At 73.3% G+C, this 54683-nt stretch carries 57 protein-coding genes and 3 pseudogenes (2 of these 60 only partly in view); 31 read left to right on the top strand and 29 right to left on the bottom strand.

Annotation, left to right across the window (positions count from 1 at the left end; all coding sequences use genetic code 11):
* On the top strand, positions 1 to 140 hold the 3' portion of the coding sequence (locus tag WBK50_RS17105; protein WP_341336572.1) for a serine/threonine-protein kinase. The gene continues 1234 nt to the left of window position 1, outside the view; only the last 140 of its 1374 coding nucleotides appear in the window; its start codon lies off the left edge, out of view; the stop codon is at positions 138 to 140.
* A 265-nt stretch (positions 141 to 405) separates the two neighbouring features.
* On the opposite strand, the gene WBK50_RS17110 is transcribed toward WBK50_RS17105, so the two are convergent.
* Positions 406 to 636 (bottom strand): hypothetical protein, encoded by a 231-nt coding sequence (locus WBK50_RS17110; protein WP_341336573.1) that lies wholly within the window; start codon positions 634 to 636, stop codon positions 406 to 408.
* Positions 637 to 700: 64 nt separating this feature from the next.
* Positions 701 to 1150, bottom strand: a complete 450-nt coding sequence (locus WBK50_RS17115) for an ATP-binding protein (protein WP_341336574.1) — start codon at positions 1148 to 1150, stop codon at positions 701 to 703.
* Positions 1151 to 1357: 207 nt separating this feature from the next.
* Between WBK50_RS17115 and WBK50_RS17120 the strand changes: the two genes are divergently transcribed.
* Complete coding sequence (locus tag WBK50_RS17120; protein ID WP_341336575.1) at positions 1358 to 1678, top strand: hypothetical protein; 321 nt, start codon at positions 1358 to 1360, stop codon at positions 1676 to 1678.
* A gap of 115 nt (positions 1679 to 1793) precedes the next feature.
* Here the strand turns inward: WBK50_RS17120 and WBK50_RS17125 are convergent, their stop codons facing one another.
* A complete protein-coding gene (locus tag WBK50_RS17125; RefSeq protein WP_341336576.1) occupies positions 1794 to 2219 on the bottom strand; it encodes a nuclear transport factor 2 family protein in 426 nt (141 codons plus the stop codon).
* Between the two features lie 70 nt (positions 2220 to 2289).
* On the opposite strand from WBK50_RS17125, the gene WBK50_RS17130 reads away from it, so the two are divergent.
* The gene (locus tag WBK50_RS17130; protein WP_341336577.1) at positions 2290 to 3255 is read left to right on the top strand and encodes an alpha/beta hydrolase; all 966 of its coding nucleotides are present in this window, start codon (positions 2290 to 2292) and stop codon (positions 3253 to 3255) included.
* Between the two features lie 303 nt (positions 3256 to 3558).
* Entirely contained in the window at positions 3559 to 4731 is a 1173-nt protein-coding gene (locus tag WBK50_RS17135; protein WP_341336578.1) for an RtcB family protein, read from the top strand.
* A 13-nt stretch (positions 4732 to 4744) separates the two neighbouring features.
* Here the strand turns inward: WBK50_RS17135 and WBK50_RS17140 are convergent, their stop codons facing one another.
* The 5 genes and pseudogenes from WBK50_RS17140 to WBK50_RS17160 form a co-directional block, all read right to left on the bottom strand.
* Positions 4745 to 5944 carry an acyl-CoA dehydrogenase family protein gene (locus tag WBK50_RS17140; RefSeq protein WP_341336579.1) on the bottom strand — a complete coding sequence of 400 codons (1200 nt, stop codon included), beginning with the start codon at positions 5942 to 5944 and terminating at the stop codon, positions 4745 to 4747.
* Positions 5941 to 6120, bottom strand: coding sequence for a hypothetical protein (locus WBK50_RS17145; RefSeq protein ID WP_341336580.1), 180 nt, complete (start codon positions 6118 to 6120; stop codon positions 5941 to 5943). The genes WBK50_RS17140 and WBK50_RS17145 overlap by 4 nt, the downstream gene beginning before the upstream one ends.
* On the bottom strand, positions 6081 to 6440 hold the full coding sequence (locus WBK50_RS17150) for a 3-hydroxyacyl-CoA dehydrogenase NAD-binding domain-containing protein (protein WP_341336581.1): 360 nt from the start codon (positions 6438 to 6440) through the stop codon (positions 6081 to 6083). The genes WBK50_RS17145 and WBK50_RS17150 overlap by 40 nt, the downstream gene beginning before the upstream one ends.
* Positions 6441 to 6583: 143 nt before the next feature.
* A pseudogene (locus WBK50_RS17155) lies at positions 6584 to 6664 on the bottom strand (3-hydroxyacyl-CoA dehydrogenase NAD-binding domain-containing protein); the annotation flags it as partial.
* Between the two features lie 61 nt (positions 6665 to 6725).
* Entirely contained in the window at positions 6726 to 7955 is a 1230-nt protein-coding gene (locus WBK50_RS17160; protein WP_341339416.1) for a CaiB/BaiF CoA transferase family protein, read from the bottom strand.
* Between the two features lie 155 nt (positions 7956 to 8110).
* On the opposite strand from WBK50_RS17160, the gene WBK50_RS17165 reads away from it, so the two are divergent.
* From WBK50_RS17165 to WBK50_RS17175, 3 genes and pseudogenes are all read left to right on the top strand, one after another.
* On the top strand, positions 8111 to 8806 hold the full coding sequence (locus WBK50_RS17165; RefSeq protein WP_341336582.1) for an IclR family transcriptional regulator: 696 nt from the start codon (positions 8111 to 8113) through the stop codon (positions 8804 to 8806).
* A 192-nt stretch (positions 8807 to 8998) separates the two neighbouring features.
* A complete protein-coding gene (locus WBK50_RS17170; protein ID WP_341336583.1) occupies positions 8999 to 9724 on the top strand; it encodes a PAS domain-containing protein in 726 nt (241 codons plus the stop codon).
* A 45-nt stretch (positions 9725 to 9769) separates the two neighbouring features.
* A pseudogene (locus WBK50_RS17175) lies at positions 9770 to 10007 on the top strand (mycothione reductase); the annotation flags it as partial.
* A 3-nt stretch (positions 10008 to 10010) separates the two neighbouring features.
* On the opposite strand, the gene WBK50_RS17180 reads toward WBK50_RS17175, so the two are convergent.
* Positions 10011 to 10388 (bottom strand): DUF2267 domain-containing protein, encoded by a 378-nt coding sequence (locus WBK50_RS17180; protein ID WP_341336584.1) that lies wholly within the window; start codon positions 10386 to 10388, stop codon positions 10011 to 10013.
* A gap of 204 nt (positions 10389 to 10592) precedes the next feature.
* On the opposite strand from WBK50_RS17180, the gene WBK50_RS17185 reads away from it, so the two are divergent.
* Positions 10593 to 11819, top strand: coding sequence for an AI-2E family transporter (locus WBK50_RS17185; protein ID WP_341336585.1), 1227 nt, complete (start codon positions 10593 to 10595; stop codon positions 11817 to 11819).
* A gap of 18 nt (positions 11820 to 11837) precedes the next feature.
* On the opposite strand, the gene WBK50_RS17190 is transcribed toward WBK50_RS17185, so the two are convergent.
* Positions 11838 to 12779, bottom strand: a complete 942-nt coding sequence (locus tag WBK50_RS17190; protein WP_341336586.1) for an NAD-dependent epimerase/dehydratase family protein — start codon at positions 12777 to 12779, stop codon at positions 11838 to 11840.
* Between the two features lie 159 nt (positions 12780 to 12938).
* On the opposite strand from WBK50_RS17190, the gene WBK50_RS17195 reads away from it, so the two are divergent.
* Entirely contained in the window at positions 12939 to 13118 is a 180-nt protein-coding gene (locus tag WBK50_RS17195) for a hypothetical protein (RefSeq protein ID WP_341336587.1), read from the top strand.
* Positions 13119 to 13127: 9 nt separating this feature from the next.
* On the opposite strand, the gene WBK50_RS17200 is transcribed toward WBK50_RS17195, so the two are convergent.
* Positions 13128 to 13286 (bottom strand): hypothetical protein, encoded by a 159-nt coding sequence (locus tag WBK50_RS17200; protein WP_341336588.1) that lies wholly within the window; start codon positions 13284 to 13286, stop codon positions 13128 to 13130.
* A 19-nt stretch (positions 13287 to 13305) separates the two neighbouring features.
* On the opposite strand from WBK50_RS17200, the pseudogene WBK50_RS17205 reads away from it, so the two are divergent.
* Positions 13306 to 13770, top strand: a pseudogene (locus WBK50_RS17205) (XdhC family protein); the annotation flags it as partial.
* Positions 13771 to 13846: 76 nt separating this feature from the next.
* Here the strand turns inward: WBK50_RS17205 and WBK50_RS17210 are convergent.
* The 4 genes from WBK50_RS17210 to WBK50_RS17225 form a co-directional block, all read right to left on the bottom strand.
* The gene (locus WBK50_RS17210) at positions 13847 to 14932 is read right to left on the bottom strand and encodes an LLM class flavin-dependent oxidoreductase (protein ID WP_341336589.1); all 1086 of its coding nucleotides are present in this window, start codon (positions 14930 to 14932) and stop codon (positions 13847 to 13849) included.
* Between the two features lie 81 nt (positions 14933 to 15013).
* Positions 15014 to 15169: a hypothetical protein gene (locus WBK50_RS17215; RefSeq protein WP_297493780.1), complete on the bottom strand. Its 156-nt coding sequence runs from the start codon at positions 15167 to 15169 to the stop codon at positions 15014 to 15016.
* Positions 15170 to 15276: 107 nt separating this feature from the next.
* Positions 15277 to 16128, bottom strand: coding sequence for a hypothetical protein (locus tag WBK50_RS17220; RefSeq protein ID WP_341336590.1), 852 nt, complete (start codon positions 16126 to 16128; stop codon positions 15277 to 15279).
* Positions 16129 to 16210: 82 nt separating this feature from the next.
* The gene (locus WBK50_RS17225; RefSeq protein ID WP_341336591.1) at positions 16211 to 17839 is read right to left on the bottom strand and encodes a Na+/H+ antiporter; all 1629 of its coding nucleotides are present in this window, start codon (positions 17837 to 17839) and stop codon (positions 16211 to 16213) included.
* A 365-nt stretch (positions 17840 to 18204) separates the two neighbouring features.
* On the opposite strand from WBK50_RS17225, the gene WBK50_RS17230 reads away from it, so the two are divergent.
* Genes WBK50_RS17230 through WBK50_RS17240 form a run of 3 tightly spaced genes read left to right on the top strand, consistent with a single transcriptional unit; the run spans position 18205 to position 21831 of the window.
* The gene (locus tag WBK50_RS17230; RefSeq protein ID WP_341336592.1) at positions 18205 to 18744 is read left to right on the top strand and encodes a 2Fe-2S iron-sulfur cluster-binding protein; all 540 of its coding nucleotides are present in this window, start codon (positions 18205 to 18207) and stop codon (positions 18742 to 18744) included.
* Positions 18741 to 19739, top strand: coding sequence for an FAD binding domain-containing protein (locus WBK50_RS17235; RefSeq protein ID WP_341336593.1), 999 nt, complete (start codon positions 18741 to 18743; stop codon positions 19737 to 19739). The genes WBK50_RS17230 and WBK50_RS17235 overlap by 4 nt, the downstream gene beginning before the upstream one ends.
* A gap of 1 nt (position 19740) precedes the next feature.
* Positions 19741 to 21831, top strand: a complete 2091-nt coding sequence (locus tag WBK50_RS17240) for a xanthine dehydrogenase family protein molybdopterin-binding subunit (protein ID WP_341336594.1) — start codon at positions 19741 to 19743, stop codon at positions 21829 to 21831.
* A gap of 150 nt (positions 21832 to 21981) precedes the next feature.
* On the opposite strand, the gene WBK50_RS17245 is transcribed toward WBK50_RS17240, so the two are convergent.
* From WBK50_RS17245 to WBK50_RS17255, 3 genes are all read right to left on the bottom strand, one after another.
* Positions 21982 to 22701: a DUF899 domain-containing protein gene (locus WBK50_RS17245; RefSeq protein ID WP_341339417.1), complete on the bottom strand. Its 720-nt coding sequence runs from the start codon at positions 22699 to 22701 to the stop codon at positions 21982 to 21984.
* A 71-nt stretch (positions 22702 to 22772) separates the two neighbouring features.
* Positions 22773 to 23102 carry an ArsR/SmtB family transcription factor gene (locus tag WBK50_RS17250; protein ID WP_341336595.1) on the bottom strand — a complete coding sequence of 110 codons (330 nt, stop codon included), beginning with the start codon at positions 23100 to 23102 and terminating at the stop codon, positions 22773 to 22775.
* Positions 23092 to 23523 (bottom strand): SRPBCC domain-containing protein, encoded by a 432-nt coding sequence (locus WBK50_RS17255; protein WP_341336596.1) that lies wholly within the window; start codon positions 23521 to 23523, stop codon positions 23092 to 23094. The genes WBK50_RS17250 and WBK50_RS17255 overlap by 11 nt, the downstream gene beginning before the upstream one ends.
* 164 nt (positions 23524 to 23687) lie before the next feature.
* Between WBK50_RS17255 and mgrA the strand changes: the two genes are divergently transcribed.
* From mgrA to WBK50_RS17290, 7 genes are all read left to right on the top strand, one after another.
* The gene (mgrA, locus tag WBK50_RS17260) at positions 23688 to 24725 is read left to right on the top strand and encodes an L-glyceraldehyde 3-phosphate reductase (RefSeq protein ID WP_341336597.1); all 1038 of its coding nucleotides are present in this window, start codon (positions 23688 to 23690) and stop codon (positions 24723 to 24725) included.
* A gap of 222 nt (positions 24726 to 24947) precedes the next feature.
* A complete protein-coding gene (gene treS / locus WBK50_RS17265; protein ID WP_341336598.1) occupies positions 24948 to 27182 on the top strand; it encodes a maltose alpha-D-glucosyltransferase in 2235 nt (744 codons plus the stop codon).
* 287 nt (positions 27183 to 27469) lie between these two features.
* A complete protein-coding gene (locus WBK50_RS17270) occupies positions 27470 to 28678 on the top strand; it encodes an LLM class flavin-dependent oxidoreductase (RefSeq protein ID WP_341336599.1) in 1209 nt (402 codons plus the stop codon).
* A 10-nt stretch (positions 28679 to 28688) separates the two neighbouring features.
* Positions 28689 to 30062 carry an NtaA/DmoA family FMN-dependent monooxygenase gene (locus WBK50_RS17275; RefSeq protein WP_341336600.1) on the top strand — a complete coding sequence of 458 codons (1374 nt, stop codon included), beginning with the start codon at positions 28689 to 28691 and terminating at the stop codon, positions 30060 to 30062.
* Positions 30063 to 30307: 245 nt separating this feature from the next.
* Complete coding sequence (locus WBK50_RS17280; RefSeq protein WP_341336601.1) at positions 30308 to 30517, top strand: hypothetical protein; 210 nt, start codon at positions 30308 to 30310, stop codon at positions 30515 to 30517.
* Entirely contained in the window at positions 30514 to 31038 is a 525-nt protein-coding gene (locus WBK50_RS17285; protein WP_341336602.1) for a hypothetical protein, read from the top strand. Before WBK50_RS17280 ends, WBK50_RS17285 begins: the two co-directional genes overlap by 4 nt.
* Before the next feature lie 23 nt (positions 31039 to 31061).
* Positions 31062 to 33584 (top strand): DUF2156 domain-containing protein, encoded by a 2523-nt coding sequence (locus WBK50_RS17290; RefSeq protein WP_341336603.1) that lies wholly within the window; start codon positions 31062 to 31064, stop codon positions 33582 to 33584.
* 38 nt (positions 33585 to 33622) lie between these two features.
* On the opposite strand, the gene WBK50_RS17295 is transcribed toward WBK50_RS17290, so the two are convergent.
* The 6 genes from WBK50_RS17295 to WBK50_RS17320 form a co-directional block, all read right to left on the bottom strand.
* On the bottom strand, positions 33623 to 34753 hold the full coding sequence (locus tag WBK50_RS17295) for an App1 family protein (protein ID WP_341336604.1): 1131 nt from the start codon (positions 34751 to 34753) through the stop codon (positions 33623 to 33625).
* A 61-nt stretch (positions 34754 to 34814) separates the two neighbouring features.
* Complete coding sequence (locus WBK50_RS17300) at positions 34815 to 35582, bottom strand: SDR family NAD(P)-dependent oxidoreductase (RefSeq protein WP_341336605.1); 768 nt, start codon at positions 35580 to 35582, stop codon at positions 34815 to 34817.
* A gap of 11 nt (positions 35583 to 35593) precedes the next feature.
* Entirely contained in the window at positions 35594 to 36112 is a 519-nt protein-coding gene (locus tag WBK50_RS17305; protein WP_341336606.1) for an aromatic-ring-hydroxylating dioxygenase subunit beta, read from the bottom strand.
* Positions 36109 to 37185, bottom strand: coding sequence for an aromatic ring-hydroxylating dioxygenase subunit alpha (locus WBK50_RS17310; protein ID WP_341336607.1), 1077 nt, complete (start codon positions 37183 to 37185; stop codon positions 36109 to 36111). Before WBK50_RS17310 ends, WBK50_RS17305 begins: the two co-directional genes overlap by 4 nt.
* Entirely contained in the window at positions 37125 to 37385 is a 261-nt protein-coding gene (locus WBK50_RS17315; RefSeq protein ID WP_341336608.1) for a hypothetical protein, read from the bottom strand. The genes WBK50_RS17310 and WBK50_RS17315 overlap by 61 nt, the downstream gene beginning before the upstream one ends.
* Positions 37386 to 37407: 22 nt before the next feature.
* Positions 37408 to 38415, bottom strand: a complete 1008-nt coding sequence (locus tag WBK50_RS17320; RefSeq protein ID WP_341336609.1) for an amidohydrolase family protein — start codon at positions 38413 to 38415, stop codon at positions 37408 to 37410.
* A 110-nt stretch (positions 38416 to 38525) separates the two neighbouring features.
* Here WBK50_RS17320 and WBK50_RS17325 point away from each other — a divergent pair, with 110 nt between their 5' ends.
* From WBK50_RS17325 to WBK50_RS17340, 4 genes are all read left to right on the top strand, one after another.
* Entirely contained in the window at positions 38526 to 39224 is a 699-nt protein-coding gene (locus WBK50_RS17325; RefSeq protein ID WP_341336610.1) for a FadR/GntR family transcriptional regulator, read from the top strand.
* A 68-nt stretch (positions 39225 to 39292) separates the two neighbouring features.
* Positions 39293 to 40363 carry a DODA-type extradiol aromatic ring-opening family dioxygenase gene (locus WBK50_RS17330; protein WP_341336611.1) on the top strand — a complete coding sequence of 357 codons (1071 nt, stop codon included), beginning with the start codon at positions 39293 to 39295 and terminating at the stop codon, positions 40361 to 40363.
* Positions 40360 to 41181, top strand: a complete 822-nt coding sequence (locus WBK50_RS17335; protein WP_341336612.1) for an alpha/beta fold hydrolase — start codon at positions 40360 to 40362, stop codon at positions 41179 to 41181. The genes WBK50_RS17330 and WBK50_RS17335 overlap by 4 nt, the downstream gene beginning before the upstream one ends.
* Positions 41182 to 41544: 363 nt before the next feature.
* Positions 41545 to 43647, top strand: a complete 2103-nt coding sequence (locus WBK50_RS17340; RefSeq protein WP_341336613.1) for an acetate--CoA ligase family protein — start codon at positions 41545 to 41547, stop codon at positions 43645 to 43647.
* Here WBK50_RS17340 and WBK50_RS17345 read toward each other — a convergent pair.
* A complete protein-coding gene (locus tag WBK50_RS17345; protein WP_341336614.1) occupies positions 43644 to 44045 on the bottom strand; it encodes a VOC family protein in 402 nt (133 codons plus the stop codon). The two genes, WBK50_RS17340 and WBK50_RS17345, sit on opposite strands and share 4 nt — an antisense overlap.
* A gap of 325 nt (positions 44046 to 44370) precedes the next feature.
* On the opposite strand from WBK50_RS17345, the gene WBK50_RS17350 reads away from it, so the two are divergent.
* Positions 44371 to 45492, top strand: coding sequence for a hypothetical protein (locus WBK50_RS17350; RefSeq protein WP_341336615.1), 1122 nt, complete (start codon positions 44371 to 44373; stop codon positions 45490 to 45492).
* Here WBK50_RS17350 and WBK50_RS17355 read toward each other — a convergent pair.
* On the bottom strand, positions 45472 to 46458 hold the full coding sequence (locus WBK50_RS17355) for a YihY/virulence factor BrkB family protein (RefSeq protein ID WP_341336616.1): 987 nt from the start codon (positions 46456 to 46458) through the stop codon (positions 45472 to 45474). The two genes, WBK50_RS17350 and WBK50_RS17355, sit on opposite strands and share 21 nt — an antisense overlap.
* A gap of 150 nt (positions 46459 to 46608) precedes the next feature.
* Between WBK50_RS17355 and WBK50_RS17360 the strand changes: the two genes are divergently transcribed.
* Positions 46609 to 47271: a DUF1990 domain-containing protein gene (locus tag WBK50_RS17360; protein WP_341336617.1), complete on the top strand. Its 663-nt coding sequence runs from the start codon at positions 46609 to 46611 to the stop codon at positions 47269 to 47271.
* A gap of 164 nt (positions 47272 to 47435) precedes the next feature.
* A complete protein-coding gene (locus tag WBK50_RS17365; RefSeq protein ID WP_341336618.1) occupies positions 47436 to 47777 on the top strand; it encodes an STAS domain-containing protein in 342 nt (113 codons plus the stop codon).
* Between the two features lie 98 nt (positions 47778 to 47875).
* On the opposite strand, the gene WBK50_RS17370 is transcribed toward WBK50_RS17365, so the two are convergent.
* Genes WBK50_RS17370 through WBK50_RS17380 form a run of 3 tightly spaced genes read right to left on the bottom strand, consistent with a single transcriptional unit; the run spans position 47876 to position 49747 of the window.
* Positions 47876 to 48892 carry an iron-containing redox enzyme family protein gene (locus WBK50_RS17370; RefSeq protein ID WP_341336619.1) on the bottom strand — a complete coding sequence of 339 codons (1017 nt, stop codon included), beginning with the start codon at positions 48890 to 48892 and terminating at the stop codon, positions 47876 to 47878.
* Positions 48892 to 49101: a CDGSH iron-sulfur domain-containing protein gene (locus WBK50_RS17375; protein WP_341336620.1), complete on the bottom strand. Its 210-nt coding sequence runs from the start codon at positions 49099 to 49101 to the stop codon at positions 48892 to 48894. Before WBK50_RS17375 ends, WBK50_RS17370 begins: the two co-directional genes overlap by 1 nt.
* Entirely contained in the window at positions 49091 to 49747 is a 657-nt protein-coding gene (locus WBK50_RS17380) for a HemK2/MTQ2 family protein methyltransferase (protein ID WP_341336621.1), read from the bottom strand. The genes WBK50_RS17375 and WBK50_RS17380 overlap by 11 nt, the downstream gene beginning before the upstream one ends.
* A 388-nt stretch (positions 49748 to 50135) precedes the next feature.
* Here WBK50_RS17380 and WBK50_RS17385 point away from each other — a divergent pair, with 388 nt between their 5' ends.
* The 4 genes from WBK50_RS17385 to WBK50_RS17400 form a co-directional block, all read left to right on the top strand.
* Entirely contained in the window at positions 50136 to 51089 is a 954-nt protein-coding gene (locus WBK50_RS17385; RefSeq protein WP_341336622.1) for an anti-sigma factor antagonist, read from the top strand.
* Positions 51090 to 51155: 66 nt separating this feature from the next.
* Positions 51156 to 52187 (top strand): chemotaxis protein CheB, encoded by a 1032-nt coding sequence (locus WBK50_RS17390; RefSeq protein WP_341336623.1) that lies wholly within the window; start codon positions 51156 to 51158, stop codon positions 52185 to 52187.
* Positions 52184 to 52966 (top strand): STAS domain-containing protein, encoded by a 783-nt coding sequence (locus tag WBK50_RS17395; RefSeq protein ID WP_341336624.1) that lies wholly within the window; start codon positions 52184 to 52186, stop codon positions 52964 to 52966. Before WBK50_RS17390 ends, WBK50_RS17395 begins: the two co-directional genes overlap by 4 nt.
* Positions 52967 to 53003: 37 nt before the next feature.
* Positions 53004 to 54683: the 5' portion of a CheR family methyltransferase gene (locus tag WBK50_RS17400; protein ID WP_341336625.1), read on the top strand. It continues 21 nt past the right edge of the window; the window shows 1680 of its 1701 coding nt (coding positions 1–1680); it begins with the start codon at positions 53004 to 53006; its stop codon lies beyond the right edge, outside the window.

The following is a 54683-nucleotide window of genomic DNA, read 5'->3' on the forward strand; positions in this document are numbered from 1 at the left end:
GAATGGAGGTGGTCGACTCCGGAGGCGATCATCCGCAAGCGGACCACCGGTCCGAGAAGGACGGACGGAACCGGAACGAGAACGGTAAAGGGGCGAAGGCCGAGAACGGGAATCGGGGCGACGGAAAGACGAAGGACTGACGTCGGCCACCCGTGCCCGATGTGACCCTTCCGGCGACCGCCCGCTTCGTGGACGCCTTCGCGGCGACAGCGCACTGCGTACCGAGAACTATCCGGCCGGCGACCCGGGCCCTGGAGTACCGGGCCCGGGTGTCCTCACCGCGGCCCACTCACCGTCACGCGTCGCCGTGACGTCTGCCCGAACTCGGCGTGCTCTCCTGGCCGGGAGGTCGGACGTCTCCCGGACCAGGAGGCTCGCTCGTCGTGCGATCGGCCGGTCGGCCGGTCAGCCGGAGAGGCGGCGGGTCAGCATCTGCTTCGCCTGTTCGCCGCCCTTCCGGCTCTCCGCCTGCGCGCGCCGGAAGAACTCGGCGAGGTCGTTGTCGCCGTCGCGCTCGGCGTCCTGGATGTAGGTCTCGAGCCTGAGGGCGTTGCTCAAGCAGGCCTCGGTAAACCAGATCAGGTTGTAGTCCTTGTCCTTGGTGCCCGTGACCTGGCCCGTCTCGGTGGTAGACACAGCGTCGGGTCCTCTCTCCTCGCTTCTGCAACGGACAGGGACCGCATACCCGCTATGACCCACGTCACACACCAGAAGAGCCCTGGTTGCCCGCTTCAGCCGAGGACGCGACCGCACCGATCGACGGAACCGGCCTACTGACCATGGTCACGACCGTGCCGTGCCCGTCATGGCGGACGTTCACCCGCTCCATGCACCCGCGCACGACGACGAGACCGAAGCCGTTGCCACCCGTCTCCGAGCGCCATTCCCCCCAGTCCCGCACCGTGACCGCGACCCGCCGCCGGGACAACCCGAGGACCAGGCGGCCCACGACCTCGACATCCCCGGGAAAGCCGACCGGGTAGGCGTGCTGGACCGAGTTGGTGCACGCCTCGCTGACCGCCAGGATCACCTCGTCGCGCTCCCCCTCGGGCCATTGCAGCCCCTCCAACCACCTGCCGAGCCCGTACCTGAAGAACGTCAACTGCACGGGATCGGCGCTGAACCGGATGCTGTAGAAGTCCGCCGCCACCCGACAAGGGTGACCCACCCGACGCGAGGAGCGCGACCGCTGGCTCGACGGCCCGCGCGGTCGGCCGGGGCCCGATCGCGCGCAGGAGGCGCCCGGCTCCGCACCTCGGACCCTCCGCACGCGCTTCCTCGTCCTTCTGTCCGCCTCGCCCGGACTCAGCCTGACCGAACTGGGCCGGCGGGTCGGCCTGAGCCGGCCGGCCGCCGCATGGTCGACTCCCTGCAGGTGGCGGACCTCGTGAACCGGCGCCAGGGCCCCGGGCGGGAGGTGAGCGTCCAGCCGACGCCCGCCGGTCGCCACGCCGCCTTCCGCCTCCTCACCGCCCGTGGAGAGCCGCTGGATGAGCTCGCGTCCGTCCTCGACCAGGGCGAGCAGGACATCCTGGCCGAGCTGCTCGCCAAGCTCCTGACCCGCCTCTACACCCGCGTCCGCAGCTCGGAGCGGCTGTGCCGCCTGTGCGACCGCGCCGGCTGCGCGGCGAGTGCACCGTGCCCGGTCGGGAAGGCCGAGCGCGAACAGGGGCGCTGAGGCGATGGGCGCTCTGTTCGCACTCGCCTCGTCGATCAGCTACGGCCTGTCGGACTTCCTCGCCGCGCCGTACTCGGCCGTCTCCGACCGGCACCGGCGTGAGACATCGCCGCGGTCAGGCCGGGGTCACGCGGTTCCAGAGGTCGCTGAACTCGAGGGTGTCGAAGAAGGCGATGGCCTCCACGATCACGCCGTCCGCCAACCGCAGGTACCAGGTGTAGGTGTTGCGGTACGGCAGGCCGTCCTGGGCACAACCGGCGGCGTCGAACAGGGCGATGACCCAGTCGCCGTCCGCGTAGACGGCACGGACGGTCGGGACGAGCGGCTCCGACAGCCGCGCGTTGAACGGCCCGATCACAGTGTCGAGGAACTCCTGCCGGCTGTCGTAGGTCCTCGAGACCGGGCTGTTCCCGACGACGGTCCAGCGGGCCTCGTCGGCCAGCAGGTCGAAGGGGCCCCCGCGGCCGGCCGCCCAGTCGTCGAAGGCCGCACGGACGACCTGCTTGTGGGTGTCCTCCTGGGCGAGGTTCCGCTCGGTCATGGCCCGTCCCTCCGTGGCACCGACGATGGCCGGACACTACCGTTCACCCACTCGACGAGGAGCCGACTCGATGACGAGAGTCCACCCACCCTTCGATCTCGAACTGGCCGAGGCGCTCACGCTCGTCCACGAGGTGAACCCGCCGACGATCACCCCCGACCGTATCGGCGCGCTCCGGGCGATCTGCGACGAGTACCGCCTGCCGGAGGAGGCGCTGGCCGACGTCGAGGTCGACGAGTTCCCGGTGCCCGGCCCGGCCGGCGCCCCGGACGTGCTCCTCCTGGTCCTGCGGCCGAAGGGTGCCGACCGGGCCGTTCCGCTCCCGGCGATGCTGCACGTCCACGGTGGCGGCATGGTCGCCGGCCACCGCAGGGTCGGCCTGGACTGGGCGCTCGAGTGGATGCGCGCGGTGCCGATGGTGATCGCCTCGGTCGAGTACCGGCTCGCCCCGGAGCACCCCCACCCGGCCCCGGTGGAGGACTGCTACGCCGCGCTGTCCTGGATCGCCGGGCACGCCGTGGAGCTGGGCGTCGACGCGGACCGGCTCATGGTCGGCGGCGGCAGCGCCGGCGGTGGTCTCGCCGCCGCGCTCGCCCTGCTCGCCCGCGACCGCGGCGGCCCCGAGCTGGTCGCGCAGCTGCTGATCTGCCCGATGCTCGACGACCGCGCCCGCACCCACTCCAGCACCGAGCTCGACGGGGAGGGCCTGTGGGATCTCACGTCCAACGCCACCGGGTGGTCCGCCCTGCTCGGCGAGGCCGCCGGCGGGCCGGACGTGTCCCCCTACGCCGCACCGGCCCGGGCCACCGACCTCTCCGGGCTGCCACCGGCGTTCGTCGACGCCGGCGCCGTCGAGACCTTCCGCGACGAGGCCGTCGAGTACGCCATGCGGCTCTGGCAGGCGGGCGGGCAGGCCGAGCTGCACATCTGGCCCGGGGCCTTCCACGGCTTCGACTCGGTCGTTCCGGGCGCCGCGCTGTCCCGGGAGGCGCGGGCGGCGCGGATGAACTGGCTGCGGCGGTTGTTCGCCGAGTGAGCCGGTCCGCCACGGAGCACCGAGCGGTGCCGAACGGGCCGAGCCCGCTGACCTCGTGCCCCGGCCGTACGGTCACGGGTCGTCGCTCCGAGTGCGGTCCGCAGTGGACAGGTACCTCTACCGCCGCGGCGGTCGCCGGCGGGCCCACGGGAACCGATCGTGTCGGCTCGCCGGGCCGGTTCGGCCGTCCGGCGACCCCGGCCGGCGAAGACGACCCATGAAGTGCCGTGTCGTGGGTACCACCGGCGCGAGGCCGGCCGGGTCACGCGACGTGGCATCGGGCGACCAGGAAGAAGAAGGCGAATGCAGAAGATCAACGAGAAGCTGTACAGCTGGGCCTCGATCCTCGACCCGGCCACCCTGGAACAGGCCGAGCGCACGGCGAGCATGCCGTTCGTCCAACCCCACCTGGCGCTGATGCCGGACGCCCACCTCGGCGCGGGAGCGACGGTCGGCTCCGTCATCCCCACGCCGTCGGCGATCATGCCGGCCGCGGTGGGGGTCGACATCGGCTGCGGCATGATCGCGCTGCGCACCGGGTTCACCGCGCAGGACATGGCCGGCAAGGACCTCGCGCGGCTCCGGCACTCGATCGAGCGCAGCATCCCGCTCAGTGCGGGCAACTACAACCGGCGGATCAGCGACACCGCCGCCCCGCGCGTCGAGACCCTCGAGCAGGAGGCCGCCGACCGCCTGGACTTCTACGACTCCCTGACCCGCACCAGGTGGGACCGTCAGCTCGGCACCCTCGGCTCGGGAAACCACTTCATCGAGGTGACGCTCGACGAGCTCGACCGCGTCTGGCTGTTCCTGCACTCCGGGTCGCGGGGCATCGGCAACGCCATCGCCACGCACCACATCAAGGTCGCCCAGGACCGCTGCCGCAAGAACTCGGTCCGGCTGCCGGACCGGGACCTCGCCTACCTGGAGGAGGGCACGCGCGAGTTCGACCTGTACATCCAGGACCTGAACTGGGCGCAACACTTCGCGCTGCTCAACCGCGAGGAGATGATGGACCGCCTCGTGAACGACGTGAACCACCTGATGGGAGCGCCGGTCGAGGAACAGGAGCGGATCAACTGCCACCACAACTTCACCCAGCGCGAGCACCACCTGGGACGCGACGTCTGGCTGTCCCGCAAGGGCGCCATCCAGGCCGACGAGGGCCGCCCCGGCCTCATCCCCGGGTCCATGGGCACCGCGAGCTACGTCGTGGAGGGCACGGGCAACGCCCTCTCCTTCACCAGCAGTCCGCACGGTGCCGGGCGCGTGTACGCCCGCAGGGCCGCGAAGAGGCGCTTCACCCTCGAGGACATGGACAAGGCCATGGTCGGCATCGAGTACAACCGTTCCCCGGCGTTCCTGGACGAGATCCCGGCCGCGTACAAGGACATCGACGTCGTCATGGCCGACGCCGCCGACCTGGTGAAGATCAGGCACACGCTCCACCAGATCGTCAACGTCAAGGGCGACTGACCCGGCGGACGGCTCAGACGAAGGCGCCGAGTCCGGTGACCGCCCGGCCGACGATCAACGAGTTGATCTCGCGGGTGCCCTCGTAGGAGTAGAGCGCCTCGGCGTCGTTGAACACCTTGGCGATCTCGTAGTCGAGGACGATCCCGTTGCCGCCGAAGATCTCCCGTGCCCGGGCGACGCTCGCCCGCAGCCGGGTCGTGCAGAACAGCTTCGCCAGCGCGGCCTGCTCGTCCCGGAAGATGCCCTGGTCCTGCAGCTGCGCGACGCGCACGGCCATGCCCAGCGACGACGTCACGTTCCCGACGATCGTGGCCAGGTGCTCCTGGACCAGCTGGAACTTCGCGATCGGCCGCCCGAACTGCTCGCGGGTCACGGCGTAGTCGCGAGCCAGCTCGAAGGTGCCCATCATCGCGCCGACGGCGCTCCAGGCCACGCCGCCGCGCGTCGCGCGCAGGACGCGGCCGGTGTCCCGGAACGAGTTCGCCTTCGCCAGCTTGTTCTCGGCCGGGACCCGGCAGCCGACCAGCTCGATGTCGGCGTTCTGCACCGTGCGCAGCGCGGTCTTGCGCTCGATCTTCCGCGCGGTGAACCCGGGCGTGCCCTTCTCGACGACGAAGCCCTTGACGTGGCCGTCGGCCTCGTCGCGCGCCCAGATGATGTTGAGGTCGGCGAAGGTGGCGTTGCCGATCCAGCGCTTGGCCCCGTCGAGGACCCAGGTGTCGCCGTCGCGGCGCGCGGTGGTGTGCAGGCCGCCGGCGACGTCGGAGCCGCCGTTCGGCTCGGTCAGCCCGAAGGAGCCGATGGCCTCCATCGTGCGCATCCGCGGGAGCCAGCGGTCGCGCTGCTCGTCGGAGCCGCACTGGTCGATGGTGCCCATCGCGAGCCCGGTGTGGACGCCGAAGAACGTCGCGATCGAGGCGTCGACGCGCGCGAACTCGGCGGCGATGAACGAGCCGAACAGCTTGCCGGCCGCCTTGCGGTCCGGGAAGTCGACGGCGAGCCCGGCGATGTCCAGCTCGGCGATCTCGGGGACGAGGTGGTGCGGGAACTCCGCCTTCTCCCACTGGTCCAGCGCGATCGGGCGGACCCGCTCCTCCAGGAACCGGCGGACGCGCGCGAGCACGGACCGTTCGTCCGGGGACAGGAGGTGTGCGTAGCCGTAGAAGTCGCCGGGCAGGTCGCCCAGCTCGTCCGGGGTGGACTGTTCGGTCATGGACGTGCTCCTTCTGCTGCGAGTGCGGACAGGACGGCGATCTCCCGGCGGTCCCGGTCCTCGGCGAGCTCCGGGTACCCGCGGTCGCCGTAGGCGTGCTCGGTCGCGTCGCCGATCGCCTCGACCGTCTCGGGGTTCAGGTCCGGCCGGCCGAGGTCGGCCCAGCGCCGGGCCATGCCGGGGCCGAGGTGCCACGGGGTCTTGCCCAAGGCGCGGTAGAACTCGGTCGCGGACTCCACGGTCGACCGCGCCGTCCGCTCCCCCGCGACGACTCCACCAGCGGCAGCAGGTGCGGCGGGTTGAACGGGTGCGCGACGAGCAGCCGGGCGGCCGCGGCGTCGGGCAGGTCCGCGGCGATCGCGGTGGGCATCAGGCCGGACGTCGAGGTGGCCAGGACGGCGTGCTCCGGCGCGGCGGCGGCGATCCGGTCGAACAGCCCGCGTTTGAGGTCGAGGTCCTCCGGGCCGTTCTCCTGGACCAGGTCCGCGCCGGCCACGGCCTCCTCGAGGCCGGGCTCGACGGAGATGCGCGCCAGCAGCCGTCCGCGTCCGCCGGACCCTCGGGCAGGGTGGGGGCGAACTGGCGCACGCTCCGCTCGACCGCCTCGGCGGCGTCCGACCGCGGGTCGGTGACCGTCACGCGGAGGCCGCGGGCGGCGAACAGGGTCGCCCAGGCGCCGCCGATCGTCCCGGCGCCGACCACGGCGACGTTCTCGATCATGATTCCTCCAGGTAGTCGTGAACCGGGGTCGCGGTGGGTGCGGGGACGACGCCGGCGGCCTTCACGACGTCGTCCCCGCGTTCGGGGAACCGGTGATCTCGGCGATCTGCTCCGGCGTGCGCCCGAGCTCGGTGAGGACCTCGACGGTGTGCTGGCCGAGCGTCGGGCACTCGCTGCGCACGGTCGGCGGGGTGGCCGAGAGGCGCAGCGGCGGGTTGACCCGGCGGTAGGTGCCCTCGGTGGGGTGCTCGGCGATCTCCAGCAGCCCGCCCTCGGTGAAGTACGGGTCCTTCTCGGCGTCCTCGAGCTCCAGCACCGGGGCGAAGGGGATGGAGTTCGCGGAGCAGATCTCCGCCCACTCGCGCGTCGTCCGCTCGACGGCGAGCTTCTCGATCTCCGCGTACAGCTCGCCGTAGTGCCGAGCCCGGCTGGTGGCGTCCGCGAAACGCGGGTCGTCCGCGAGGTCGGGCCGGCCGGCTGCGGCGAAGAAGGCCCGGATGTCGCGCTCGGTGTAGGGCAGGATGCAGGCCCAGCCGTCCTTGGTGGAGACGGCGCGGTGCCCCGGGGTCATCGACCGGTTGAAGCCGATCGGCCCCTCGGGTGGCTCGAAGGTGTGTCCGGCCAGGTGCTCGATCAGGTTGAAGGCGAGCATCGTGTCCGTCATGGGCACCTCGACCTGCTGTCCGACGCCGGTGGCGCGCTGGTGCACGAGCGCGGCGAGCACCGCGTAGGCGATCGTCAGCGCGCAGACCTTGTCGGCCAGGATCGTCGGCGCGTAGGTCGGGGTCCCGGTCGCGCGGCGCATGAGGTCGGCCATCCCGGACGACGCCTGCACGATCTCGTCGTAGGCCGCCAGGCCGGCGCGGTCGGAGTCGCTTCGGAAGCCCTGCGCGTTGCAGTACACGAGCTTCGGGTTCAGCTCGGCGAGGGATGCGTAGTCCAGCCCGAGGCGCTGCAGGGCACCCGGGCGCATGTTCGTGACCAGCACGTCGCTGTCGCGGACGAGGTCGAGCGCGGCCGCGCGGCCGGCGTCGGACTTGAGGTCGAGGGCGACGCTGCGCTTGTTGCGGTTGACGTTGAGGGCGAGCGCCCCCATCCCGGGGTGGCGCTGAGGCCGGGTCAGCCGGGTGCTGTCCCCGGCCGGGGGCTCGATCTTGATCACGTCGGCCCCCAGGTCGCCGAGGATCTGGGTGGCGTAGGGCCCCATCACCACGGACGCGAGATCGATCACGCGCACGCCGTCGAGCGCTCCTGCCGTCGCGGCGGCCGGCTTCCCGGCCGCGTTCGGGATCTCGTTCACGGGTTCCTCCTCGTGTGCTCGGAGAGACCAACAACGTTAGCTTTGCTTACTGTTCTACGCTATGTGAGAGCTTGCTACCTATATAGGGAGTTGTGATGCCCGATCAGCCGAGCTCGCGACGGCCGCGACACCGCACGGTCGACCGCGTGGCCGAGATCCTGGAGGCCGTCGCGAGCAGCCGTGGTGGGCTCACGCTGACCCAGCTCGCCGTCCGCCTCGGTGCGCCGGTTTCCTCGATCCAGAAGCTGGTAAACGGTCTGGCCGCGGTCGGTTACCTCGACGAGGAGGAGCGCCGGTTCGTCCTCGGGCCCGCGCCGCACGTGCTCTCGATGCGCGCCGGACGGCTGCCGGTCCGGACCGTCGGGCACGACGACCTCACCGGGCTCGCCGCCGTCACCGGCACCCCGGTGCTACTCGCGGTGCGCGTCGGCGACCACGCCGTCTACGTCGACCGGGCGGGCACCGACGAGGCGTTCGAGTTCGCCCTCTCCCGGACGCTGCGCTCCCCGCTGCCGCGCACTGCGGCGGGCCTGGTGCTGCTCGCGGAGCTGTCCGAACGCGACCGGCGCACCGTCGTCGACGCGACGATGGCCGACGAACCGCCCGAGGCCGCCGTCGAGGTGCTGACCTCGGCGAAGGAGAGCAGGAACCGCGGCTACGCCGTCATGGACTCGTGGCACGTGCTGCGCGGTACCGGCGGGGTGGCGGTGCCGGTCCGCGAGGACGGGCGGGTGGTGGCGTCGCTCGCCGCCGCGGGTCCGGCCGCCGAGATCGTCGCGGACGGTCCGCGCCTCGCAGAGACCCTGGCCGGGCACGCGGCCACCTGGGCCCTGCGCAGGTGACCACCGGGGTTCTCGCGGCTGCTCCTGCGGCCGTGAGCCCACGGCGGAGGAGCCGGGACACGGCTCCACGGTCGACTCGCCCGGAGGCGGAGCCGGCGGTACCGTCGCATGCCGCGTCGCCGGACGGTGCTCGACGACCACGGACGGGGAGGTGGCCCTGTGCCCGACCAGATCCAGAACACAGGTGCCGACATGGCGCTTCCCACCCGTGCGGAGTTGCCGGTGCGGGTCCGCGAGCTGCTCCCGGCGTGGCGGGAACCGGGCACGCTCTGCGTGGCCTGGAGCTTCGACGGGTACTTCGTCGCCGCGAACACCTCCTACATCCAGGCGTTCGGGTGGACCGAGGCCGAGCTGACGGGCGCCCAGTACTGGGACTTCGTCCACCCCGCCGACCAGGACGACGCGGTCGAGACCGTGGACCGGCTCATCACGGCCGGGGGCGGGCGCACGGGCCGCGAGGCACGGCGGCTGTGCCGCGACGGCCGCTACCGCTGTGTCCGCTACGATCTCGCCGCCGACGTCGGCGCCGAACTGCTCTACGCCGTAGGGGTGGACGTCAGTGCCCGGAGACCGCCCCTCGAGGAGGCTCGCGTTCCGGTCGGCACCTGGGTCCGCGACGTCCGGGCCTGCGCGCTCACCTGGTCCGACGAGCTGTACGCCATGAACGGCCTGCCTGTGGGCACCCCGCTCACGGACGCGCTGGTCCGGTCCCTCGTCCACGAGCAGGACCGCCCGCTCGTCGACGGCGCGTGGTACGCCTCCCTGGTCGACAGCGACGCCCACACGGCACGGTTCCGCGCCCTGCGGCCCGACGGGACCGTGCGCCAGCTGGAGAGCACCGGGCGCGTCATCGCCCGCAGCGGCAACCAGGCGATCACCATTCGCGGCATCACCCTCGACGTCACCGACCGCCTCTGATGACCAGGGCGGTCGGCGTGACGACTGCCGCATCCGCGTGAGACCGCGTACGGATGGGCCCCCGAGGATCACACCGGCTTCTGCAAGATCCTCGCCGAGCCCGGGACCGGGCGGCTCCTCGGCGCCCACATCCTCGGCCCCGAGGCACCCACCCTCATCCAGCCCCTCGTCCTGGCCATGACCCTTCGGCATCTCCGCCGCCACGCTCGCCGGCAGACCGTACTGGATCCACCCCGCCCTCACCGAGGTCGTCAGGCAGGCGCTGGTCGCCCTGGAGCGGTGACGATCAGGTCGCGGCCTCGACCAGCTCCTTGAACTCCCGGCCCAGCTGGGCCAGCACGTCGTCGAACTCGCCGGGGGTGACGGCGTCGTGGATCGTGGCGAGCACCGCCATCACCCCGGCTCCGGCGTCGGCCTCGTCGGTCCCGCTGCGTTGGGCGACCCGGCGGGCGAACTCGTCGACGTCGAAGCGTTCCGCCGGCTCCTGGTCCTTGGTGAGGTCGGGCTGCAGCTCCTTCGGCATCTGCGAGCGGAGGTCCTTGGCCTCCCCGCCGGTCAGCCGCTGGGCGAGCACCTGGAGGGTGGCGCGGGTCAGCTTCTCGGCCTCGTCACGCGGCACGCCCGCGCGCTCGGCGACGGCGGCGATGAACTGGTCGTACTTCACGGGTCTCCTCCTCGAAGGTCCGGTCGCGAACCCCTCCACGGTCACCGCGCCCCGGACGCCCGGGAACCGGCCCGGGGCTGCCAACCCGACCGGGGCGGTTCGGCACCCTGGGCCGACCCGACGGCCCGCCGGGGACGTTTGGCCCGCTCGCCACCGGCCATCCCGTTGCCCGCGGCGGTGTGCCGCGGGGAGGGACGGTGGACGATGACGGCCACGACGGGCGGTCGGGACGACACGGAGGAACGCGCCGCCGAGCGCGATCACGCGCCTGACCGGAGCACGGCGCCCGGACACCACCCGCGAGTCGCGCTACCGCACAGCGAGGCGGAGGGCCCGATCGCCGAGGCGGAGCGGACCGCCGGGCACGCCACCGACGACGATCACCCCCTCGGGGAGCCCGGGCGGCCGCTGAACCGGCGCTCACCGTTCATGATCGGGCTGATCGGGTCGGCGGGGGTGGCGGTCACGGCCGGGCTGGTGCTGATCGTGGTCAACTCGTGGTCGGCGCTCCTGCTGATCGGCGTCGCCCTGTTCCTCGCGATCGGCCTGGAACCGGCGGTGTCGGCGCTCGTCCGCCGCGGGGTGCGGCGCTCGCTCGCGGTGACCGGGGTGGCGATCCTGCTCGTCGTCGTGGTGGCCGGTTTCCTCGCCGCCGCGATCGTCCCGCTCGCGGCGCAGGCCGGGGCGTTGTTCGCCCGTGCCCCGGCGATCCTGCAGGACCTGCAGAACCGCAACTCGGTGCTGGGTGGTCTCGGCGCGCGGCTGCAGATCCAGCAGCGGATCGAGCAGTTGGTCAGCGGCAACGGCTCGACGCTGGTCAACGGCGTCCTCGGGGCCGGCGTCGCCCTGTTCGGCGCCCTGGCCGACTCCGTCGTCGTCCTGGTGCTGACCGTCTACTTCCTGGCGTCGCTGCCCTCGATCCGCGTCCTCGCGTACCGCCTCGTGCCGCACTCCCGACGGCCGCGCGTGATCCTCATCGGCGACGAGGTCCTCGCCAAGGTGGGTGCGTACGTGCTGGGCAACCTGCTGATCTCGGCCGTCATCGGGGTCGCGACCTTCATCTGGCTCGAGATCTTCCACGTGCCGTACGCGCTGGCGCTGTCGGTGCTCGTGGCCCTGCTCGACCTCGTGCCCGTCGTCGGGTCGACGATCGCCGGGATCATCGTCGCGCTCGTCGCGTTGAGCGTGTCGTGGCCGGTCGCGCTCGCCACGGTCGCGTTCTACGTCGTCTACCGCTTTCTCGAGGACTACCTGCTCGTCCCGAAGGTCATGGGCCGTGCGGTGAACGTGCCGGACACCGTGACCGTGGTCTCGGTCCTCATCGGCGGGGTGCTGCTCGGGGTCGTCGGGGCGCTGGTCGCCATCCCCGTCGCGGCCGCAGTGACGATGGTCCTGCGCGAGGCCGTGTTCCCGCGGCTCGACCGGGCCTGACCGGGCCCGCGGCACCCGCTAGGAGATCGTCGCCCACCCCTGCTGAACCCCCGTGGCCCCGGTGTCGACCCGCTCCTGCACCTCCGGGCGCAGGTAGCCGTCGTCGTCGAGCCAGTCCCGCCAGCTGCGCGTCGGCTTCCAGCCCAGCAGCCGGACGGCCTTCGCGGTCGAGATGCCCGACGCGTCCTCGCGCGCTACCGGCCGCAGCTCCACCTCGTCGCCGAAGTGCCGGCGGACCAGGTCGTGCAGGGGCAGCCCGTTGGCGTTGTCCGCGGCCGCGGCGTAGAGCACCTCGTGCCCCGGGAGGTCCACCGTCGCGGCGAGCACCAACAGATCGGCGACGTCGTAGACCGTGACGTAGGACCAGAACGAGGCGCTCTTGTCCGCGCCCGCGGCCCGCACGATCGGCCCCACGTTGCGCTCGATGTTGCCCTCCCACTGCACCCACGTGGGACGCACGGACACCCCGTTCATGTCCGAGCGCGCCACCGCGGCGTCCATCAACGCCTCGCCCACGCTCTTGGACAGCGCATAGCTGTCCTGCGGGGCGACCCGGTGCTCCTCGTCGATCGGGGCGTAGTCGGCGTGGAAGTAGCGGGTCGGGTAGGAGAAGCCGGGCACGGTCTCACTGGACACGTGCACGAACCGCGCGACCCCGCAGCGCTCGGCCGCCTCGAGGGTGTTGTAGGTGGCCATCACGTTGTTCCGGAAGATGACGTGCGGCGGGTTCTTCACCGGGCTGGGGATGGCCGCGGCGTGGATCACCGCCTCGTGCCCGGGGACCACGGCCGCCGCGTGCCCGGCGTCGGACAGGTCGGCCTGGATGTAGCGCACCTCGCGGGCCCGTTCGTAGACGGGCGCGGCGGCGTCGACGGCCGTGACCTCGTGTCCCGAGCGGAGAAGGTGGTGCACCGCCGCGGCGCCGACCTTGCCTCGGGCGCCGGTAACGAGAATTCGCATCGTGAGGACTACCCCTCGCCGACGCGCGTAACCCTCCGCACACGAGCTGGCCGTGTCCATGAGGCGCTGCCTACCCTTTGGGGGCCCTGCGTACCGGTTGTCCGGGTGCTCCCCTGCTCCCGCCGGACCCGGTTTCGCGCGGACGTCGAGGAGAGCATCGTGAGCGTGAAGTACCCCCTGGTCCCCCTGCCCTGCCAGCACTGCCGGGCGAGCCGGCGGCTCGGGACCGTCCACCACCAGCCCGGCTGCCCCATGGACACGGCGAACGTGGCCTTCTTCGGCCACCCGGACCTGATGGAGCTCGACCTGCACCTGGCCGCGTACTACCCCGAGCCGTAGCGGTCGTCCTCAGCCACCGATGTAGGACATCTCGATCCTGGGCATGCCCAGTCCCACCGGCACCGCGGCGCCGGTCCCCCGCAGCTCGGAGTAGCGGTCCTCGCGGGCGGTCCAGCGAGCGGCGACCGCGTCCCGCAGCTCGGTGTCCGTCGCGCCGCCGCGCAGCATCGCCCGCAGGTCGAGGCCGGTGTGCGACGCCCGCCCCGTCTTCGCGACCGCGAGCCGTTTCCCCGACGCGGACGAGGTCGTCGTGGAATGGCCGCACCGCTACCTCGCCGCCGAGGCCGCCGCGGGCAGGATCGACGCCCGGACCGCGCTGTGCGTGCTCACCCACGACCCGAAGTTCGACGTCCCGCTCCTCGAGGTGACCCTGCGCCTGCCCGAGGTCGGCTACGTCGGGGCGATGGGTTCGCGGCGCACCCACCACGACCGGATCGACCGGCTGCGCGAGATCGGGGTCACCGAGCACGAGATCTCCCGGATGTGCTCGCCGATCGGGCTCGACCTCGGGGCCCGCACCCCGGAGCAGACGGCCGTGGCGATCGCCGCGGAGATCGTGCTGCGACATTTCGGCGGCACCGGCCTGCCCCTCGGCGCGCGGGAGGGCGCGATCCACGAACCGGACGGGGAGGGCCTGCGCACCAGCGCCTGAACCGACCGTCGCCGTCGGGGATCACGGGGTCACTGCTCGTAGGTCTCCGCGGGGGCGTCGAGGGTTCGGCGTGGGCTCACGGCGGCCCCGACGAGCCGGACGAAGGCGCCGTGTCGCCTCGAGCCCGGTGCTCTCGGCCGCCGCTGCACGGGGGCACACGCAGAGCCGGCAGCACCTCGGCACCGAGGCGCCGGATGTTCTCGAGCGTCCGGGCGGGGTCCCCGTGCCCCTCCACCATCAGGATCGCGTGCTCGACACCCGCCGTCGCGGCGGTGCGGACCAGCCGCCGCCGGCATGTCTCGGGCGACCCGACCGGGTGCAGCCGGCACAGCATTGCCGCGTACTCGTCGGGATCCCGCGTCGGGTGGGCGGCCCCGTCGGCGCGCCGGTATCCGGCCAGGCCGGGTCCCAGCCACAGCGGGAGCCGGGCGCGCAAGGCCGCCTCCGCCTCGCCGTCGGTGTCGGCGACGTACGCGAGGTGGGCGCTGACGTGCCCGCCGACGGCGGTCCCCGCGAGCCGCCGGTGCTCGGCCACCATGCGGGCCTTCTCCCGGTCGTCGGCGTGCATGCCCAGCAGCACCGGCAAGCGGCGGCGCGCGGCCGTCTCGACGGACTCCGCGGACGTGGCGGCGACGAGCACGGCAGGCGGCTTCCCGCCCCGGGGCCCGGGCACGACCTGCACCTCGGGGAACCGGTAGCCAGGGCCGCTCCCCCGAACCGGGCGGCCGGCGAGCGCGGTCAGCACGTGGTCGAGTGCCTCGGGGAAGCCGGCCCGCGGGTCGGCCGCACCGTCGTCGGCGCCGCCGAACACCCGCAGGTCGATCCACGGGCCGCCGCGGCCGACGCCCAGGACCAGCCGGCCGCCCGAGAGCTGGTCGAGCAGCAGCGCCTGCTCGGCGACGGCGACGGGATGCTGGGTCGGCAGGACACAGATCGCCGTGCCCACCGTGACGCGCGTCGTCGCCGCCAGGAGGTACCCGGCGAGGGTGAGCGCGGACGGGCACACCCCGTAGGACATGAAGTGGTGTTCCGCGACCCAGACGTCGTCGAACCCCGCGGCCTCGGCGGCGACGGCGGAGGCGACGGTCCGCTCGAGCACCTGCGTGTGGCTCTGCCCGGGGAACTGCGCCGACAACAAGAGAACCCCGACCCGCACCCGCATCGTCCCCTCTCCGTGTCCGCACAGCACCGTGCCCCGGCACCGAGACGTCGGGTGCCGGGGCACGAGGCCACGTGAAGGGTGTCAGAACCAGACTTTTCGGCCTCCCACCGGGCGGCCGACGCTGCCCAGGATCAGCAGCACGATGCCGACGATCAGGAGAAGTCCGCCGAGGTAGTACAGCAGGCTCAGGCCGGTGAGGTAGCCCACCACCAGCAGGATCAGACCGAGGATGATCACGAAAAGCCTCCGAAATGGTGTCCGGGCTGTTAGCCCGTCCGATGTCGACACGGAGTGCCCGATCGGGGGAGTTTCTACTTCTCTGGCGACAGGGAGTTATCGAGACGTTATGAAGCCGCCGCCGGGGCCGCGACGAGCATCCCCCGGGCCCGGCGCTCCACGGCGCCGACGGCCGGTCCGGGAAGAACCCACCCGGTGCGTCGTTCCAGCTCGGACAGCCGCGCCAGCGCGCGCCGGTACGCCGCGTGCCGTTCGCCGTCGTGCGGGGTCGACTCCGCCGCGGTGAGCAGCTTGATCGTCTGGTCGAGCAGCTTCCGTTCCCCGGGCGCGAAGCAGGCGGCGCCGAGGCGGTCCGCCGCGTCGACCGCGGCCGACCAGGCACGCTCCGCCCGCTCGGCCGCCCGGGTGAACTCCGCGGCCGCCGCGGCGCCGGGGAAGCCGTCCGTACGGAGCGCGCACGCCGACGCGAACTCGTCGACGAACCGTGCCGTCGGCGGTCGGGTCACATCGGCAAGGGCCGGTCGGGCCAGCACCGCGCGGGGGTCGCACTCGAACGCCGCGAACTCCCCCGCGGTGCGGCCGTAGCGCTCGACGGCCGCCTGCCAGGCATCGCGCTCCGCCTGCTCCGGACGGATCCAGGCGCGCCACCGCTCGATCAGAATCCGGTCGTACCCCTGGTGGTGGGCGAGGACGGCGAGCATCAGCAAGATCACGATCAGCCCCGGGAGCAGCGGCCACCAGTCCGTGTCCGCTCCGCCGTGGTGGTGTCCGTGATACCCGTGATACCCGTGGTCCTCGTGATACCCGTGGTCCTCGTGATACCCGTGGTCCTCGTGATACCCGTGGTCCTCGTGATAGCCGTGGTCCTCGTGATAGCCGTGATCCTCGTGATAGCCGTGGTCCTCGTGATGGCCGTGGTGCCCGCCATGTCCGTGGTGGTCATCGTCGAAATCAGGCATCGCGTCCCCCCACCGGTCCTCCCGCGAAGACGGGACGCTACCCCTGATCGGCCCGACTCCCCAGGCCTCGCGCCGCGCCTGTTCAGCGGCGCCGACGCAGCTGGGTCTCGTCGAGATCCAGTTCCTGGCTGATGGCGACCATGGTGGGCCGCGAGATCTCCCCCTTCTCGTGCAGCGTGCGCAGCATGTCCCGTTCGACGTTCACGAGCCGGAGCCGCAGGTCGCTCGCGTCGAGGCGGTCGGGCCGGGGGTCGTCGCCGTCGCCGTCGCGGTCGTCGTCCGGCGTCGTGCGCCCGCGGTCCGAGCCCGGGTCGAGCTGGTCCCGAAGGCGGTCGCGGCGCAGTTCGAGGACCTGCCGCAGGGCCTCGGCCCCGGGTGGGTCCGGCTCGTCCCGGGCGGCCACGTCGTCGAGCTCGCGTAGCGCCGCGTCCACCGTGGCGCGCCGCGCCCGGACCCCTTCCGTCTGCTCGCGCTCGTCGGGCCGCAGCTGCAGCCGCCGGAGCAGGAAGGGCAGCGGCACGGTCTGCCCGACCAGGGTGACCAGGACGACGACCACCGTCAGGAACAGCAGCAGGTCCCGCCGCGGGAACTCCTGTCCCGTCGGGGTGACCAGCGGGATCGAGAGGGCGACCGCGAGGGAGACCGCGCCACGGGGACCGCACCAGCCCAACACCAGCCGTTCCCGGAACGTCATGCGCGACGTCAGCTCCTCCCGCACCGGGAGCAGGCCCGCCAGCGACGGGACGAGCAGCACCCAGGCCATCCGGACCCCGATCGCGACCACGACCACGGCCCCGGACGCCACGGCCAGGAGCCCGGGCGGGTAGTAGCCGACCACGGCGACGATCGAGGGGACCTGGATCCCCAGCAGCACGAACAGCAAGGCGACCAGCAGCGTGTTGAGCACCCGCCAGAACGTCTCGGTCTGCAGCCGCGACGTCGGCTCGACCAGGCCGCGACCACGCGTGCCGAGCCACACCGCCGCCGCGACCGTCGCCAGCACGCCGGAGGACTGCACGAGCTGGGCCGGCACGAAGGCGAGGTAGGGGGTGATCAGCGACAACAGCACCTGGCTGGTGCTGTCCCGGATCCGCCGGCGCAACGCGGCCGTGAGCACCCCGACGAGCAGGCCGAACCCGATCCCGCCGCCGACCTCGACCACGAGGTGCGTCAGGACGTCGCCGGCCGAGGCCGGTGCCCCGACGCTCGCGACGGCCACGGCGAACAGCGTGAGCGCCACGCCGTCGTTGACCAGTCCCTCCGACTCCAGGACCGTGACCAGGCGTCTCGGCGCACCGAGCCGCTGCAGCACGGAGCCGGCCGCGACGGGATCCGGCGGTGCCACCGCCGCCCCGAAGGCGATCGCCGCCGCCCACCCGACGTCCGGGAACACCGCCAGCAACGTCGCCGCGACCGCGGCCGCGGTGACGAGCACGAGGCCCACCGCCTGCCCGAGCACGGCGACGAGGTTGTGGATCGTCTCCCGGGGATCGCTGAAGAACGCCGCGTAGTAGATCAACGGCGGGAGGAACAGCAGCAGCACCAGGTCCGGCGACAGCCGCACCCCCGCCATGCCGGGGAGCAGTCCGGCGGCCACCCCCAGCAGCACGTACGCGGCGGCGTCCGGGATCCCGGTACGCCCCGTCACGAAGCGTCCGAGCAGCACAGCGCCCGCCAGCACCATCGCCACGACGAAGATCTGTATCGGCACGAGTGGGGCAGTACCCGGTCCACCCGCGCGGCACGCGCCGGCGCGCGGGCGCTCGCCCGGCACGCACCCACCCCGGACCGCGTGGCCACGGATCGCACGCCGCGCTGCAGCGACCGGGACGGCCCGCCGACGGATCACGGGGCCGGTGCGGGGGCTTCCGCACCGGCCCCGGAGAACTGGCCCCACCGGGGCGTCGGGCGTCGGCACAGGCTTACCCCGCACAGCGGGCCTCTAACGCGTCACGGGTCCCGGGTTCGGGCGGTGGGATCGACGAGTTCCGGCAGGTCCATGGGTTCTGTTGCCCGCCGGCCGCCCAGGCGTCACGTCGGCGGGTTGGAACGACGCGGACGGGGAACCACCCGCCAATGGACTCCGAAGTGACCCTGCAGGTCGACGGTGCCACCCACCACGTCACGATCGACACCCGCACGTCCCTGCTCGACGCGCTGCGGCAGCGGATGGGGATCACCAGCCCCAAGAAGGGCTGCGACCACGGTCAGTGCGGTGCCTGCACCGTGCTCGTGAACAGCCGCCGCGTGCTCGGGTGCCTCGCGCTGGCCGTCGCCTACGACGGCGCCGTGGTCACCACCGCGGACGGGCTCGCCCCCGGTGGCGACGACGCGCATCCGGTCCAGCAGGCGTTCCTGGACAACGACGCGTTCCAGTGCGGCTACTGCACCCCCGGACAGGTGTGCTCGGCCGTCGGCGTGCTCGACGAGATCGAGCGCGGCTGGCCGAGCGCGGCCGCCGCGGACGTGGCGGCCGACCCGGAGCTCACCGACCCGGAGGCGATGGACAGGGAGATCGCGGAGCGGATGAGCGGCAACCTGTGCCGGTGCGGCGCCTACAAGGGCATCCGGGCCGCCGTGGGCCAGGTGGCGCGCGCCGGCGGGGCGGTCCGATGAAGCCCTTCGCCTACGAGGCCCCCGCCGACGCCGCGGCCGCCGTCCGGTCCGTCGCGGGCCGCCCGGACGCCTCCTTCCTGGCCGGCGGGACGAACCTCGTCGACCACCTGCGGCTGGGCCTGATCGAGCCCGGCCTGCTGGTCGACGTCACCTCTCTCACCTCGGCCGAGATCACCGACCGCGAGGGCGGGCTGCGGATCGGCGCGGCCGTGCGCAACTCCGACCTCGCGGCGGACCCGCGCGTCCGCGAGCGGTTCCCGGTGCTCGCCGAGTCCCTGCTCGCCGGCGCGTCCGGCCAGCTCCGCAACATGGCGACGACGGGCGGCAACCCGCTGCAGCGCACCCGCTGCGTCTACTTCCAGGACGTCACCACGCCCTGCAACAAGCGCGAGCCCGGCTCCGGCTGCTCGGCGATCGGCGGATCCACCCGCAACCACGCGATCCTGGGGGCCTCCGAGCACTGCATCGCCACCCAGCCGTCGGACATGGGGGTCGCGCTGGCCGCGCTCGACGCCGAGGTGCAGGTCCTCGGCCCGGACGGCGAGCGGACGATCCCGTTCACCGAGCTGCACCGCCTGCCCGGCGACACCCCGGAGCGGGACACCGTTCTCGACCACGGCGAGCTGATCACCGCCATCGACGTGCCGGACCTGCCGATCGCCCGCCGCTCGCACTACCGCAAGGTCCGGGACCGGGCGTCGTACGCGTTCGCCCTGGTCTCGGTGGCCGCGGCGCTCGACGTCGTCGACGGCGAGGTCCGGGACGTGCGGATCGCACTCGGCGGCGTCGCCCACAAGCCCTGGCGGGCCCGGCGGGCCGAGGCGGCGCTGCGCGGTGCGCCCGTGTCCGAGCAGTCCTACCGCGAAGCGGCCGAGGCGGAGCTCGCCGACGCCCGTCCCCAGGACGGCATCGACGGCGGCAACGGGTTCAAGATCCCGCTGGTGACCGGGGCGCTCGTCGCCACGCTGCGCGATCTCGCCGAGGAGGAGACCTGAGATGACCCGGACCCTGGAACCCCGGGCCATGGGACAGGACCTCCCGCGCCGGGACGGCCCGGCGAAGGTGCACGGCGTCGCGATCTACGCGGACGAGACACCCGTCGAGAACCCGCTGTACTGCCGCGTCGTGCAGTCGACGATCGCGCGGGGCCGGGTGCGTTCCGTGGACACCACCGAGGCGTCGACGCTGGACGGGGTGATCACCGTCCTCACCCCGGGTACCGCCGAGCGGCTGGCCTCCACCGACGATGCCGAGCTCGCCGTCCTGCAGTCCGACGACGTCGGGTTCCGCGGCCAGATCGTCGCCGCCGTCGTCGCGGAGACCTTCGAGATCGCGCGCGAGGCCGCGGGCCTCGTCCGGGTCGAGTACGACGCGGCGGACCCGGACACCCGGCTGTCCGCGGACCGCCACGACCTCTACGCCCCGAAGAAGGTGAACGCGGGCTACCCGACGGACACCGACGTGGGGAACGTGGAGGACGCGATGGCGTTGGCGCCGGTCACGGTCGAGCAGACGTACACGACCCCCATGCAGCACAACAACCCGCTGGAACCGCACGCGACGACGGCCCTGTGGGATCCCTCCGGCGCAGGCTTCCTGACCCTGTGGGACTCCACCCAGGGCGTGCACCCCACGCGGGCGACCGTGCGCGGGGTGCTGGGTCTGGAGGAGGAGCAGGTGCGGGTGGTGTGCCCCTTCGTGGGCGGCGGCTTCGGGTCCAAGGGCACCGCCCACGCGAGCGTGGTGATGGCGGCGATGGCGGCACGCGCCGTGCCCGGCCGCCCGGTGCGGCTGGCGCTGACCCGGCAGCAGATGTTCTCCCTCGCCGGCTACCGCACCCCGACGATCCAGCGGATGCAGCTGGCGGCCGAGCGCGACGGCACGTTGCGGGCCATCGCGATCGACGTCGTGGAGCAGACCTCGCGGATCAAGGAGTTCGCCGAGCAGACCGGCGTGCCCACCCGGAGCATGTACGCGGGGGCGAGCCGGCGGACGACCCACCGGCTCGCCGCGCTGGACGTCCCGGTGCCCTCCTGGATGCGCGCGCCGGGCGAGTGCCCGGGCATGTTCGGTCCCGAGGTCGCGATGGACGAGCTCGCGCACGAGGTCGGTCTCGACCCCGTGGAGCTCCGGCTCCGGAACGAACCGGAGCTCGACCCGGAATCCGGGAAGCCGTTCTCCTCCCGCAACCTGGTCGCCTGCCTGCGCGAGGGCACCGAGCGGTTCGGGTGGGCCGGGCGTGACCTCACGCCGCGCGCGCGCCTCGAGGACGGCTGGTGGGTCGGCACCGGGGTGGCCGCCTCGGTGTACCCCACGATGCGCCAGGCCCGGTCCACCGCGGCCGTGCGGTTCGACGGCGGCCGCTACATCGCACGGATCGGGGCCGCGGACCTCGGCACGGGGGCCTGGACCGTCCTGCCCCAGATCGCGGCGGACGCGCTCGGGGTGCCGGTCGAGGACGTCGACGTGCTGATCGGGGACACCGACTTCCCGGTCGCCTCGGTGGCCGGCGGCTCCTCCGGCACGGCGACGTGGGGGTCCGCGCTGGTCGAGGCGGCGCGCGAGTTCCGGGACAAGTTCGGCCGCGGCGCGCAGGACGGCGACGAGGTCGAGGCCGGCGTACAGCCGAACCCCGAGGCGGGCAGCTACACGATGTCCGCCTACGGCGCGCAGTTCGCCGAGGTGCGCGTGCACGCCTACACCGGCGAGGTGCGCGTGCCCCGGCTGCTCGGCGTGTTCGCCGCGGGCCGGATCCTCAACCCGCGGCTGGCCCGCTCGCAGCTCCTCGGCGGGATGACCATGGGGCTGGGCATGGCGCTGCACGAGGAGAGCGTGCTCGACCCGCGCTTCGGCCACGTCGTGAACCACGACCTCGCCGAGTACCACGTGCCGTCGAACGCGGACGTCGCCGACCTGCAGGCCCACTGGATCGACGAGCACGACCCGCACGTGAACGCGATGGGTTCGAAGGGGGTCGGCGAGATCGGCATCGTCGGGACGGCGGCGGCCGTGGTGAACGCCGCCTGGCACGCCACCGGGGTGCGGGTGCGGGATCTCCCGGTCACGTTGGACCGGTTCCTGCCCTGAGGCGCGACACGCCACTGTCCCCCACGGCCGGCGCCGTGATCGCTGCCGTCCGCCGTCGCCACGGTCGGTCAACCAGAGATCGACGATCCGAGGGTGTCAATGTTTCGTTGACGAGTGTGGAGACGACGGGTCGGAGCCCGGCGCGACTCGCTACGACGGACCCGCCGCCTCGGCGAGCGTGGTGAGCCGCCCCGGAGGCGGCTCGGCGGCGCCGTATTCGTCGTGCCAGTTCCACCACTCGTACGGCGGCGTCCGGGGATAGCCCTCGGGCGAGTCCTCCCACTCCTCCTGCCGCCCGAGCGCGGTCAGGTCGAGGTAACTCCAGGTGCTCCCCAACGCCTCGTCGCCACGGTTGTTGACGAAGTAGGTGCGGAACACGCGGCCGCCGTCGCGGAGGAACGCGTTCGTGCCGTGCCACTCGTCCACCCCGAAGTCGGTGTCGAAATCGTCGGTCATGGTGAACCACGGCATCGTCCAGCCCATCCGCGCCTTCACCCGCTCGATGTCCGGCTGTGGCGCGCGCGAGACGAAGGCGAGCGTGGTGTCACGGGCATTCAGATGGGCGACGTGGGCGACCTGATCGGCCACCAGTGAACAGCCCTGGCAGGCATGATCGGGCCAGCCGAACACACCGGGCTCGAAGAATGCGCGGTAGACGATCAGCTGACGGCGCCCCTCGAACAGGTCGAGCAGTGTCGACCTCCCCTCGGGTCCGTCGAACTCGTACTCCTTCTCGACAGCCAGCCAGGGCATCCGCCGACGCTCCGCGGCCAGGGCATCACGGGCGCGGGTGATCTCCTTCTCCTTCACGAGCAGCTGCCGGCGCGCGGCCTCCCACTCCCGCAGCGGAACGATCGGGGGTGTCTTCATCATGATGTCCGCCTTCCGGCTCGGGTCCGAGCTCATGCGTTCGTGAACCTGCTCGTGAGCTGATGGCCGGGCTACCGATCGAGGTGGTCCTGCAACGCGTCGAGCGGACCGTCCCAGTCGCGGGCCAGCGCGGCCAGGAACTGCTGCGCCACCTGCATCGGGGCGGAGCGGAGCCGGTACCGCACCCGGCGCCGCTCCCCCGGCTCGGCCGTCACCAGGCCGGCCTCGGCAAGCAGGGCCAGATGCTTGGCGATCGCCTGCCGCGTGATCGGCAGCCGACCGGCCAGGGCCGTGGCCGTGGCGGGACCGCCCGACGCCAGCGCGGCCAGGATGGCGCGCCGGCTCGGGTCGGCCAGGGCGACGAAGACCTGTTCGGCGGTCGCCTCGATGTCAGGCGGCATCGAGGTAGTCGACCAGCTCGCCCAGCTCGCTCGCCCAGCCCTCGGTGTTGCCGCCGTACGCCTTGCCGTGGGCGTCCTCCGGCAGCTGGGCGAAGCCGGTCTCGACGACGGTCAGCCGCGTGCCCGCACCGGCCGGTTCGAGCGTGAACTCGACGTAGGTGCGGCGCGGGTCGCCCTCGGGCAGCCCGTAGATCTGCCAGGTGAAGCCGAACACCGTCGGCTCCTCGACGCGCTCGATGCGCATGTCGGCCTTGTGGCCGCCGGTCCAGGTCATCTGGGCCGCCCCGCCCGGGCGCAGGTCGATCGTCGCCTGGTTGCCGAACCAGGTGCCCAGGCCCTCGGCCGTGGTGAGCGCAGCCCACACCCTGGCCGGCGGATGGCCGATCTCGACGACCCGCTCGAGGCGATCGGGGAATCCCATGCCGAACCTCCCGCTAGTAGCAACTGACTGGTTGCCACAGTATGGCAACCGATGGATTGCGTCAAGGTGCGAGCGCCGGTGCTGCACGGCACGCCGACACGCCCGCGGCCGGCCGCGAGCCCGACGGCGCCCCTCCACCGGACGGAGTGCTGCAGGATGGCGGGGTGAGCTACCTCGCCGCGCCCGACCGTTACGACTCGCCGACCTCGGTCCCCTTCCGCCGCTGCGGCCGCAGCGGACTGGACCTGCCCGCGATCTCCCTCGGGCTGTGGCACAACTTCGGCGACGACATGCCGCTGGACACCCAGCGCGCGATCCTGCGGCGCGCGTTCGACCGCGGCGTCACGCACTTCGACCTCGCCAACAACTACGGCCCGCCCTACGGCAGCGCCGAGCGCAACTTCGGCACACTGTTCGCCCAGGACTTCCGGCCGTACCGGGACGAGCTCGTCCTCTCCACCAAGGCCGGCTACGACATGTGGCCCGGTCCGTACGGCCAGGGCGGCGGTTCACGGAAGTACCTGCTCGCGAGCCTCGACCAGTCGCTCGACCGGATGGGCGTCGACTACGTCGACATCTTCTACAGCCACCGCTACGACCCCACCACGCCGCTCGAGGAGACGATGGGGGCGCTCGACACCGCGGTCCGCTCCGGCCGCGCGCTCTACGCCGGCATCTCCTCCTACAGCGCCGAGCGCACCCGCGAGGCCGCCGCGATCCTGAAGGAGCTCGGGACGCCGCTGCTGATCCACCAGCCGTCGTACTCGATGCTCAACCGCTGGATCGAGGAGGACCTGCTCGACGTCCTGGGCGACACCGGCGTCGGCTGCATCGCCTTCTCCCCGCTCGCGCAGGGCATGCTGACCTCGAAGTACCTCGACGGCGTCCCGGCGGGCTCCCGCGCGGCCCAGGGCAAGTCACTGTCCCCCGACCTGCTCACCGAGAAGTCGCTCGCGCACGTCCGCGCGCTCGACGCGATGGCGAAGGACCGCGGCCAGACGCTCGCGCAGATGGCGCTGGCCTGGGCGCTGCGGGACCCGCGGGTCACGTCGGTCCTCATCGGCGCCAGCAGCGTCGCGCAGCTCGACGACAGCCTCGGCGCCCTCGAGAATCCCACTTTCGACGACGCCGAGCTCGCGCGGATCGACGAGCACGCGGTGGACGCGGGGATCAACCTCTGGGCGGCGTCCGCGGAGCGCTGAGAAGTGGGAGCGCCGAGCCGAGGGCGCGCCGGGCCCCTTTAGCACCCCCGCGGCGCGGGAGAACGTGGACCACCTCGGATGCGGGCTTCCGACAGGTGGACGCGATGATTGGCTTTCAGCCGAACCGGTAACCCAGCTTGCCGGCGATCATGGTGCCGGCGCGGTCGGGCGCGCCGCCTCACATGGTCGGCTGACCAGGGACGATCATCGTGGGGAGAGCGGATGTCGGACACGCCGGAGGCTCAGGAGGAGCAGGCGCACGAGCCCAGCGAGATCACCTACGTCGAACACTTCCATCCGGCCCGTCCCCGCAGCCTCCGGCACCGCGCCCGCGTCAAGTTGCCCTTCGCGCGCCACTCCGTGGCCCAGGACGGCCCGGCGACCGGGGAGAACCCGGCCTACGTGTCCTGGCTGATCAACCAGTCGATGCTGTCGGACGCCAACGAGATCAGCCGGCAGTTCTCCGGCCAGGGCTCGATGTGGCAGAACCCGTTCGCCAACCCCGGCCCGCGCCAGGCCGTCGAGACGGCGTCGGTCTGGTTCACCGCCTACCCGCTCTCGCTGATCACCCGGCCGGGTGAGTCGTTCCTCGCCGCGATGGCGGACGACGCGATGTGGGAGGCGTTCTCCACCATCGGGATCGAGGCCGTGCACACGGGCCCGGTCAAGCGCGCCGGCGGCATCTCCGGCTGGCAGTACACCCCGAGCGTCGACGGGCACTTCGACCGGATCAGCACCCAGATCGACCCCGCCTTCGGCACCGAGGCTGAGTTCCGGACCATGTGCGGCGCGGCGACCTGGTGGGGCGGCACGATCATCGACGACGTCGTCCCCGGGCACACCGGCAAGGGCGCGGACTTCCGGCTCGCCGAGATGAAGTACGCGGACTACCCCGGCATCTACCACATGGTCGAGATCGACCAGGACGACTGGAGCGCGCTGCCCGAGGTCCCGCCGGGCAAGGACTCGGTCAACATCGACGCGGCGTGCGAGGAGTGGCTGGACAAGGCCGGCTACATCATCGGCCCGCTGCAGCGCGTGATCTTCTACGCCGAGGGCGTCAAGGAGACGAACTGGAGCGTGACCCGCCCCGTCGTCGGGATCGACGGCGTCGAGCGCCGCTGGGTCTACCTGCACTACTTCAAGGACGGCCAGCCGTCGATCAACTGGCTGGACCCGTCGTTCGCCGGGATGCGGATGGTCATCGGCGACGCGCTGCACTCGCTGGCGGACCTGGGGTCCGGGGCGCTGCGGCTGGACGCCAACGGCTTCCTGGGCGTGGAGAAGAGCGCGGCGGAGGGCAACCCGGCCTGGTCCGAGGGCCACCCGCTCTCCGAGGCCGCGAACCACCTCATCGCGAGCATGGTCCGCAAGGTCGGCGGGTTCACCTTCCAGGAGCTGAACCTGACGATCGACGACATCCGCATCACCTCCGAGGCCGGTGCGGACCTGTCCTACGACTTCATCAACCGGCCCGCCTACCACCACGCCCTGGCCACCGCGGACACCGAGTTCCTCCGGCTCACCCTGCGCACCTCGCTCGAGCTCGGCGTGGACCCGGCGTCCCTGGTGCACGCCATGCAGAACCACGACGAGCTCACCTACGAACTCGTGCACTGGTCCACCGGGCACCAGCACGACGTCTACACCTACAAGGGCGCGGAGATCACCGGCGGCGAGCTCGGGGACTCCGTGCGCCGGGACCTCTGCGAGCACCTCACCGGCCCGAACGCCCCGTACAACCTGGTGTTCACCACCAACGGCATCGCCTGCACCACGGCCACGGTCATCGCGGCCACGCTGGGGATCGCGGACCTCGACGAGATCGACGACATCGACCGGATCCGGCGCGCACACCTGCTGCTGGCCATGTTCAACGCGCTGCAGCCGGGCGTCTTCGCGCTCTCCGGCTGGGACCTCTGCGGCATGCTCACGCTGCCCCCCGAGGAGGTCGGAGACCTGCTGGACACCGGGGACACGCGCTGGATCCATCGCGCCGCGCACGACCTGATGGGCGTCAACCCCAAGGCGACGAAGTCGGCCGCCGGGATGCCCCGTGGCCGCAGCCTCTACGGCACGATCCCGGACCAGCTCGCGGACGAGGCCAGCTTCCTGCGCCAACTGCAGGCGATCCTGAAGGTCCGCTCGCACTACCGGATCGCGGTCAGCCGCCAGGTGGACGTCCCGGACGTCTCGCACAAGGGGATGCTCGTGCTCGTCCACCAGCTCGACGACCCGGCGCAGCTGCAGCTCACCGTGCTGAACTTCGCCAACGAGCCGATCGCCGGCACCGTCCACTCGGTGGAGCTGCCCCCCGGCGCCCAGGTGTCGGACATGTTCACCGGCGAGGTGATCGCCGCGGTCGACGACCTGCGGAGCTTCACCCTCGAGCTGGAGGAGCACCAGGGGATGTCGTTGCTGGTCCAGCGGCCGGCCGAGGGGTCCGCGCAGGCCTAGTCGCGTCGTCCGGCGGTGTCCGCACAGCGCAGTCCGATCTGTTCCCCGGCTGCCTGTGCGGTGCTTCACGCTGCGCTGCCGGCCCCCTTGCTGGTTACTGTGGTGGGACCTCGTCGCCTCACGGAAAGAGACGTCCGATGCCCGTTGTGCTCGTCGCACGGCTGTGGCTCGACGGCGTCGGCTCGCCTCCCGGCCGCTGTCCGGCGTACCGCCCCGGCCCGGCACCGGCGATGTCCCCGTCTCCCGGGGAGAGCTGTGTGCGAATCCTCCCGTGAAGGACCTCGCCCGTGAGCGACCCACAGAATCCCGTACACCTCGCCCCCCTCCATGTCGCCGTGGCCCTCGACGGCGCCGGCTGGCACCCCGCCGCCTGGCGTGAGCCCGAGGCCAGACCCACCGAGTTCTTCGACGCCCGGTACTGGACCGACCTCGTCCGGGAGGCCGAGCGCGGCCTGCTGGACCTGGTGACGATCGAGGACTCCTTCGGCCTCCAGTCGTCGAACCCCGGCAGGCCGGACGACCGCACGGACCAGGTCCGCGGCCGGCTGGACGCGGTGCTGGTCGCCGCTCGGGTCGCCCCGCTGACCGAGCACGTCGGGATCGTCCCGACCGCCGTCGTCACCCACACCGAGCCGTTCCACGCGTCCAAGGCCGTCGCGACGCTGGACTGGGTGAGCACCGGGCGCGCCGGGGTCCGGGTCCGGGTGTCGAGCCGGCCGGACGAGGCGGCGCTGTTCGGCCGGCGGACGGTCGAGCCCTTCGAACCCGGCAGCGCGGACGACCGGCCGATCGTCGACCTGTTCGACGAGGCCGCGGACTACGTCGAGGTCGTGCGCCGGCTCTGGGACAGCTGGGAGGACGACGCCGAGATCCGCGACGCCGCCACCGGCCGCTTCGTGGACCGGGAGAAGCTGCACTACATCGACTTCGAGGGCCGACACTTCTCCGTTCGCGGCCCCTCGATCACCCCGCGGCCGCCGCAGGGCCAGCCGATCGTCGCCGCGCTCGCCCACCGCACCGTGGCCTACCGGCTCGTCGGCCGCTCGGCGGACCTCGGGTTCGTCACCCCGCGGGACGCCGCGGACGCCCGCGCGATCCTCGCCGAGGTCCGCGCCGAGCAGACCGCCGCCGGCCGGGCGGACGAGACCGTGCACGTCCTCGGGGACGTCGTCGTCTTCCTCGACGACGACGCGGCCGCCGCCGCGGACCGCAAGGCGCGGCTCGACGCGCTGCTCGGCCGGGAGCTGATCAGCGACGCGCGAATCTTCGTCGGCACGCCCGCGGAGCTGGCCGACCTGGTGCTGGAGTGGCGGGAGGCGGGGCTCGGCGGCGTCCGGCTGCGGCCCGGCGGCCTCCCCCACGACCTGGAGCAGATCACCCGCGGCCTCGTCCCGGAGCTGCAGCGCCGCGGCGCCTTCCGCACCGCCTACGAGGCGGACACCCTGCGCGGGTTGCTCGGCCTGGCCCGGCCCGCCAACCGCTACGCGGCCGTCTGAGGGGACGATCATGGCCAAGAAGCAGATCCACCTCGCCGCGCACTTCCCCGGCGTCAACAACACCACCGTCTGGAGCGACCCGGCGGCCGGCAGCCACATCGACTTCCGGTCGTTCGTGCACTTCGCGCAGACCGCCGAGCGGGCGAAGTTCGACTTCCTGTTCCTCGCCGAGGGGCTGCGGCTGCGCGAGCAGAACGGGCAGATCTACGACCTGGACGTCGTCGGCCGGCCGGACACGATGACCGTGCTGGCCGCGCTCGCCGCCGTCACCGAGCGCCTCGGCCTGGCCGGGACGATCAACTCGACGTTCAACGAGCCGTACGAGATCGCCCGCCAGTTCGCCTCGCTGGACCACCTGTCGGCGGGCCGGGCGGCGTGGAACGTCGTGACGTCCTGGGACGAGTTCACCGGGGAGAACTTCCGCCGCGGCGGGTTCCTGCCGCAGGAGAAGCGCTACCTGCGCGCCAAGGAGTTCCTGGCCGCCACCTGGGCACTGTTCGACTCCTGGCGCGGGGACGAGATCGTGGCGGACAAGGAGTCCGGCGTCTTCCTCGCCGACCCCGACGCCGGCCGGTTCGACGTCTCGTCCGACCAGTTCGACATCAGGGGCCGGTTCTCGGTGCCCCGCAGCCCGCAGACCCGTCCGGTGATCCTGCAGGCCGGGGACTCCGAGGAGGGCCGCGAGTTCGCCGCGTCGAGCGCGGACGCGATCTTCACCCGGCACGGCACCCTGGACGCCGGCCGCGAGTTCTACGCGGACGTCAAGGGGCGGCTGGCGAAGTACGGCCGCTCCCCGGACGACCTGAAGATCCTTCCGGCGGCCACGTTCGTCCTGGGCGACTCCGACGCCGAGGCACAGGAGAAGGCGGACGTCATCCGGCACCAGCAGGTCAGCGGGCAGACCGCGATCAAGTTCCTCGAGCAGCTCTGGAACCGGGACCTGTCCGACCACGACCCGGACGGCCCGCTGCCCGAGGTCGACCCGCTCGTCGGGGAGAACACCGTCGCCCGCGGCCGGGCGAGCGTGCGGATGTACCGGGACCCGATCGCGACGGCCCGGCAGTGGCGCGAGCTGGCCGAGGCCAAGCACCTCTCGACCCGGGAGCTGATCATCGAGGTCACCGGCCGGCAGTCGTTCGTCGGGACGCCGGAGAAGGTCGCGGACGCACTCGACGAGTTCGTCCAGGCGGACGCGAGCGACGGATTCGTCCTCGTCCCGCACCTCACCCCCGGCGGTCTCGACGAGTTCGCGGACACCGTCGTGCCGCTGCTGCAGGAGCGCGGCTCGTTCCGCACCGAGTACGAGGGCACCACCCTGCGCGACCACCTCGGCCTGGGCGACGCGAGGCCCCCGGCCGACGCGATCCCCGGGGTGCGCTCATGAGGTTCCTCGGCCTGGACATCGGCAGGCAGTACGAGTACCTCACCGAGAACTACGAGCTGCGAACGCGCTGCAGCCACGGGAGAACTACCTCGTCCTGATCCGCCGGGAGGTCTCCACCACGCTCCTGGGGGCCGCAGGATCCGGACCGGGCGAGGGGGTTCACGGCAGCGGGGGTGAGCGCGGCCGTGCCCGCGCGCCGGGGACCTCGCCGGGCGGGGGTGTGCAAGCCCTACGCCCGGAGTGGGGTGTGCACCCCCCGGTGCGGGGGGTGCACCCGATGGTCCCCGGACGGCCCGCACGCGAACCTGGTGCAGGAGCCGCGCGGCCGTCGTCGACCGCGCCGGACTCCCCCGGGCAGGCAGGCGCTCGGGGCAGCCGGATCCCGCGTCGCGGACGCCGAGGGGGACGCCATGGCCGTCACCGTGGACCAGCACGAGAACGTCGCCGGGCCGTGACCTCCGCCGTGCTCGGGTGGTCGATGCTGACCGGCGCCGTCCCGGCGACACTCACGTTGCTCGGCGCCGCCGGGCTGGTCGCGTTGCTCGCGCGCCGGGACGCGACGTGGTGGAGCCGGAGCGTCCCGCGCGCCGTGCTGGTCGCGCTGCTCGTGCCTGTGGCCACCGCGATCGTCGTCGACCGCATCTGGCGGCCGTTCCCCGACCCGCTGCCCGTCGACGCGCTGGTGTACCTCGGCGTCACGGCCCTCGCCCTCGCGCTCCTGGCGCAGCGGCTCACCGGGAGACGACGGTCCCGGGCGGCCGCGGTCGGCCGGGCGCTCGGGCTGGGGCTCGCCGCGGCGACCGTCGTCGTCGCCGCGGCATCGGGGGTCAACCGCTACTACGAGCGATTCCCCACGGTCGGCGCCGCGCTGGGCGTGCCGCCGGCGAACCAGGCGGATCTCGCCTGGAGGGTCTGGGCTCCAGGCCTCGATGCCGCCCTGCCCTGGCTCGGCACCCGGATCGGGCCGACACCGTGAACCTGACCGCCGACTCGCCTCGGGTGACCGCGGCTCCACACCCGCCCGAGCCCTCCCGCTCCGCCGCCGCGTGGGGAACCGCGTGGGGAACACTGCGCAGGTTCCCGCTCACCGTCGCCCTGCTGCTCACGCTCTGGGGAGCCGGGGCGCTGACCGGGTCGCTGACCCGCGGCCCCTCCCGAGGCCTGCTCGCCGAGGTCGGCGCCGGCCTCGGCCCGGCCGCGGCCGGACGCTGGTGGTTCCTGCTCACCGCACCCTTCTTCGCCTCCGGCCCCGGGGCCTACGCGGCCGCGACCCTCGTGCTGCTGGGCGTGCTGCCGGTCCTGGAACGACGGCTCGGCAGCCGGCGGACCGCGGCACTCCTCGCGCTCGTCCAGGTCTTCGGCACGACGGCGGGGATCAGCGCGGTCGCGCTCTTCCGCCTCTCCGGCGGCCGCTGGTCGAACCAGCTCGCCGCCTCCATCGCCGTCGGTCCGGGAGCGGCGGTGATCGGCGCCGCGCTCGCCGGCTCGGCCGCCCTCCCGGTGCTCTGGCGCCGCCGGGTCCGGCTCCTGGCGCTGGTCGGCCTGGCGACGATGGCGCTCTACTCCGGGCTGCTGCCCGACGTGCTTCGCCTCGTGGTCGGCCTGACCGGGCTGGCCGTGGGCCGGATCCTGTACCCGCCGGGCTCCCGGCCGTCGGCGCCGTCCCGGCCCGAGACGCGGGTGCTGCTGGCGTTGATCGTCGCCGCCTCGGCCGTCGGTCCGCTGATCGCCGCCGTCGCGCAGACCCGGGTCGGACCGCTGTCCGTGCTCCGCTTCGTGGTCGAGCCCGCGCCGGGGCCGGCGGACCTCGCCGAGGCGTGCGCGGGCGGGACCGTGCGGGCGTGCGCCCGCGCGCACGCCCGGCTCCGGCTGTCCGGCCTCGGCCCCGGGATCATGTCGGTGATGCCGGTGCTCCTCCTGCTCGCCGCCGCGGAGGGCCTCCGCAGGGGACGTCGGGCGGCGTGGACCGCGGCCCTCGCCCTGAACACCGCCCTCGGCGTCCTCGGCCTGTTCCTCGTGGCGCGCTCGACGACGCCGTCCCACCTCCACGGATGGCTCACCCTCGTGCTCCCGGCGCTGCAGCCGCTCGCCGTCGTCGGCGCGCTCGTCGCGGCCCGGCACGCGTTCCGCGCCGGGCGCGCCACCGAAGCCTTGCGGCGCCGGTCGGCGCAGATCCTGGGCACCGGCGTGGCGGTGTCCGCGGTGTACGTGCTGGGCAGCCTCGCCTTCGGCGCGCAGTACGACCGGCCGCCCGGTCTCGTCGAACTGGTGCGCGGCCTGCCCGAGCGCTTCCTCCCACCGGGCTACCTGCGGGGCGTCGAGGTGCCGTTCCGGCCCGTCGGAGCCGTGGCCACCGCCCTGTACGGCTGGACCGGCGTCGTGTTCTGGACGGTGGTGCTGGTCGTCGCGGTCCGCACGTTCGGCCGGACCGCAGCCGCGGCGAGCGGCCCGGACCTCGCGCGGGCCCGCCGCGTGCTCGCAGACACCGGGGGCTCCTCGCTGTCGCACATGATCACGTGGCCCGGCCGGTCGTACTGGTTCCTCCGCGGGGCCGACGTCCCCGGCGCGCCGCACCGGGACCTCGCGGTGATCGGCTTCCACGTCGTCGGCCGGACGGCGCTGACGGTCGGCGAGCCCGGCGGCGCGCCCGCCCACCGCGCCGCCGCGGTGCACGGGTTCGTCCGCTTCTGCCATGAGCAGGGCTGGACGCCGTGCCTGTACTCGGTCGGCGCCGAGGTCGCGGACGTCGCCCGCGGGCTCGGCTGGTCGACGGTGCAGGTGGCCGAGGAGACGGTGCTGTCCCTGCCCGGGCTGGCCTTCACCGGCAAGAAGTGGCAGGACGTCCGGACGGCGCTGAACCGCGCCACGAGGAGCGGCATCACGCCGGTGTGGACCCGGTACGGCGAGTGCTCCCGGTCCACCGTCGCCCAGATCCGGACGCTGTCGGAGGAGTGGGTCTCGGACAAGGACCTGCCCGAGCTGGGGTTCACCCTGGGCGGCCTCGACGAGCTCGCCGACGACGACGTGCGGCTGATGCTCGCGGTCGACGCGGACGGGCTGCTGCACGGGGTCACCAGCTGGCTGCCGGTCCGCCGCGACGGCGCCGTCGTCGGCTACACCCTGGACTTCATGCGCCGCCGCACCGGCGGGGCCGCCGGCGTGGTCGAGTTCCTCGTGGCGTCCACGGTGCGCCGTTGCCAGGAGGACGGGCTGGAGTTCCTCTCGCTCTCCGGCGCACCCCTGGCCAGGCTCGACCGCGGTGCGGCTCCCGACGGCCTGCAGCGCCTGCTCGACGGCACCGGTCGCGCCCTCGAACCCGTCTACGGCTTCCGCTCGCTGCTGGCGTTCAAGGCGAAGTTCCAGCCCGAGTACCGGCCCTGGTTCCTGGCCTACCCCGATCCGGCTGGGCTGCCGGCCATCGGCAACGCGCTGGCGACCGCCTATCTGCCCGGGCTCACCGCCCGGCAGCGGGCCCGGCTCGGGCGGCAGCTGGCGGGCGCGGCGCGGGGCCGGCAGAGCTGAACGGCCCCGACGTCGAAGCTACCCCGACGTCGAAGCTCCTACGAACCCGTCTCCGACCGGACGGCCTCGATCGCGCCGCCCTCCAGCAGGCCGATCGTGGCGGCGTGCTCGGCGATCGCCGTGCTGTCGTCCACCACCAGCATCGGCACCCCCTGGGCGGTGACCCGGACAGCGAGGGCCTGGACCTCCGCGTCGCGCCGCGCTTCCCAGGGACCCGCGCGGCGGACGTAGACGGCCCGGACGCGGTCCGGGAAGGCCTGCGCGACCGCCGCGTAGATCTCCGGGTCGAGCTGCCCGGTGTCCCCGATCAGCACGAGCTCGAGCCCCGGATGCTCCTGCAGGATCCGGTGGATCAGCCCGGTCTTGTGCTCGCGGGCGCCGATCCGGAACAGGCTGCCGTGGCCGGGTCCCCAGTCCGTCAGCAGCAGCGGGCCCAGGGGGAAGGCGCGCAGCGCGATGAACTCCAGCAGGGATGCGTGCAGGTTCCACGGGCTGGTCGAGACGTAGAAGACCGGGCGGCCCACGCCGTCCCGCGGGGCGACGAGCGCCCGGTACAGCGCGGCGGCGCCGGGCAGCGGCGCCCGGTCCGCGGTCTCGGTGAGCAGGGTCGCCCGGAGGAACGCCAGCCCTCGGGTCAGGCCGGTCTCGAGGATCGTGTCGTCGACGTCGCTGACCAGCGCGACGTCCGCCCGCGGATCGACGACCAGCACGGGTGCGGTCGCGGCCGTCCCGTCCGCCAGGGCCAGCTCGACGTCGTGCCAGCCCGGCTCGAACCCCGGCTCGTCCACGACGACGTCGAGGTACCCGTCCCGGTCCGCGCGGAACTCGCTCGCCCGGGCGGGGGTCCGGACGACGACCGCGGCGCGCGGGAGCTCGACGGTGAAGAACCGACTGACGCTCGCCAGGAACACGGCCCGCCGGGAACGCCGCTTCGCGGCGGGCCTGGCCGAATCCCCGGCCGGGAGCGCGTCCGGGACGGCGGCCGAGCGGCCGAGCACCACCCGGGCGCCGACCCGGATGCGCTGCGGTGAACCGTGCCCGACGAACGGCAGGACCAGCGGCCGGCGCCGCCCGCGCAGGAGGACGACGAGCGTCACCAGGCCGTCGACGACGCCCTCCACGACGATCGCGGTCCGGACGAGGAGGGAGTTGCCGTAGGCGCGGATCACCGCCTGAGGGTGTCGTGTGTGGGCCCCCGCCGCCACTCCGGGACGGGGACGGGAACGCCGCTCACCCCATGCTGCTGCCGCCGTTGACGCTGATCACCTGCCCGGTGACGAACGCCGCCTCGGGCCGCAGCAGGTAGGCGACGGTCCCGGCGACCTCGTCGGGCGTGCCGGCGCGGCCGTACGGGATCAGGGCGACCGCGTCCTCCAGCACCGGGCGCAGCGCCTCCGGGAGCGTGCCGGCCGCGAGGGCCGCCGCGATCTCGAGCGTCTCGACGTACGACGGCGCGACCGTGTTGACCGAGACCCCGGCCCCGGCGAATTCCCGGGCGAGCCCGCTGGTCAGCCCGTGCACGCCGCCCTTGGCCGCGTTGTAGACCGCGTGCGCGGTGAGGCCGTTGCGGACGGACTCCGCGCCGATGTTGACGATCCGGCCGCCGCCGCGCTCCACGAGGTGCGGCAGCAGCGCGAGGGTGGCCCGCAGTGTCGTCCAGAGGTTGTTGTCGATCGTGGCGCGCAGCGTCTCCTCGGTGTGCTGCAACGTCGGGAGGATGACGCCCCCGCCGGCGTTGTTGACCAGCGCGTCCACCCCGCCGAACGCCTCCACGGCCGCGGCGAGCATGTCCTCGGCCGTCCCCGCCACCGAGAGGTCGCCGACGAAGCCCGCCACCGGGCCGTCGAGACCGTCGAGTCCGGTCTTGAGCTCGGCCTCGGTACGCGCCGCGACCAGCACCCGCGCGCCGTCGGCGAGCAGCCGCCGGGAGATGGCCAGGCCGATTCCGGTGGCGCCGCCGGTGACGATCGCGGCCTGGCCGTCGAGCGGCCCGCTCACAGGATGCCCGGTCACAGGATGATCGCCACGTCGGCGACCTGGCGCAGCGAGCCCATGGCGAGCGTCGCGCGCTTCGCCGCGATCCGCAGATGCCCGTCGACGACGCGGAGCCGGTAGGCGTAGCGGCCCACGTAGGTGGTCGAGCGCTCACCGCGGAACCGCCACACCGTGAACTCCGCGACGACCGGTAGCTCCTCCCCCTCGACCGGCCGCAGCCGCACGTTCGAGACCTGGTGGCTCGTCGTCGAGTGCGGGTACTCGCGATGGGCCTTGCGGCTGTTGAGCCGCTCCACCCGGGACCGGAGCCGCAGGGCGTTGTCGTCGATCAGCACGAGATCCCGGGTCGGGTCTCCCTCCGGGGTGTCGTTGCAGGGGACGACGTAGCGGCAGTCGGCGGTGAAGAGCGCGATCCAGGTGTCGAGCTCCCAGGCGTCGAGCAGCTCGGCCTCGGCGTAGAGGAAGTCCTCGACGTCGGCCCGGGTCACCCCGTGGACGCCGGTCACGGCGGGTGCGGGCTCGAGGGCGGTCATCGCGCGCCCCCGGTCACCTGGGAGTTCCACTGCCGCCAGAAGGCCCGCATCTGTTCCTCGTCGTTCGCCAGGGGGTCCCGGGCCATGCCGCGGGAGAGGTCGTTCCACTCCAGGCCCCCGCTGTGGAAGCCCTGCTGACAGGACTCCAGGGCCTCGATGTCGTCCGGGGTCGCGAAGCCGCCCGGGCCGAGGAAGGTCAGGAAGCTGTCCAGTCGGCGCTGACGCAGCTGGGGCAGCTCGTCCCGGGGCGCCAGCTCCCAGGCGGTGACCTCCATCCGGTCCGCGGAGGTCGGCATGAAGGTCCGGACCGTGATCGCCATGATGTCGTTGATCACCAGGTTCGGGTAGATCAGCATGTTGCGGTTGGTGTCCGCCATCCGTCGGGCCCGCGCCTCGCCGTACTTGTCGACGAGGTCCGCCCGCAGCCGGCCGATCTCCTCCCGCGAGTCCTCCCCGAACAGCGGCTCCCACTTCGCCACCGGCCGTCCCCACGGCGCCGCGTACTCCAGCACCGCATGGCCGTTGCCGAGCGACTTCGCCGTGCCCGCGACCCCGCCGGACAGGTCCGTCCCGAGCGAGACGAGGTACTTGAAGTACGTGTCGTGGGTCGGGACGGCGTGGTAGCCGTCGATGCTGTTCTCCGCCAACAGCTTCCAGTTGGCGTCGATCGCGTACTCGTTGGTGCCGCGGATGATCTCCGCGTCCCCCGTCGCGTCGACGACGAGGTCGAGGTACTCGGCCGCCCCCGCCAGGTAGTCGACGAGGCCCATGATGTCCGGGTCGTAGCTGAGGAACACGAAGCCGCGGTAGCTCTCCACCCGCGCCACCGGCCGCAGGCCCAGCGCGCCGAAGTCCAGCCCGTCCCCGTAGGCTTCGCGGTCCGGGACCCCCACCAGCTTCCCGTCCGTGTCGAACGACCAGGCGTGGTAGAAGCACTGGAAGACCTTGGCGTTGCCGGAGTCCTTGCGGCACACCACCGCGCCGCGGTGGCTGCAGCTGTTGTGGAAGACCTTCACCTCGCCCGCCTTGTTCCGCACCATGAACACCGCCCGGTTGCCGACGGGGCGGCGCACGTAGTCCCCGGCTCCCGGATCTCGGACTCGTGCCCGACGTAGAGCCAGCTGTGCCCGAAGACGCGCTCCAGCTCCAGCGCGTGGATCTCCGGCGAGGTCATGGTCGAGCGGTGCACCCGGAAGCGGTGGTGCTCGCGGTCCTCCTCGACCAGCGGGCCGGACGGTGCCAGCTGCCGGGTGGGATCGAACGTCGCGGTCATGGTGGGCTCCAGTTCGGCCGGCTCAGGGGCGGGATCGGGCGACGAGGGGGTGGACGGCGTCGATCACGTCCAGGGCGTTGGCGCGGCGGACCGCCGCGGCGAGGGACGGGTCCCCGCCGGACAGCACGGCTCCCGGCGGGGCCTCGCGGGCGGCGAACGGGTAGTCCGTGCCGAGCAGGACGTGCTCCGCGCCGAACCGGGTGACGGCGAGGTCGAGGCTGGCGGAGTCGTAGGTCAGCGAGTCGCACCACAGCTCGCGGGCCCGCTCGCTCGGCAGGGGCTCGTCCCCGCGCCCGGCGAGCACCGCGCCGCGGTCCAGCCGGGGCAGGATCGCAGGCAGCGCTCCCCCGCCGTGGGCGAGGCACAGCCGCACGCCGGGCCGGCGGGGGCGGCCGGTGAGCAGCCCGGCCGCCGCGGTGGCCGTCTCCACCGGCATGCCGAGCCCGAAGCCGATGCCGAGCGCGGCGAGCCGCGGGTCCAGGGTGAGGTCCACGGGATGCACGAGGACGAACGCCCCGCGCTCGGCGGCGGCGTCGAAGAACGGGTCGAGGGACGGGTCGTTCAGCTCGGTGTCCCCGGCCCGGGTGCCGATCTCGACGCCGAGGAAGCCCAGCTCGTCGACGCAGCGCGCGAGCTCGGCGACGGCCCGCTCCGGGGCCTGCAGCGGAACCGCGCCGAGGGCGAGGAGCCGGCCCGGCGCCTCGGCCACCAGTGAGGCGAGGAAGTCGTTCTGGGCGGCGGCGAGGACGGCCGCCCCGTCGGCGGGCTGGTCGTGGCACAGCGTCACCGGGATCGGCGAGACCACCTGCGCGGCGACGCCCTCGGCGTCCATGTCCCGCAGCCGCCGGGCCGCGGACCAGCACCGGTCGTCGATCTCCCGGTAGATGCGACCGTCGAGCAGGATGTTCGCCCTGTCCTCGGCCGTGCGCTCCACCGACGGCCAGCGGCCGGGATGCCCGGCGAGGTCCGGGAGCCGGTCCGCGATCGCGTGCGTGTGCACGTCGATCACGCCGTCGGGAATCGGGCTCACGGGAATCGGGCGGGGCATGGGTTTTCTCGACCCCCGGGACGTCGGCGTCAGGGCGGTGTGACGCTAACAATCCTGCACACATGATTCAAGAGATTGTGTAGGCTCGCGCCATGCCGTCACGCGCCCAGCAGGTCGCCGCCGACATCGAGAACGCGCTGCTGGCCGAGCGCACCCCGGTCGGCACCTCGCTGGGCCGGCGCACCGACCTGATGGCCCGGCACGGGGTCAGCCCGACGGTGATGAACGAGGCACTGCGGATCCTGCGGGACCGCGAGCTGGTGATCGTGCGGCCCGGGCCCGGCGGCGGCGTGTTCGTGGCGAGCCGGCCGCCGCAGGTCCGGCTGGGCGCCCTCGACCTCTGGTTCTCCGGCAGCAGCACGGATCCCCTCGACCTCTTCGAGGCCCGCACGCATCTGGAGGACGCTCTCACCTCGGTGGCCCTGGATCGTGCCGGGCCCGCGGACGTGCGGGACATGGAGTGGGCGGTCGAGGAGATGCGGGCGGCGGCCGGGGCCCGGGCGTTCCTGGAGGCGAACATGCGGTTGCACCTCGCGATCGCGCGCGCCGCCCGGATCCCTGTGCTCGCCGGGATGTACGAGGCCATCGCTGCGATCATCACCGGAACCCTCACCCGGGCCGAGCTGATCCCCGGGCACGAGGAGATGTACGCGCACAGCATCGCCGTGCACGGCGAGATCGTCGCCGCGATCCGGGACCGCGACCGCGAGGCCCTGACGAAGGTGATGAGCCTGCACCGGCACGACCTGGTGCGCGCGGAGGACCCGTCCCGCTCGCCGGCCCACCCTTGAAACCTGTATGCAGGTTTGTCTAGGGTCGCAGGGGTCCCGGCGACGACGCCGGGGACGAGGAGGCGGTCATGGCGGAGTTCCTCGGACTGGGACTGACGCACTATCCCCTGCTGGCGGGCACCGACGAGCACATGGCGGGCCTGCTGCGCTGGACGCTGACGGACCCGGACATCCCGGCCGAGCTCAAGGACCCGGCCACCTGGCCTGCACGCATGCAGCAGGAGTGGGGTGACGACGGCGGGGTCGCGGCCGCCGCCCGGCACCGCGCCGAGCTGCGGGAGGGCCTGGCCCGCACCCGCAAGGCGCTCGACGCTTTCCGGCCGGACTTCGTCCTGGTCTGGGGCGACGACCAGTACGAGAACTTCCGCGAGGAGGTCGTCCCGCCGTTCTGCGTGCTCGCCTACGGAGACACCGAGGTGGAGCCGTTCGAGCTGATGAACAACCGCGGCAGCCCCAACGCCTGGGGCCGCCCGGACCACATGACGTTCACGCTGAAGGGCGACCGTGGCGTGTCCCGCCGGCTCGCCGACGGCCTGCTCCATGAGGGTTTCGACGTCGCGTACTCCTACGCCAAGCGGGAGAACGCGCCGTTTCCGCACGCCATCGCCAACACCCAGCTCTTCCTGGACTACGACAACGCCGGGACCGAGTTCCCGTATCCGATCGTCCCGATCACGGTGAACTGCTACGGCCAGCACGCCATCGCCCGGCGCGGCGGCCTGGCCCGGTTCGCGGAGATCAGGGACGAGCAGCTGGACCCGGTCGGCCCGTCCCCGGCGCGGTGCATGGACCTCGGCGCCGCGGTCGCGCGGACGCTCGCCGGCACGGACTCCCGCGTCGCGCTCGTCGCCTCGTCGAGCTGGTCGCACGCGTTCCTCGTGGACAAGGACTGGCACCTCCGCCCGGACACCGCGGCGGACCGCCGGCTGTACGACGCGTTCGTGCGCGGGGACACCGACACCTGGCGCGCCGTCACCGGCACGGAGATCGTCGACGCCGGCCAGCACGAGATGTTGAACTGGTTCTGCCTGGTCGGGGCCATGAAGGAGCTCGGTATGACGCTGGACTGGTCGACGTTCGTGGAGACGGACGTCTTCAACTCCAACAAGGTCTTCGCCGTCTACGGGGAGCAGTCGTGACCGCCACCACGGACCTCAGCACGGGCCACCGGATCGCGGTCGGGCCGATCGACACCTTCTACCTCGACGCCGGCGCGGGCGACCCCGTCCTGCTGCTGCACGGCTCCGGGCCGGGCGTCTCCGGGTGGGCGAACTGGCAGAAGACGATCCCCGGCCTGGCCGAGGAGTTCCGGGTCCTCGCGCCGGACATCGTGGGGTACGGCGCCACCTCCCGGCCGGACGACGTCCGGTACTCGCTGCAGACCTGGACGGACCACGTCGTCGGGTTCATGGACGCGCTCGGGATCGAGCGGGCGTCGCTGGTCGGGAACTCCCTGGGCGGGCGCATCTCCCTCGCGCTGGCCGAGCAGCACCCGGACCGGGTCTCCCGGATGGTCCTGATGGGCTCCCCCGGCGTCGGCATGACGATCACCGACGGGCTCAAGGCGTTGCGGGCCTACGAGCCTTCCCCGGAGAACATGCGGGCCCTGCTGCTGGACTACTTCGCCGTCGACAAGTCGATCATCACCGACGAGCTGGTGCGGATCCGGTACGAGGCCAGCGTCGAGACCTACGACGCGTACCGGGCGATGTTCTTCGACCCGAAGCACGCCGGGAACGACCTCTCGATCACCGAGGAGCAGGTCCGCGGGATCCGGACGCCGTCGCTGCTGGTCCACGGCCGGGAGGACAAGGTGGTCCCGCCCGAGGTGTCCTGGACGATGGTGAACCTGCTGCCGGACGCAGACCTGCACGTCTTCGCCCGGTGCGGGCACTGGACCCAGATCGAGCGGGCCGCGGAGTTCACCGAGCTGGTCGCGGCCTTCCTGCGCGGCTGACGACGTCGGGGGGCCGGCTCGGGCCCCGCCGGCGTCGACGAGTCCCCGCTCCAGGGCGTCCGCGGCGCCGGCGGGCCGCCGCCCAGCGCCAGGTGCAGGGTGCGCCGGCGCCGGTCCGGCGCGGGATGCTCACGGTCCCGCCCGCGCCCGGGATGAGGCCCATGCCGATCTCGGGCAGCCGCAACGCCGTGTCCGGGGCCGCCACGACGCGTCCGGCGAAGGCGGCCGGCGCGATCCCGGCGCCGACGCAGGGACCGTGGACCCGCGCCCGACCCGGGATGTGTGCGGGCGACGATCATCGGGGGCGAGATCGTGCACGACGCCGGGTAGCGTCCGGGCCGGGACGACCGGCAGGAGGTGCCGATGGCGGAGCGGGCGACATCCGGGGTGGAGGCGGTGCTCGAGGCCCGGTCGGTGGCCCTGGTCGGGGCCTCGGACAACCGGGCGGGCGTGTCCGGCCGCGTGCTGCGGTATCTGCGGGACTGGGGCTTCGCCGGCGGCGTCTACCCGGTCAACCCGCGCCGCGCGCAGGTCCAGGGCGAGCGGTGCTGGCCGGACCTCGCGTCGCTGCCCGAGGTGCCGGAGCTCGCCGTGCTCGCCGTCCCGGCGCGGGCCGCGGTGCAGGCGATGCGCGAGTGCGCCGAGGTCGGGGTGCGGGCCGTCGTCGTCCTCTCCGCCGGGTTCGCCGAGTCCGGACCGGAGGGCGCCCGGCTGCAGGACGAGCTGCTCGCCGCGGCGCGGACCGGCGGGGTCCGGGTGCTGGGCCCGAACTGCATCGGCGCGTTCAACTCCGCCACCGGGCTGGCCGCCACCTTCGCCACCGCCCTCGACGGGGCGGTCCCGACCGCCGGGTCCGTCGGGATCCTCAGCCAGTCCGGGGCCTACGGCGCCCACGTCGCCTACCTCGCCGGGCGACGCGGCCTGGGCGTCCGCTACCTGGTGACGACCGGGAACGAGCCGGACGTCGACCTCGCCGAGGCCCTCCTGTGGATGGCCGGGCGGCCGGAGATCGACGTGATCCTCGCCTACGCCGAGGGGGTGAAGGACGGGCCGCGGTTCCTCGAGGCGCTCCGCGTCGCGCACGCCGCCCGGAAGCCGATCGTGCTGCTCAAGGTGGGCCGCTCCGAGGTGGGGGCCGAGGCCGCCCGCTCGCACACCGCCGCGCTCACCGGCTCGGACCAGGTCTACGACGCGGTCCTCGCCCGCTACGGCGTCCACCGCGCCGAGAGCACGGAGGAGCAGCTCGACATCGCCTACGCCTGCGCGCACACGCGCCCCCGCGCGGGTGGCCGGCTCGGCATCGTCACCGTCTCCGGCGGGGTGGGCATCCAGCTCGCCGACTCCGCGGAACGCCACGGCCTCGCAGTCCCGCCGATGCCGGTCGAGGCGCAGCGCGCGGTCCTGGACCTGATCCCGTACGCCTCAGCGGTCAACCCGGTGGACTGCACCGCCCAGGCGCTGACCCACATGGACGTGTTCGTCGCGGCCTGGAAGGTCATGCTCGCCGAGGGCGGCTTCGACGCGCTCGTCGGCTTCTTCACCACGATGCCGCTGTCCGCGGACTTCGCCGGCCGGTTGCGGGAGAGCATCGAGGCGGGCACCGCGGACCGCGGGGACCGGCTCGTCGTGCTGAGCTTCGTCGCCGAGCCCGAGACCGTGCGGGAGTACGAGCGCAGCGGGTTCCTGGTCTTCGAGGACACGGACCGCGCGGTCCGGGCCGTGGCCGCCCTGGCCCGGCTCGGGGCGGCGTTCGACCGGCCCCTGCCCGCTGTCCTGCCGCCCGTCCGGGCACTGCCGCGCAGGGCCTACACGGAGTTCGAGGCCACCTCGTTGCTGGCCGCCGCCGGCGTGCCGACGCTGCCGCAGCGCCTGGCGCCGGACGTCGACGGCGCGGTCGCCGCCGCCGAGGAGCTCGGCCACCCGGTGGCACTGAAGATCGTGTCCCCGGACGTCGAGCACAAGAGCGACGTCGGCGGCGTCGCCCTCGGGCTGGCCGACGCGGCCGCCGTCCGCGCCGCCCACCGCGCGATCCTCCGCAGCGCGCGGGAGAAGGCCCGGGACGCCCGGATCGACGGCGTGCTGGTCACGCCGATGGCCCCGCGGGGCGTCGAGACGATCGTGGGAGCGCAGATCGACCCGGTGTTCGGGCCGGTGGTCGCGCTCGGTCTCGGCGGGGTGTTCGTCGAGGTCCTGCGCGACGTCGTGCTGCGGCCCGCCCCGGTCACCCGGGACGAGGCCGCGGCGATGGTCACCGCGCTCCGGGGCGCGGCCCTGCTCGCCGGGGCGCGCGGCACCGACCCGGCGGACGTCGACGCGCTGGCGGCCGCCGTCGTCGCCGTGTCGGAGTTCGCCGCCACCCACCGGGCGGACCTGGCATCCGTCGAGGTGAACCCGCTGGTCGTCCTGCCGGCCGGCCAGGGGTGCCGGGCGCTGGACGCGGTGGTCGTGACACGCGACGGCCGCTAAGCGGGGGGCGCGAAGAACTCGAGCGCGATGTTGTCCGGGTCCCGGAACGAGACGCCCGAGCCGTAGTGGGCGTCCACGATCCCGCCGTGCTTGATCCCCAGCTCGTCCAGTTTCGCGACCCATGCCTCGAGCTGGGCCCGGTCCGCGCAGGCGAACGCGACGTGGTCGAGGCCCGTGCGGCGCTCGTCGAAGTCCCCGCCGGTGGGGCCGGCGGGATGGGTGTGCAGGCCGAACAGCTGGCCGCCGTCGAGGGCGAAGACCGTGTGGTGGAAGCCGCCGGTCGTCTCGTCCTCGTCGAGCACCGGCTCCGCGCCGAACAGCGCGGCGTACCAGCGGGTGCTCCGGTCCAGGTCCGTCACCGTGATCGCCACGTGGGCGATGGCCGGGAAAGTGGGCATCGGGTCCTCCTCGTCCGAACGTCTCCGGTCGTACCCTCGGCGGGGCGTACGTGGCCAGCATGCAGTGGCGCGCACTTCCTGGCACCGACCGAACGGACGGGATGGGCGTCGGGGCCCACCGCCGCGGCAGTGGTGTGTCACGCGGCAGGCGTGACCGGCGCCGCACCCGGGTATCCGAAAGTCATGACCGCTCCCGCCCCGGGGGCCTCCACACGGACCTCCGCGCCCTCGCCCCCCGTCTGCACGCTGTCCCCGTCCCCGGCCGGGTCCCGGCCCACGCGGCCCACCTCGCCCGGCTCCTGACCGCGAACGGGTACCCCGCCACGTGATCCCGGAGCCGCCGACGATCGTCGTCGGCCTGCTCACCGATCCCAGCCTGCCGGCCGACGTCGCCCGGAAGGCGGCAGAGCGGCTGCCGCAGGCGCTCGACGAGCGCGTCGACGGCCGGTTCCGCTGGGTCGTGCGGATCCACGCCGAGCCCGTCGAGGCCGTTCCGGACCACGACCGGCTGATGGACAAAGCCCGGGCCCGGGTCGACGGGACGGGCTGGGACATGGCCGTCTGCCTCGTCGACCTGCCCCTGACCACGCCGAACGGGGTGCTCGCGGCGGCCGTCGACCTGCGGCACCGCACCGCGCTGTGCTCGCTGCCGGCGCTCGGCGGGCTCACGCTGCGCCGCCGCACGGTGGACCTGATCGCCGTCCTGGTGGGCGAGCTGCTGCCGGTGCTGCACGGCCCCGCGACCGCCGTCGGCGCCGACCGGCCGCGCCGGGAGCGGGCCCACGGCCGCAGTGTCCGCGCGCTGCGCCGGGTGGCGCCGTCCGACGACGACGTGGACGTCGAGCTGGCGGTCCGCCGGGGCGGGCGGGGCCGGCTGCTGGCCGGGCTCGTGCGGACCGTGCGGCCGTGGCGGCTCGCGCTCGGGCTGTCGAAGCCGCTGGCCGCCGCGGCGGCGGGCAGCGCCTTCGGGCTGTTCTACACGAGCATCTGGTCGCTGGGGGCCGCGCTCGGCCCGCTCCGGCTGACCGCCGCGTGCGCCGGAGCCGTCGCCCTGCTCATCGTCTGGCTCGTCCTCGGCCACGGGCTGTGGGAGAGCCGGACCGCCGCCGGCGGGCACGCCCGGCTGCTCAACCTCGCCACGCTGATCACCATCGGGCTCGGCGCGCTGGTGTTCGCGACAGCCCTGTTCGCGTTCAACACCCTCGCCGCACTGGTCGTGGTGCCGCCCGACCTGCTGTCGAGGACGATCGCCGAACCGGTCGGCGTCACCGAGTTCCTCCGCGTCCCGCTGATGGCCTCGGTGCTCGGCATCGTGGCGGGCGCGGTGGGCGCCGGGCTCGAGGACGACTCCGCCGTCCGGGACGCGGCGTACAGCCATCGCGAGCAGGCCCGGCAGCGGCTGATGCGGGAGTCCCTGTCCTCGTCCTCAACCGCGCTCCGCGACTGAGTCCGCCGCGACCGCGCCTCGCTCGCCCAGCGGCTCGGCCGGGCCCTTCGTCGAGTCCCGGCCGGTCTGCCGCTCGCTCTCGGCGTTGATCTCGGCGCCGAGCAGCACGATGTAGCTGGTGAGGTAGAGCCACAGCATGAGCACGATGACGCCGGCCAGCGCGCCGTAGGTCTTGTTGTAGCTGCCGAAGTTCGACACGTAGAGGCTGAAGGCGACGCTGCCGATCACCCAGAGGACCGTGGCCACGATCGCGCCGACGCTCACCCAGGAGAAGCGCGGCGCGTCGCGGTCCGGGGCCACCCGGTAGACGACGGCGAGCGCGCCGATCACGAGCCCGACGAGCAGGGCCCAGCGCAGCACCTGCGCGAGCACCAGGCCGATCCCGCCGAGGCCGAGGGCGTCGAAGAGCACCGGGACCCCGGCCACCAGCGCCACCGCCAGCAACACGAACACGACCGCACCCAGGGTGAGGGCCAGGGCCATGCCCCGGAGCTTCAAAAAGCCGCGGGTCTCGTCCTCGTCGTAGGCCAGGTTCGTCGCCTTGATCAAGTTCATCGTCCCGCCGGACGCGCTCCACAGCGCCGCGAGCAGCGAGACGACCAGCCCGACGCCGAGGGCGCCGTCGCTCCCGGCCGTCACCGCGTTCACCTGGTCCGCGACGAGCGGGCGGGCCGTCTCCGGCAGCAGTGCGGTGAGGCTCTGCACCTGCGACGCGACCTGCGCGGGATCGGCGACGATGCCGTAGAGGGTCAACGCGGCGATGATCGCCGGGAACAGGGCGAGGAACGCGAAGAACGCCACCCCGCCCGCGAGGATCGGCACGTTGTCCGTCTTGGCCTCGGCGAAGGCCCGCTTCGTCACCTGGATCCAGCCCCGCGGCGGGATCTGGGCGGGGGTCTCGGCGTCGTCGCCGGGTGGGACCGTGGTCTTCTCGCGGTCCGCTCCGGTCGTCCGTGTCACGCTCATGCGCTCTCTCTCGTCGTCGGCTGGAGTGCGCGGGATTCCCAGGTCTCGTGGCCGTCAACCGCGGCCGTCCGGCCCCGTCCTCCCGCCGAACGGCGGAGCAGGGTTCAGCGGCGCCCGTTGTGGGCATCCGGCACCGTGCTCCCCTCCGCCATGAACTGGCTGTTCCGCTACCCGGTGGGCACGGCGCTGGCCGCCTGGCGCTACCTGTGGCGGCCGCTGCCGCTGCACTTCGTGGACGCGGACGTCACGGACGTCGAGATGCCCCCGGTCCCGCTCACGGCACCGGACATCCAGCACGCCGAGGACGGCACCGGCCCGCTGTTCCACCGCCGGTACCGGATCCGGTTGCGGCACAGCCCGTTGGGACCGGCCGAGCTCATGCGGGCGGTCGTCGACGACCTGCACTCACTCTCCCCGCGCGAGGTCGCGGCGTTCCACCGGCAGAGCGGGCGGCCCGGCGAGCTGGAGGTCGGCGACGACTACCTCGTGCGGCTGCCCGGACCGTGGGACGGGCCGGTCCGGGTGGCCGTCCGGACCCCGACGTGCTTCCTGCTCGCGACCCGCCGCGGGCACCCCGAGGCCGGCCTCATCCGGTTCCGGGCGGGCCGGCTCGGGGACGACCTGGGGTTCGAGATCGAGTCCTGGGCGCGGAGCAGCGGGCGGCGGGCGGATCTCCTCTACGACCGGCTGGGGCTGGCCCGGGTGATGCAGACCCACGTCTGGGCGACGTTCTGCGAGCGGGTGGCGGAGCTCGCCGAGGGCCGGCCGGTCGGCGGGGTGCTGGTGTACACCGGCCGCTCGACCAGGGGCTGACGGCCCGGCGATCGACTTGGCGCGCGGACCGCGCGCGGGCGCTACGGTCGGAAGAGGTCATCGTCCGAGTCGAGAACCCTGCTCCGATGCCACCTCCCCGGTACCCTCGTTCCCACGTCTGCCATCGCTGCCCACCGACCGCGTCGAGGACGGAGATCCCACCCGTGTGCCCCAGCACCCGCGACACCCCGACCCAGGTGCTCGCGGTGTCCGGCGAGATCGACGAGGCGGAGGCGACCGCGTTCCAGAACGCCGCGATCGAGCTGCTGCACGAGCACCGGTCGGTGGTGCTGGACCTGAGCGGGGTCACGTTCCTCGCGTCCCGCGGCATCGCCGCCCTGGTGCGGGTGCAGCGCGCGGCGGACGCCGCGGACGCGGCCCTGACCGTCGTGACCGGGCCGGGCAACCGGGCCGTGCTGCGGCCCCTCCAGGTCACGGCCGTGGACAGCCTCTTCCACCTGGTCCCCGACCTGGACGGCTCGGGCCCCGCCGGCCAGGTCCGGTAGAGCGATCAGGTCCGGTGGAGCGGCCGGGCGCTCCACCCCACTCCGCGTGCGCGGGCACCCGTGCGCGGCGACGTCGACCGCGACGATCCGGAGGTCGCTCACGCAACGTCCGGCAGCGCCCGGCGCAGGCTGCTCCGGCCGGCGTTCCAGCAGCCCAGCAGGTGCTCGCCGAGCCGGTCGCCGAGCATCAGGCTCGCCCGGATCCCGAACACGACGTCCGCGGCGAGGTCCGGTTCGGCGGCCAGCATCGGGTCCAGCACCCCGCGCCGGATGATCTGCTCGTGCACCGCGTCCGCCTCGACGTGCTCGTCGTAGAACCGGACCGCGGCAGGCCCGCAGCCGAGCCGGCGCATGGCCCTGACCAGCCGTTCCGACCCCGGCGACGACGTCAGCTCCACCATCGCGAACTGGCCCACCAGCGCCCCGCGCAGGCTGCGGTGCAGCCCGCAGAGCGACATCAGGTTGACCTCGGCGAGCGTCGCGCCGGGCACGTGCTCGACATAGCCGCCGTAGGTGTCGGACAGGCCGAGCTCGCGCATCATGTCCGCGAAGAGCCGGGCGTGCATCCGGTCGGGATCGCCCGACCCGTACTCGTCGTGCTCCACGGTGACCAGCGCGGCCTTCGCCGGTCCGGCCAGCCGTGGGATCACCCAGGCCTGCGGGTCGGCCTCCTTGAGGTGGTAGATCGAGCGGTGCGTGACGTACTCGCGCAGCTGCCACAGCTCGCCGTCGCGCCGCAGGTGGTGGGACACGCCGCCGACATCCGGCCCCACCGGCTCGACGAGCAGGGCGTCGACCTCCGCGGCCACGTCGTCCCCGGGCTCGACGTCCCGGTGGAGCGCGGCGAGGAACACCCGCTCCAGATCGCGGCGCAGGCCTAGCAGGTCCGGGTCCCACTCGAGCTCGGGGTCGACCCCGGTGAAGCCGCGGTAGTGCAGCTCGTAGCAGCAGTGCAGGGCGAGCTGGAGATCGTCGCCGTAGGGGTCGGCGTCGTCCGTGGGCGGGGCGCCGACCGGCCCGCCCCGCAGGGCGGCCACGACCGCGGACGACAGCGGGCCCCGCGGCTCGGGGAGGGCCGCCGTCTCGACGGGTCGGACGGGTGCGGTGCCGAGCATCAGGACTCCTCTCCGGCCCCGGTGCGGACCTTGCGACGGTGGCTGGTGTCGCAGAACGGGTAGCGGTGGCTGCGACGGCAGACGCACAGCGCGGTGACCGGGCGGTCGGAGGTGACGCGGCGGCCGTCGGGCAGGACGAGCTCGACCGGGCCGGACACCAGGACCGGGCCCTCGTCGGTCAGCACCACCTGGCGCCGCTCAGCGGGCACGGCGGGCCCCGATCACGACGAGTTCCTCCACGTTGTCCCCCGGTTCGATCAGGCCACGGGCCTCCAGCATCGCGGCGCGGGCCCGCATGACCGGGCCGAACGGGATCCGCGCCCGCTCGACGACCTCGGCGACGAGCCCGTGCCGGGCGAGCCGCTCGACCGTCGCGTCGGCCCCGCACACGGCCGAGTGGACGAGGAGCAGCCGGCCGTCGTCGGTCAACCGGGCCTCGGCGCCGTCGCAGATGCGGTCCAGCAGGGCCCGGCCGTCGAGGCCTGCGTCCCAGCAGCGGGCGATCGAGAAGCGGGGCAGTGCCGCGGTCTCGGCGGGAACGTACGGCGGGTTGGCCACGATCAGGCCGAACCGCCGATCGCGGACCGGACCGTAGAGGTCGCCGTGCCGCACCGTCACCCGGGCGCCGTGCAGCCGGGTGTTGAGCCAGGTGGCCGCGACGGACCGCCAGGACAGGTCCACGGCGGTGACGGAGGCGGCGCCCGCGCGGGCCGCGGCCAGGGCGAGCGCCCCGGAGCCGGTCCCGACGTCCAGGACGTGCCGGCCGGCCGCGTATCCGGCACGGGACAGGACCCCCGCCATCACGGCGGTGTCGCTCTGGGCCCGGTACACCCCGGGCGGGGAGATCAGGAACATGACCGCGTCCTTCGTCTTGACGGCGAGCGGGCGGCTCGCTGCACCCGTACGGTCGCTACCTCGCGGCGTCCGGCGTCAAACCTGAGCACCTAGCGTGGCCGTGGTCACAAGGACCGTGTGCGCCTCCCCCGGGAGCGGGAAAGCCGTGCGGAGAACGCACCAAGCACCGGCACCGAACGGAAGGTCGGCATGCCCATCGCCGCGCTCGCGAAGGACGCCGTCGGCGTCGCCTGGGCCGGATCCGCGCACGGCCGCACCGGTCGTTGCGCGAACGGTGCCACTTCGTCCCGCACCCTGCCCCATAGGGGAGTCGGCGTTACGGTGTGTGCGACGTTGACCCACCAGCGCCACGACCCGAGCTCCTGCCAGGAGTAGGTGAGGACGAGCGATGGCCACTTCCCGCCGACCCGTCGCCCCCTGTCGTTCCGGCGAGGGGCTGCGCAGGCCGTGCCCGGGAGTGGCCGTCGTCATGCCCTGCGGGGAGATCGACCTGGCCACGGCGCCGCGCTTCCTGAAGACCCTCGTCGACGCCATCGACTCGGCCGAGCGGGTCGTGGTCGACCTCGGCGGCGTCACCTTCTTCTCCTCCGCCGGCGTAGGGGCGTTGATGCGGCTCCGCGACCGGGCGCGGGCGGGCGCGTGCGACGTCCACCTGGCCGGGCTCGGGGACGGTGTGGTCGGGCGGGTCCTCGCCATCGCCCGGATGCAGGCGCTGTTCACCGTCCACGAGACCGTCGAGGACGCGCTCGCCGCCGGCGAGCCCCCCGGCACCGCCGAGGACGTGCCCGACGAGCCGCTGACCGGGCTGGTCGGGCTCGCCCGGGACCTGCTCGACGCCTCGACCGTCGACGACGTGCTCGCGTGCATCGTCACGGCCGCCCCGGGCGTCGTGCCGGGCGCCGACCACGTCAGCATGAGCGTCCACGCGGACGGCGAGAGCTGGCGGACCCCCGGCCCGGCCGCCCCCCGGGCCCGCTCCGTCCTGTCGCTGGAGCTGCTCCGGCGCTCGCGGATCGGCGCGTTCGGCACCCTGGACGTGCACCGGATCCGGCCGGGAGACCTCGAGCCCGTCGACCTGGACCGGGCCGTCGTCCTGGCCGCCCACACCTCGATCGCCCTGGCGGCGGTCCTCGCCCGGACCGCCGCGGAGCGGGAGAAGGCCCAGCTGCGCCGGGCGATCCGCAGCCGGGACGTGATCGGGCAGGCCAAGGGGCTCCTCATGGAGCGCCGCGGCATCGGCGAGGACGAGGCCTTCGCGATGCTCCGCGAGGCATCGCAGTTGCTCAACGTCAAGCTCGCCGTGATCGCGGCGAGCCTGGCGAACGGCGAGACGGACATCTGAGGTCCGGGTGTACGAATCGGCTCCGCGGGAACCCCGTCGGATGTCCGGACACGGCGCGGGGAGGCAATGACGGTGGCACGGCGCGATCTGATCGTGGTGGGGGCGTCCGCCGGAGGGGTGGAGGCGCTCCGCGCGATGGTCGCGGGCCTGCCGGCGGATCTGCCGGCCGCCGTCCTGGTGGTGCTGCACCTCAAGGCAGGGGGCACCAGCGCGCTCGGCACGATCCTCGATCGCTCCGGGCCGCTCCCCGCCGCAGCGGCGAAGCACCGCGCGGAACTGGCCCCCGGCACCATCACCGTCGCCCGCCCGGACCATCATCTCCTGGTCGCGGACGGGATCACGGTCCTCTCCCACGGGCCGACCGAGAGCGGGCACCGGCCCGCGATCGACGCCCTCTTCCGTTCCGCCGCCCGGGCCTACGGCCACCGGACCATCGGGGTCCAGCTCTCCGGTGTCCTCGACGACGGCGCCGCCGGGATGGTGGCGATCGCCGCCGCGGGCGGCACCGTCGTCGTGCAGGAGCCGACGGACGCTCTGTACCCGGCGATGCCCGAGGCGGTACTCCGGTTCCTGCAGCCGGACCATCTGGTGCCCGCGCACGAGCTCGGGCCGTTGCTGGGCACGCTGGCCAAGGAGGACGTCGTCCCGGCCGGCCCGGGTCGGGTGTCGGAGCTCGACGAGGCGGAGGTGGCCATCGCGATGAACGGGGACAGCGGCACCGGCCGCGATCTCGCGGCGTTCGGCGAGGTGGCCGGGTACAGCTGCCCGGACTGCGACGGGGCCCTGGTCGCGTTGCGGGACACCGAACGGTGCCGCTGCCGCGTCGGCCACGCATGGACCGCCGAGGCCCTGCTCGACGCCCAGCACGACAAGCTGGAACGGGCACTGTGGACCGCCTACCGGCTGCTGGAGGAGAAGTCGAGCTTCGCGCGTCGTATGCAGCAGTCGGCGGCGGAGAGCCGCATCCCCGCCATGGAGCGCCGGCACGCCGGCACGGCGCGGGAGGCCGCGGAGTCCGCCGAGGTGCTGCGTGAGCTGCTGCTCTCGGGGCTCCCACCGCGCCGCGTCGTCATGCCGGACGGGGACGGGGCCTCATGAGCCTGCTGAGCGTGACGCACGAGGCGGCGGGGCGGACGGCCGTCGTCCGGCCGGAGGGCCGGCTCGACGTGCGCGCCTATCCGGAGCTGCGCGACACCCTGCTCAAACACGCCGCCGAGATCCCGGACGCGCTCGTGGTCGACCTCTCCGGGCTCACGGCGGACCGGGTCACGACGCTCTCGGTGTTCCCGACGGTGTGGCTGCGGATCTCGTCCTGGCCGGACATCCCGATGGCCCTCGCCGCAGCCGGCGCCGAGCTCTCCGCGCTCCTGCACCGCAGCGCGGTCCCCCGGTTCGTGCCGGTTCTCCGCACTGTTCACGAGGCGCTCGCCGTCGTCGGCTCCCGCGCGCTCCGCCGCCGTGCCGAGACGACGCTGCCCGCCGAGCCCGACAGCCCCGCGGCCGCCCGGGTCTGGACCCGGGAAAGACTCGCGCACTGGCATTTCCCGGTGTGCGACGAGGCCCTGGTCGTCGTCTCCGAGCTGGTCACCAACACGGTCGTGCACGCGGCCACCGTGGACTTCACCGTCCGGCTCGAGCTCCGGCCGACCGGGCTGTCCATCGCCGTGTACGACGACGACCCGACCCCCCCGGTGCTCGTCGAGCACGCGAAGGAGGTGGGCGGGGTCGGGCTGGTCGACGGCCTGTCCCGGGCATGGGGACACGGCCCGAGGTTGCACGGGGGCAAGGTCGTCTGGGCGGTCGTCCCGCTCCCGGGCGGCCCGGAGGGCCCGCTCGACCTCCCGGCGATCCTCCCCGGGACACCGGGCCCACCGTGACGCCGCCGCGGGCGACGCGCCTCGGTAACGTTGGCGTGTGAGCCAGCACGAGGTCGACGAGCCGGGCCCCGGGCCGATCGAGCCGGACGACGGCTTCGAGGCCCTGCTCGACCACCTGCGCGAGTCCCGCGGCTCGGACTTCACCGGCTACAAGCGCGCCAGCCTGCGCCGCCGGGTGTGCCGGCGGATGGAGCAGGTCGGCGTCCGGGACTTCGGCGACTACCTGGACCGCCTGCAGGTGGATCCGGCCGAGTTCACCGCGCTGTTCACCACCATCCTGATCAACGTGACGGCCTTCTTCCGGGACCCCGACACCTGGGACCACCTCCGGGCGGACGTGCTGCCGGCATTCCTGAAGGCACGGCCCTACGGGGCACCGATCCGGGTCTGGTGCGCCGGCTGCGCCTCGGGCGAGGAGGCCTACACCGTCGCGATCGTGCTCGCCGAGCTCCTCGGCGCGGACGAGTTCCGCGAGCGGGTGAAGATCTACGCCACCGACGTCGACGAGGACGCCCTGGCCCACGCCCGAACCGGGGTGTACAGCGAGCGCGACCTCGAGGGCGTCCCGGAGGACCTGCGCCGCCGGTACTTCGAACCGGCGGCCGGCAGCTTCGCCTTCCGCAAGGACCTGCGCCGCTCGGTCATCTTCGGCCGCAACGACCTCGTCCGGGACGCTCCGATCTCCCGCATCGACCTGCTGACCTGCCGCAACACCCTGATGTACTTCACTCCCGAGACCCAGGCCGGCACGCTGAGCCGGTTCCGGTTCGCTCTGGCCCCGGACGGCGTCCTGGTCCTCGGCAAGGCCGAGATGCTGCTCAGCCACGCCCGCTCGTTCGAGCCGATCGACCTGCGGCGGCGGATCTTCCGGAAGACCGGCGCGGCGGTCGCCGGGGCCACGTCGTTCTCGCCGGAGTTCGTGCTGGACAGCCGGGGCGGGGCCGGCAACGTCGACCGGCTGCGGGACCATGCCTTCAGCGCGGGCCCGGTGCCCCACATCGTCCTCACCGGGGACGACGTCGTGGCCCTGGCGAATCGGCAGGCGGAGGAGCTCCTCGGGGTCGGGGCCCGGGACGTCGGGCGGCCGCTGCGGGACCTGGAGCTCTCCTACCGGCCGGTCGAGCTGCGCTCCGTCGTGGAGACGGTCCGGATCGAGCGGCGGGCCCAGCGGCTGACCGACGTCCGGCTGGAACGCGCCGACGGAGACGTCCGCTGGTTCGAGGTGCACGTCAGCCCGCTGGCGACCGCGGACGGCAAGCTCCTCGGCGTCTCGATCGTCTTCCACGACGTCACCGCCGCGCACCGGCTCTTCGCCGACCTGGAACGGGCCAACCTGCAGCTCGAGTCGGCGTACGAGGAGATCCAGTCCACCAGCGAGGAGCTGGAGACGACCAACGAGGAGCTCCAGTCCACCGTGGAGGAGCTGGAGACCACCAACGAGGAGCTCCAGTCCACGAACGAGGAGCTGGAGACGATGAACGAGGAGCTGCGGTCGACCAACGACGAGCTCCAGCGCATCAACGACGACGTCCGGGAGCACAGCGGCGAGCTCGACAGGGTCAACGACTTCCTCGAGTCCATCCTCACCTCGCTGCGTTCCGCCGTCGTCGTCGTCGACGGGCAGATGCGCATCACCGTCTGGAACTCCGGCGCGGAGGAGCTCGGGGGCTGCGCCGGGACGAGGTCCGCGGCGAGCACCTGCTCAACCTGGACATCG

It is taken from the genome of Pseudonocardia sp. T1-2H, from assembly GCF_038039215.1.
GTDB lineage: Bacteria > Actinomycetota > Actinomycetes > Mycobacteriales > Pseudonocardiaceae > Pseudonocardia.

Coding starts and splice junctions, on each gene's coding strand:
- WBK50_RS17120 (WP_341336575.1), top strand. CDS start 1,358: ATGGTCGACTCCCTGCAGGTGGCGGACCTCGTGAACCGGCGCCAGGGC.
- WBK50_RS17125 (WP_341336576.1), bottom strand. CDS start 2,219: ATGACCGAGCGGAACCTCGCCCAGGAGGACACCCACAAGCAGGTCGTC.
- WBK50_RS17130 (WP_341336577.1), top strand. CDS start 2,290: ATGACGAGAGTCCACCCACCCTTCGATCTCGAACTGGCCGAGGCGCTC.
- WBK50_RS17135 (WP_341336578.1), top strand. CDS start 3,559: ATGCAGAAGATCAACGAGAAGCTGTACAGCTGGGCCTCGATCCTCGAC.
- WBK50_RS17140 (WP_341336579.1), bottom strand. CDS start 5,944: ATGACCGAACAGTCCACCCCGGACGAGCTGGGCGACCTGCCCGGCGAC.
- WBK50_RS17145 (WP_341336580.1), bottom strand. CDS start 6,120: ATGGCCCGGCGCTGGGCCGACCTCGGCCGGCCGGACCTGAACCCCGAG.
- WBK50_RS17170 (WP_341336583.1), top strand. CDS start 8,999: ATGGCGCTTCCCACCCGTGCGGAGTTGCCGGTGCGGGTCCGCGAGCTG.
- WBK50_RS17185 (WP_341336585.1), top strand. CDS start 10,593: ATGACGGCCACGACGGGCGGTCGGGACGACACGGAGGAACGCGCCGCC.
- WBK50_RS17190 (WP_341336586.1), bottom strand. CDS start 12,779: ATGCGAATTCTCGTTACCGGCGCCCGAGGCAAGGTCGGCGCCGCGGCG.
- WBK50_RS17200 (WP_341336588.1), bottom strand. CDS start 13,286: ATGCTGCGCGGCGGCGCGACGGACACCGAGCTGCGGGACGCGGTCGCC.
- WBK50_RS17210 (WP_341336589.1), bottom strand. CDS start 14,932: ATGCGGGTGCGGGTCGGGGTTCTCTTGTTGTCGGCGCAGTTCCCCGGG.
- WBK50_RS17220 (WP_341336590.1), bottom strand. CDS start 16,128: ATGCCTGATTTCGACGATGACCACCACGGACATGGCGGGCACCACGGC.
- WBK50_RS17230 (WP_341336592.1), top strand. CDS start 18,205: ATGGACTCCGAAGTGACCCTGCAGGTCGACGGTGCCACCCACCACGTC.
- WBK50_RS17235 (WP_341336593.1), top strand. CDS start 18,741: ATGAAGCCCTTCGCCTACGAGGCCCCCGCCGACGCCGCGGCCGCCGTC.
- WBK50_RS17240 (WP_341336594.1), top strand. CDS start 19,741: ATGACCCGGACCCTGGAACCCCGGGCCATGGGACAGGACCTCCCGCGC.
- WBK50_RS17245 (WP_341339417.1), bottom strand. CDS start 22,701: ATGAAGACACCCCCGATCGTTCCGCTGCGGGAGTGGGAGGCCGCGCGC.
- WBK50_RS17250 (WP_341336595.1), bottom strand. CDS start 23,102: ATGCCGCCTGACATCGAGGCGACCGCCGAACAGGTCTTCGTCGCCCTG.
- WBK50_RS17255 (WP_341336596.1), bottom strand. CDS start 23,523: ATGGGATTCCCCGATCGCCTCGAGCGGGTCGTCGAGATCGGCCATCCG.
- treS (WP_341336598.1), top strand. CDS start 24,948: ATGTCGGACACGCCGGAGGCTCAGGAGGAGCAGGCGCACGAGCCCAGC.
- WBK50_RS17275 (WP_341336600.1), top strand. CDS start 28,689: ATGGCCAAGAAGCAGATCCACCTCGCCGCGCACTTCCCCGGCGTCAAC.
- WBK50_RS17305 (WP_341336606.1), bottom strand. CDS start 36,112: ATGACCGCCCTCGAGCCCGCACCCGCCGTGACCGGCGTCCACGGGGTG.
- WBK50_RS17315 (WP_341336608.1), bottom strand. CDS start 37,385: ATGACCGCGACGTTCGATCCCACCCGGCAGCTGGCACCGTCCGGCCCG.
- WBK50_RS17325 (WP_341336610.1), top strand. CDS start 38,526: ATGCCGTCACGCGCCCAGCAGGTCGCCGCCGACATCGAGAACGCGCTG.
- WBK50_RS17330 (WP_341336611.1), top strand. CDS start 39,293: ATGGCGGAGTTCCTCGGACTGGGACTGACGCACTATCCCCTGCTGGCG.
- WBK50_RS17340 (WP_341336613.1), top strand. CDS start 41,545: ATGGCGGAGCGGGCGACATCCGGGGTGGAGGCGGTGCTCGAGGCCCGG.
- WBK50_RS17345 (WP_341336614.1), bottom strand. CDS start 44,045: ATGCCCACTTTCCCGGCCATCGCCCACGTGGCGATCACGGTGACGGAC.
- WBK50_RS17355 (WP_341336616.1), bottom strand. CDS start 46,458: ATGAGCGTGACACGGACGACCGGAGCGGACCGCGAGAAGACCACGGTC.
- WBK50_RS17360 (WP_341336617.1), top strand. CDS start 46,609: ATGAACTGGCTGTTCCGCTACCCGGTGGGCACGGCGCTGGCCGCCTGG.
- WBK50_RS17370 (WP_341336619.1), bottom strand. CDS start 48,892: ATGCTCGGCACCGCACCCGTCCGACCCGTCGAGACGGCGGCCCTCCCC.
- WBK50_RS17380 (WP_341336621.1), bottom strand. CDS start 49,747: ATGTTCCTGATCTCCCCGCCCGGGGTGTACCGGGCCCAGAGCGACACC.
- WBK50_RS17385 (WP_341336622.1), top strand. CDS start 50,136: ATGGCCACTTCCCGCCGACCCGTCGCCCCCTGTCGTTCCGGCGAGGGG.
- WBK50_RS17390 (WP_341336623.1), top strand. CDS start 51,156: ATGACGGTGGCACGGCGCGATCTGATCGTGGTGGGGGCGTCCGCCGGA.
- WBK50_RS17395 (WP_341336624.1), top strand. CDS start 52,184: ATGAGCCTGCTGAGCGTGACGCACGAGGCGGCGGGGCGGACGGCCGTC.